Raw genomic sequence first — 57,671 nt, 5'->3', positions numbered from 1 at the left:
CGCTGGCGCTGGGCGCGGCCGCCGCGCGCGCCGCCTCGGCGTCGCCGCCCTTTACGCGCGCCTCCGCCTCCAGCGCGCGCATCCAGTCGGCGCCCTCGCCGCCCTCGCGGGCCGCCAGCGCGTACGCCTCCGCCGCGCCCTTGGTATCCTTGGCGCGGGCCAGCGCGTGGCCCAGGCGCGCCGCGGCCTCGGCGCGGTGCTCCGCGCGGCGGTTGGCCAGGTACCGCCGGTATCCGTCCGCCGCCGCCGTCCACTCCCGCCGCGCCTCGTCCGCGCGGGCCAGCAGGTAGCGGCCCTCGCCGCGCTCGCGCTGGTCCAGCCACGCACGGCCCTGCAGCAGCCGGCGCACGTGGCTCCATCCATCCCACCCCGCCGCCGCGCGCGCCGCCAGCACCACCACCTGCTCCGGCGCGTCGTCGGGCTTCTTTACGTGCCCCCGCAGCACTTTCCACGCGGCCCAGGGGCGGCCGGCGTCCAGGTGCCCCTGCGCCTCGCGCGTGGCCAGCGCCATCCCCGCGTGCGTCAGCACCGGCATGGCGTCGTCCGGCAGGCGGGGCGTAAGCTCTTCTACCGACGGAACGTAGGAGAAGATTGCACGTTCCCCGGAAGCCGTGCCGAATGCAAGGCCCGTGGCCAGTCCCACGAGGGCGGCGTACAGGGGTGTGCGGGGATGTTTGACCATGCGGGTACTGCCGTTTTGCGAGCGGATACGCGGGCGGGCGACGAATGTGTGCGATCCGGCGCCCCGCCCATTCTCACGTGCTCGCGGGCGCGAACGAGCACGATCTGTTCCCCGGGCGGTGCCGGGGCAGAAGCTTGCGACGTGAACGATGCTCGGGGGATTACCTTAAGATGAACCCCGCTCCGCCGCCGGGGTTCCCTCGCGGAAGAAGTGGTAAGTGGTTGCGGGGGCATCAGATCGACAGGAAATTCGCGCGACGGGCCAGCCCGGTCACCGCGTGGATGGGTGATCCAGCGCCTTCAGGCAGGCCGCCGCGTTCCGTCGGACCTCCTTCCGCAGCACGTCGAGCACGGGATGGATGATCCCTTCCCCGCGGGCGGCGTCACAGACCTCGTCCAGCCGCTCCGGCACGGCCTGCACGATCAGGCGTACGCGCTCTTCCGCATCGTCCACTCCCATCTCCCTTCCCAGCCGCTCCCAGTGCCGGCCCTGGATCTTCCAGATCCGGTACTCGCCACCCACCCGCATCGCCAAGCTGGCCTTTCGCATCGGGACGCGGCGCGGGTACGGAAGAACGCTGGCGATGTCGTACAGCGGCGCCAGCCGCACCTGCCCGGTGGCGATCAGCACCGCGAAGTTCTTGGCGTGCGCGTCCGTCCCTCCGATCACCCAGTTGAGCGCCAGGGCGCTCAGCAGCGTGGCGACGTCCTCTTCGGGCGCGTTCGAGAACTCCCGCAGCACGCCGGCTAAGGCCGCGGCACCCGGACCGCCTTCCGCCTCGTACTTGGTGCGCGGAGAAACGCTGAGCGACTGGCAGAAGTCCTCCTGGTGAATGCGGACGATGTGATCGCCCACCACCATCCGGTCGTACCGCTCCACCACGATCGCGATCTCGTCGCCGAACCGCGTCACCTCGGTGCGCGCGGTGGGCAGGCCCAGGGCGGCCGCCAGCCGCAGGCACAGGTGCTCGTTCTCGGCGAACCCATCCAGGTCGCCCAGCGGGGGCTTGAGGATGTGTGTAGTGGGTGTGCGGCCGGAGGGCACGCCCCAGCGCCCGTCCTGGTACAGCAGCGCCGTCTTGGGCTGGGCACCCGGAAGGCTGAAGTAGCCCGGATCGGCACGCACCCGTCCGGTGGCGTTCTCGGTGCGCAGCTCCCGCAGCGTGCTGGCGATCTGCGATTCCGCCAGCCAGCGGACCGGGGGATCGGGGTTCGCCTGAAGCTCGGCGACGCGGTCCGGCCGGCAGAACTGCACGGCGCCCGCGCAGTCCTCACCCACGTGGGCCAGAAGGGCAAAGGGATTGCGCGCGGAGACACGGAACTGTGCGCTCCAGCGCGCCAGGATCCAGTCGTTGTCGGGAAGAAGCCCCTCCAGGTACGGACGGATCCGCTCGTCCTCGTGCTCGCGCCGGGCCAGGGGCATGGACAACGACAGCGGATAGGCACTCGCCCGATCACGCCACGCCTGGCTGTACGTGAACCGCAGGCGCCCTTGCAGGTTCTGCTCTACGTGCCCTACCACGCGGCCGCCCAGCAGCGTCGTCAGCTCCGGGGCGCTCACGACCGTGTCCTCCTGGCATTCTCCACGATCTGGCCAAGGTCGGGGACCCAGAATTCACCGTCGTCCTCGATCCGCGGCGAAGCTGGAGACGCCGCATCGCGCACGTCGAAGGCCAGTCCCAGGGCGACAAAGGCCTTGAGCACGAGCCCGATCTCCGCGCCGCTGTTCCCCCGCTCGGCCTGGATTACCCAGGAGCGAGACACCCCGATGCGCGCCGCGAGCGCTGCCTGCGAAAGGCCCAGCTCCAGCCGCTGGTCACGCATCCGAAGCCCGAGCTCACGCGCGTTGCGAATCAGCATTGTCTCCCTCACTCCCGGGAATTGCCATGCGACTACCACTTTGTCGGCTATAGCCTACAAATTTCGAAGTGACCGCCATAGCCTACAATCTTCAGGTTGACTGCTATAGCCTACAATATGAAAAATGTAGGCTATAGGCAACATCGGCGAGTGGGATGACGGGCGCGTGCATCGAGCGGCAGAAGCGGCACGCGCGTTGCCCCCACGCACTGCGGCCGTCAACCATCCTCCGATTCACCGGAAGCCCGTGTCTGCTCTGGACCTGCTCCCCTGGCCGAATGCCGACCGGCGCAAGGCAAAGCGCGACTCCGATCGGCGCACGCAAGCGCGGGACGAGGGCGGGTGGCCCACGCTCTCGTTCTTCTGCGAGCTGCGGGGCCCGGAGCTGGTGCGTCTGTTCCAGGACGAGACGCTCATCCCGCTGCTCAAGAAGCTGGGGGCAACGGTCACCATCGGGCTGGTGGACCTGAGCCGCGAGCGGGCCCAGGTGGCGCGGCAGCTGAGCGCGGCCGGGGTGCCGGTGGCGGCGTGGCTGCTGCTGCCGGAGGAAAGCGGCTACTGGTTCAACGCGCACAACGCCACCGACGCGTGGGAGCGCTACGGCGACTTCATCGCCTGGACGCGTGCGCACCGGCTGCGCTGGTCGCGCGTGGGCATCGACATCGAGCCCAACATCGACGAGGTACGCATGGTGCGGCAGCGGCCGCTGGCGGTGCTGCGCGCCATTCCGCGCATCTTTCGCTGCATCCGCCGCAACCGCGAGATGTACCAGGGGCTGGTGGCGCGCATTCACGCGGACGGCTATCCCGTGGACGCGTACGTGTTTCCGTTCATCCACACGGAGCGCGAGGCGGGTACGGAGGTGCTGCAGCGCATCACCGGGATGATCGACCTGCACGTGGACCGCGAGATCGCGATGCTGTACACCAGCTTCGTGCGGCCGTACGGGGAGGGGTTCCTGGACTTCTACGCGCGGCACTTTCCCGCGGTGGCGGTGGGCGTGACGGGCGGCGGGGTGGAAGAGGGGCTGGACCCGCCGCCGCCGCTTACCTGGGACGAGTTCACGCGCGACCTGCGGCTTACGCGCCGCCACACGCGCGACATCCACGTGTTCAGCCTGGAGGGGTGCGTGGAGCAGGGCTACCTGGAGCGCCTGGTCGACTTCGACTGGGGAGTGCCCACGCACGCGCCGCCGGATGCGCTGGAGCGGGCCGCGGCGCTCACGCGGCAGATGAAGTTCGCCCTGCGCGCGCTGGACCGGCCGCACGTCGCCTCCCTGGCCGCCACCGCCGCCGTCGTCGTCCCCATCGGCCTGCTGGGGCTGGCGGTCCGCATGCTCCGCCGCGGCGACGACGACGGGACGCCGGACCCGCAGCAGTCGTCGTAGCCGGGCCCTGACAGGGAATAGGTAATAGGGAATAGCCGGCAACGACGAGTTTTCTCGTGCCGTTTCCTCGGCTCCACGATCCAGGCGTGATCGAGGTCAGTTGACACCCTGGCGCGCCGGCCGACGAGGCACGAGCCGGCGTGAACTGCCGGGAACGCGAGAGAGATGGGATGCGGCAGGGGGCCATCCGCGTTTTTGGCGGGGGATGCGGATCGCACGATGACCTCCGCGGCACATGGCAACAGGCGGTACGCACCCCCTGATGCGCGGTCCCGAGAACCATCCGCCACCACCGCGATCGAGGTGAGCGCGGGGACGCGGGTCTCTTTCCGGTGTGCGTACTACCCGTCCCGCATGCCGTCCTCGGCCCACCCGGGCGGCAGGTCCTCCGCCGTGTCCACGTCCGCAAGCGTGTCCAGCATCGCCGGCTGCACCCCCGCCGCGCGCAGACGGTCCAGCGTGGCCGCGAGCACACCGGGCGTGCTCCATTCGATGCCTTCGAAGACGCCGCCGATCATCCCCGTCATCCCCAGCAGGTAGTATCCCCCGTCCCGTGCGGGGCCGACCACGGCGGGGCATCCATCCAGCAGATGGAAGGCGCGGCGCAGCAGGGGCGCGCTGATCTCCGGCAGGTCCGATCCCACGATCACCACGCGATCGGCACCGTCCGCAAAGGCGCGCGCGAACGCATCCCCCATCCGCATCCCCAGGTCCCCCTCCGCCTGCGGAAGGTAGACGGACCCCTCGCCCAGCCACGCGCGCACCGCCGCACCCGCGTCGGCGGGCGCGTAGTGGATGCGCACCTCCACGCCCTCCGCGGCCAGCGCGCGCGCCTGGGCCAACGTGTGCTCCGCCAATCGCTTGTAGACGCGGAGCGCCGCACGTCCGCCGATGGACGCCGCAAGGCGCGTCTTGACTCGGCCCAGCTCGGGGGCACGCACGAAAACGAGGAGAATGCGATGCGGGGCCCCGCCGGGGCGTGGCTTGCTCCGTGCAGATGTGGCGGGGCCAACGTGCGAACGGAAACCCTGGGATGTCACGCCGGATGCCGAGAAGTGGTGAAGAGGACGCGATGTGGCGCCTGGCGGGAGTCGCGACGGCTTCCGCCGGGCTGGTGTGGGCGGCGTGGATGGTGGATGCGGCGCGGCGGCGGCGGATCACCCGCCGGCTGCACCGGGGGATGGTGGACCTGCTGCTGAACGCCCTGTACGCCGGCGACCCGGTGACCGCGCGCCACAGCCGCCGCGTGGCGGACCTGAGCTACGCACTGGCGGAAGCGGCGGGAATGCGCGGCGCGGAGCTGCGCACCCTGCGCGTAGCCGCGCTGCTGCACGACATGGGCAAGATCGACGACCGCTTCTTTCACATCGTGCACTCGCGCACGCCACTGACCAGGGAACAGCGCGCCGAGATCAAGAACCATCCGCACGAGAGCGCCCACATCCTGGAGCCGCTTGAGACGGAGCACCCGGGGATCATGCGGATCGTCTCGTCGCACCACGAGTGCTGGGACGGCAGCGGGTATCCCGAGGGGCTGCACGACCTCGACATTCCCCTTGGCGCCCGCATCATCGCCGTCGCGGACGCGTTCGACGCCATGACGCAGCCGCGCAAGTACCGCGACGCCATGCCCCTGGACCGCGCCCTCGAGGCGCTGCGAGAGGGCACCGCATCGCAGTTCGATCCCGCGCTGGTGGACCTGGTCCACACGGAGCCGGTGCGCGAGGTCTGGAACGAAGTCGTGGAGCGCGACCTGTTCGCCGAGCGCTGCGCGCTGGACGGCGTCACCGAGGGCGACGAGAAGGAGCCTGCCGAGGAGGAATCGGCAGATAAATAAACGGTGGTTCGCGAACACGGTGGATAGCCAAACGGCCGTTCACTGGTCGCCCACTGTCATTCTGAGGGAGGCGCCGCGCTTAGACCGTCTTTACCCTCGAAGGCCAGAGCGCCGACCGAAGAATCTCCTTCGGAAACGGGCGGCCTCTCGCGCCAGAGCCCCCCGATCAGCGCTCTTCTCGTGGGCGAGTCTTACAGGCCCGTCGGGTGATCGATAAAGGTCCACTCGATCCCGAACTTCTCCTCCAGGTGCCGCCCCAGCGCGCGTACACCGAACGTCTCCGTGGCGTAGTGCCCCCCCAGCAGCAGGTTGATTCCCCCCTCCTCCGCGTCGAAGAAGTTGTGGTGCGCCCCCTCGCCGCTGACGTACGCGTCCAGCCCGGCCTTGGCCGCCGCCAGCGCCTCGCCGCCGGCGCCCCCGGTGATGACCCCCACGCGGCGGACGTGCTCGGGCCCGCCGGGCACCAGCTTTACCCGTCCGCCCAGCAACGCGTCCAGCCGCGCGCACAGCGCCTCGCGGCGGATGTCGATTTCGCCCCACACCCCCACGGGAAAGCCCTTGTACTCGCCGAACGCGCCGCGGATCTCCACCCCCAGCTCGCGCGCAAGCACCGCGTTGTTCCCCACCTCGGGGTGCACGTCCAGCGGCAGGTGGGCCGAGTACAGGGGCAGGCCGGCGTCCAGCAGCGCCTTGAGCCGGCGGTAGCGGCGGGCGGTGACGGGCTGGTTGCCGTCCCAGAACAGCCCGTGGTGCACCAGCAGCAGGTCCGCGCCCTGGCGCACCGCCGCATCGATCGTGTGCTGCACCGCGTCCACCGCCACGGCGATCCGCCGCACCTCAGCGCGCCCGGAATCCACCTGCAGCCCGTTGACCGCGTTGGGGTAGTCCGGCACTTCCGCAAGGCGCAGGTAGCCGTCCAGGTAGGTGACCAGAGAGCGAAAGTCCACGTTGGGAACGGGTTGCGGGTCGTATCCACAAACTTGTGGAGAACTCGGGTGGAAAACCGGGCCCCTGGGTTGTGGAAAACAGCCAAGTCGTTGATGCACAATGACTTGGCTGCTTTTGTTCAAGGTGTGGATAAACCCTACGATTGTGGGGAGTTATCCACGCGCGGCGGGGCGGGAAGGGCCAGCGCCTCGCTGCCGTCCAGCATCTGCGTTTGCCCGTTGTGCACCGCACCCTCCTCCACCACCAGGTGCCCGGTACGCACGCGGATCTGCCCGTCGATCACGCTGGTCGACTGGATCTCCAGCCGGCTCTCGGCCAGGATCGTCCCGTGCACCCGGCCTCCGATGACGGCGTCCTGGGTAAGGATGTCGCCCACCACCTCGCCCCCCTTGCCGATGAGCACCGCCTTGCCGGCGCGCACGGTGCCTTCGATGCGCCCCTCCACCCGGACGGTGCCGTCGGTGCTCAGGTTGCCGATGATGTTCATCCCCGGCCCGATGATGGAGATGGACGCCTCGCCGGACACGCCCCGCGGCAGCACGGCCTCGCTCTTCTTCCCTCCCAGCATTTCCGTCTTCAGTTCGGGTTGTGGATCAGGGCGCTGGGGTCCACCGGCCGCCCGTCCTTGCGAATCTCGAAGTGCAGGTGCGGCGCCGTGGACACCCCCGTGCTGCCGCTGAGCGCGATCACGCGCCCCTCCGGCACCCGCTCCCTGGCGCGCACCAGCAGCGACGACGCGTGGGCGTACAGCGACTCGTACCCGTCCGGGTGGGCGATGCGCACGAAGCGCCCGTACACGCTGTCTTCGCCCACCTCGGCCACGGTGCCGCCGCCGCTGGCCAGGATGCGCGAGCCCGACGCCACCGCGATGTCCATGCCCGGATGGCTGCCGCGGATGCGCGCCAGGTGCCCGCGCGTCACGAACCCCCGCGCCGCCAGCGGCCAGCCGCGGGGCAGGGAAGAGCGCTGCCGCGCCGCCGTGCTCTTCTCGCCGGCCGCCGAATCTGCCCGCACACTGTCTACCGCCGCGCCCGCGGCCGTGCTGTCGACGATGGCGGGGAGCAGGGTGGAGTCGGCGCCCAGCATGGCGCGCACCTTGGCGTATTCGGTGGACAGGTGCTCCACCGTCTGCCCCAGCTCGCGCATCTTTACGCGGTCGCGGCGCAGCTCCCGCACCTCGGCCGTCAGGCCGGGAACGCGCCCCGCCTGCGCCGCCAGCCACAGCCACGACCCGGCCATCATCAGCAGCACGAACGCCAGCACCCCGCCCCCGATCAGCAGCGCCCTTACGCGGCGATAGCTCACCTCGTACGAGCGGGTGCTGCCGGGGTCGCGGCCGTGCGGAATCCAGATGAAGGTCATCTGCCGGTCGTCAGGCGCCATCTTGAATCAAAAGTGCGTTAGTGCGTGAGTGCGTTAGTGCGTGAGTGGTCGCGGCGGGATCACTTCCGCACTGACGCACTCCCGCACTCACGCACTATCTCCTGGCGTCCGGGCCCAGCAGCTGCTCAAGCACGCGGTCGAAGTCGTCCGCGTTCAAAAACGGGATCTCGATGCGTCCGGCGTTGTTTCCCTGCACGCGAATGCGCACCTGCGTGCCGAACGCGCGCTGCAGCTCCACCTCGAGGTGCCGGACGTGCGCGTCGGCGCGGGTGGGGGGCTCGGGGGCGTCCGCCGGCTTGGGCGCGGGACGGCGGTCGCGGACGCGCTCTTCCACCGCGCGGACGGTCATCCCCGAATCGGCGGCCACGCGCGCCAGATCCGCGATCTCGCGCTCGTCCTGCAGGCCGAGGAGCGCGCGGGCGTGGCCCATCAGCAGCTTGCCCTCGTCCAGCAGCCGGTGCACGGACGGGGGAAGGGAAAGCAGGCGCAGCAGGTTGGCCACGGTCGACCGCTCCCGCCCCACGCTCTCGGCCACCTCGGCCTGCGTGAAGTCGAAGTCGTCCATCAGCCGCTTGTACGCCGTGGCCTCTTCCAGCGGCGACAGGTCCGCCCGCTGCACGTTCTCGACGATGGCCAGCACCAGCATGGCCCGGTCGTCGATGTCGCGCACCACCACCGGCACGTCGGTCCACCCCAGCCGGCGCACGGCCCGCCAGCGGCGCTCGCCCGCCACCAGCTCCCACTCGGCCCCCACCACCGTGCCGTCGCGCGCGGGGCGCACCACCAGCGGCTGCAGCAGCCCGTTCTGGCGGATGGACTCCTCCAGCTCCGCCAGCTGCTCGGGGGTGAACTCGCGGCGCGGCTGAAACGGGTTGGGGGCGATGCGCGAGGTGGGGACGGTGGTCACCGGCTCGCCCGGCGCCGCGGCCGGCTCCTGCGTGTACTCGCCCAGCAGCGCGCTCAGGCCCTTGCCCAGCCGGGGCTTCTTGCTGACGGCCATGGGCTATTCCCCCGCCGCGACGGAGGTGGGCTCCGCCGGCGCGGCGGCGGCCTTGCGGCCCTTGCGCGCGATGAGCTCCTTGGCCAGCGCCAGGTAGCTCTTGGCACCCACCGACATCACGTCGTACAGCACGATGGGCTTGCCAAAGCTGGGCGCCTCGGCGATCCGCACGTTGCGGGGGATGGTGGTGCGGTAGACCTTGGGCCCGAAGTACTCCTTGGCCTCGTCGGCCACCTGCCGCGACAAGTTCAGGCGACTGTCGAACATCGTCAGCAGCACGCCCTCGATCTGCAGCGCTGGGTTCAGGTTCTTCTGAACGATGGTCACCGTGTTCAGCAGCTGCGACAGCCCCTCGAGCGCGTAGAACTCGCACTGGATGGGGATGAGCACCGAGTCGGCCGCGGCCAGGGTGTTCAGCGTCAGCAGGCCCAGGGAGGGCGGGCAGTCGATGAGCACGTACTCGTACTGGTCGCGCACGCTGTCCAGCGCCGCCCGCAGAATGTTCTCGCGCCCCTTGCGGTTCACCAGCTCCACCTCGGCACCGACCAGGTCGCGGGTGGCGGGGAGCACGTCCAGGCACGGAAAGTGGACCTGCGGGATCACGGCGTCGGCCGCCGTCATCCCGTCGATGAGCACGTCGTAGATGGAGCGCTCCACCTCGTCCTTGTCCACGCCCAGGCCGCTGGTGGCGTTGCCCTGCGGGTCCATGTCGATGACGAGCGTCTTTTTCTCGGCGACCGCCAGGCAGGCGCCCAGGTTGATCGCCGTAGTCGTCTTGCCGACGCCGCCCTTCTGGTTTGCGATGGCGATGATGCGCGACACGCTCGTCCTCACGGATGGGAATGGGTGGGGTGCGGAAGGAATATACGCGCGCGCGTGCGCGTGAGGAAAGGAGAAGAGTGCGGAAGTGCGGAAGTGCGGAAGTGCGGAAGTGCGGAAGTGAATGTGGAGCAGTGTTCCACGTGGAACACACGGATGACTTTCAGATCAGTTCTCCACGTCCGGCATCACACTGCTACCGCTTCGGGCGGGTCCCGGCACGCTTTGTGGGACTGTGAACGGCGATTTCGCGTGTAAATCGCATTAGCCGCATTTCAGTCCTCCGAACGGCCCGGTGGATTCGGCAGGTGGAGATCGCGTGATATACGCGAATCTCGAAAGCCGTGTTTGTTCGGTCTATATTCGGAAACTCGGCGGCCGACCGTCGCGCTCAGGCCGGATCCGCCGCCGCAGCGGCTGGGGCCCGGTCGCGGCGCTTTCGCACCTCCATCACCAGGTTCTGCAGGTCGCTGGGGCTCACGCCGGGGATGCGGGCGGCCTGGGCCAGCGTCGCGGGGCGAATGCGGTCCAGTTTCTGGCGCGCTTCGAACGAGAGCGACGCCAGCTCGGGGTAGGGAAGCACGTCCGGCAGGGGAAAGTCCGCCTGCCTCCGCAGCGTCTCGGCCCGGGCGCGCTCCTTTAGCAGGTAGCCCTCGTACCGCAACTCCATCTCCGCCGTCGTCAGCACGGCATCCAGCAGGTGCTCCTCCGCCTCCGGACCGCCGCCCACCGCGTCGATCAGCTCCCGCGCGGCGACGTTGGGGCGCCGCACCAGCACGGAGAGCCGCGTCGGCTCGCGGAGCGGGGGCGAGTCCGCGGCCTGCAGCACCGGGTTGGCCTGCGCGGGGCTGGCGTTCGTATTCCGCAGCCAGCGATCCACCTCTTCGGCCAGCCGCAGCCGCTGCTCCAGCGTGGCCTTCTGCGCGTCCGTCAGCAGCCCCCGATCCGCCGCCAGCGGGCCCAGCCGCTGCAGGGCGTTGTCCTGCCGCAGCGTAAGGCGGAACTCCGCGCGGCTGGTGAACAGGCGGTAGGGCTCGTCGGTTCCCTTGGTGACCAGGTCGTCGACCAGCACGCCCACGAACGCCTGGTCGCGCTCCAGCATCAGCGGCTCGCGGCCCAGCGCGGCAAAGGCGGCGTTGGCGCCGGCGACCACGCCCTGCCCGGCGGCCTCTTCGTATCCCGTGGTCCCGTTCACCTGGCCGGCCAGGAACAACCCGTCGAGCGCCTTGCACTCCAGCGACGGACGCAGCTGGTGCGGGGGGTAATAGTCGTACTCGATGGCGTACCCCACCTTGGTCATCCGCACGTTCTCCAGCCCCGGAATGCTGCGCAGCATCCGCAGCTGCACCTCGCCGGGAAGCGAGGTGGAAAGGCCGTTCACGTACAGCTCCGTCGTCTCCAGCCCCTCCGGCTCCAGGAAAACCTGGTGGCGCGGAGCATCCGGGAACTTGACGATCTTGTCCTCGATGGAAGGGCAGTAGCGGGGTCCGCGGCCCGAGATCTCGCCCCCGTACAGCGCCGAGTCGTGCAGGTGGCCGTGCACGATGTCGCGCAGCGGCTCGCCCGTCCACGTGATCCAGCAGGGAAGCTGCGGCAGCAGGGGCGCGCGCTCCCAGACGGAAAGGCGGTAGTCGGGGTTCTCGCCCGGCTGCACTTCCGTCCTGGAGTAATCCACCGAGCGCCCGTCGATGCGGGGCGGCGTCCCCGTCTTGAAGCGCGCCACCTCCATCCCCAGCGCCTCCATCTGCTCCGCCAGGCGCACGGACGGCGGGTCTCCCGCGCGCCCTGCGGGGACGGAGGCGGACAGGCCCACGTGAATGCGGCCGCGCAGAAAGGTGCCCGCGGTAAGGACCACGGAGCGTGCGTGGAACGTGTAGCCCGACTCCGTGCGCACCCCCGCGACGCGCCCGCCCTCCATCACCAGCGCCCCCACCATCCCCTGGACAAAGTGCAGGTTGGGGAGCCGCTCCAGCAGCGCGCGTGCGGCGCGGGGGTACAGGCCGCGGTCGCACTGCGCGCGCGGGGCCCACACCGCCGGCCCCTTGGAGCGGTTGAGCATGCGGAACTGGATGCGGGCGCGGTCCGTCGCCATCCCCATCACCCCGCCCAGCGCGTCGACTTCGCGCACGACGGTGCCCTTGGCCACCCCCCCGATGGCGGGGTTGCAGCTCATCTGGCCGATCCCCTCGAGGTTGGGCGTGACCATCAGCGTACGCGCGCCGATGCGTGCGGACGCCGCCGCCGCCTCCACGCCGGCGTGCCCGCCGCCGATCACGATCACATCGTAGCGCGTTTCCAAGGGACTGCGGTGCGAAAGTGCGAGAGTGCGGAAGTGCGAGAGTACGCGCCTCCGCGGATGCGGTCCTGTACATCGAGGTTGGGGGAGTGTTCCACGTGGAACATCTCAGGGAATAGGGAACAGGGAATAGGGAATAGCGGGCTGAGCCTTACTCGGCACTCGCCACTCGGCACTCGGCACTCGGCACTCACGCACTCCCGCACTCACGCACTCCCGCACTCACGCACTCACGCACTCCCGCACATCCACCCTTGGCATACCTGTTGCACCCCGGCGTGACCCCAACATTGGGAACCAGCAACAGGGAGGGGTAGATGCAGGATGATCGCAACAGCGGGACTGCGGGTGGCGGAACCGGAAGCGGGCTGGGTTCCACCGGTGGCGGACTCGGGTCCACGGGCGGCGGCACCGGGAGCACCACAGGCTCCATGGGCGGCGGCCTTGGCGGTTCTACGGCGGCCGGATCCACCGGCGCCTCGACCGGCGGCACGGGGACCATGGCGGGCGGCACCAACCGCGTGGGCGGGCTTGAGGAGCTTCAGGAGCGCGCCGACAACCTGATGGACCAGGCGGCCGAGCAGCTGGAGAACGTGGCCGAGAAGGTAGACTCGGTGGCGGGGCTGATCCCCAAGAAGGGGCTGGGCGAGCGGGCCAACACCTACGGCCACACCGCGGCCGACACGCTGGAGAGCGTTGCGCGGTTCCTGCGCGACAACGACGTCACCTCGCTGCAGCGCGAGCTGGGCGGGCTGGTGGCCACCCGTCCGCTGAGCATGCTGCTCCTGGCGGTGGGCGCCGGGTTCGTGGCCGGCAAGGCCCTGCGCTAACCGAAGGGAGAGGGCACAATGGCGGACCTGAACGTAACCCCGGGCCGGGCCGACGACGGCCGCGCCGCGGGCGGCGGTGATCCCGCGCTGGGCGACCTTTTCCGGCAGCTGGCGACGGACAGCGCCACGCTCGTCCGCCAGGAGATGACCCTCGCCAAGGCGGAGCTCAAGTCCAACGTCAAGAGCGTGGCGCGCGACGCCGCGATGGTGGCGGTGGGCGGCATTCTGGCGCTGGTGGGCGCGATCGTGCTGATCGCGTTCCTGGTGGTGGCCGTGGGCGACGCGCTGGACAACTACTGGCTGGGCGCGCTGATCGTGGGCGTCCTGTTTCTGCTGGCGGGCGGCATCCTCGCAATGAGCAGCCTGAAGAAGCTCAAGCACGAAGAGGTGGCGCCGACCCGCACCCTGGAGACCCTCAAGGAGGACAAGCAATGGCTGCAGAGCGAGATCAAGCAGGCGCGTCGGGACCTGGCATGAGCGGGAGCGGGCGCGATGCCGGCGGCCTGAACGCGGGCACGTCGGGCTCGGCCGCGATGGGCGACCGCGGGCTGGGGAGCGCGCAGGTGCACACCGGCCTGCACAGCGGCGGCGGCGACGAGTACTCCGGGCTGCAGTTTGCCGGGCACGAGTCGGGCGGCGGCGTCGCCGGCAAGGTGCGTGACGTGGCCGACACGGTCCGCGACCGCGCGGGCAACCTGGGCGGGCCGGTGCGCAACCTGGCCGGCAACCTGGGCGACGCGGCGGGCACCGTCCGTGAGCGTGCGCGCAGCGTGGGCGAGCGGGCCAGCAGCGCGCTCGAGAAGCGGGGCATGCTGGACCGCCTGCGCGACAACCCGCTGCCGGTGCTGGGCATTGCGTTCGCCGTCGGCTTTCTTCTGGCGGCCAACGACGAGGACGACGACGAGTTCGGCGAGTCGCGCCGGGGCCGCGCGCGCAGCGAGCTGCGCAGCGCCCTGATGGCGGGGGTGAGCGCGGGGATCGCGCAGGGCGCCCGCGGCTTCCTGAGCCAGGCCGGCTCGGAGAGCACCGGCTTCGTCAACACGCTGCTCGACAGCCTGCTGGGGCAGGGTGCCGGGTCCGGGTCCGGCGGGTCGCGGACGGGCGGGGGCACCGGGGGTGCCGCGCGCACCGGCGGGGGCTCCACCGGCGGCGCCCCGCGCGCGGGCGGCGGGTCCATGGGTGGAACGACGGGCGGCCGCACCGGCGCGTACACCGGCGGCGGCTCCACGCAGCGTCCGCCCAGCCACCAGGAATACTGACGGCATGGCGGAGGCCGGGTATCGCGTGACCGGCCGGGTGCAGGGAGTGGGCTACCGCTGGTGGGCCCGCTCCCTCGCCGTTCGCCTGGGGGTCAGCGGCACGGTGCGCAACCTGCCGGATGGCTCCGTGGCCGTGCACGTGCGCGGCGCCGACGACCGGCTTCGCCTGCTGGCCACCTCGCTGGCCGAGGGACCGGCCGGGGCCCAGGTCACCTCCGTCGATCCCATCCCGTTCTCCCCCGACGGCATCTCCGAAGGCGAGTTCTCCATCCTCCGCTGAATTTCCGAACAGCTCCCGTAGAAAACCGGCTTTCGACGTTCGCGACAGCCGCGCGATCCCGAAGCGGGGAATCCACCGCATCGTCCGCGGGGTCAAAACGCGGTAAACGCGAATTTCGCGCGTAATTTTCCCCCGCTGCTCCACCCGGCGCCGGGTGAACGCGTGATTTCTGGATCGGGAGTGATCGTCGCCTCCGAGGCGGCGTTGCGCGGGTCGGAGGCCCATGCCGGATCGTGAAAAGAAGGGTGGCACCCAGAGGACGCAGAGGCCACAGAGGAAACCCCTCTGCGTCCTCTGCGTGAGAATTGATCCTTTACCGGGGTTGGATCAGGCGACGCGGGGCAGGGGAGAGCCGCGGCTATTTGCCGACGCAGAAGGTGCCGAAGACGCGGTCCAGCACGTCGTCCACGCTGACGACGCCCACCAGGTCCTCCAGCGCGCCGACCGCCGCGCGAAGGTGGGTGGCGGCGAACTCCATCGGCACTCCGTCGTCCATGGCGGCCAGGAAGGCGGCGAGCTCGTCGCGGGCGGCGCGGAGGGCGCGGGCGTGCCGCTCGCGGGTGACCAGCGGCGCCTCGCCCGGCTCGCCCAAGATGCCGCCGAACGCCTTCGATAGAAGCGCGCGCCGCAGCTCCGGGATCCCGGCGCCGGTCGTCGCGGAGACGGTGGCAGTCAGGGTGGCAGATTCATCTGCGTCCGCGGCGGCATCCGGCTGACGGTCGGACTTGGTGCGGACGACGATGAGGCGCGCCGCATCCACCGAAGCCATGAACGACGCCTCGTCCGCATCCACCTCGCGCCCCAGCTCAATGCAGAACAGCACCAGGTCCGCGGCGGCAAGGTAGCGGCGCGCCACCTCGATCCCGATCCCCTCCACCCGGTCCATCGTCTCGCGCAGCCCCGCCGTGTCCACCAGGCGGAACGGGTAGCCATCGATGGACACGGAGGCCTCCACGGCGTCGCGGGTGGTGCCGGGGATGTCGGTGACGATGGCGCGCTCCGTTCCCAGTAGCGCGTTGAACAACGACGACTTGCCGGAGTTGGGGCGGCCGGCCAGCACGGTGAGCGCCCCCTCGCGCAGCAACTCGCCCTCGGGCGCGGTGGCCAGCAGCGTGTCGATGCGGGCGATGACGTCCGTGGCCGAGGCCACGATGCGCGCGGGCGGAACGGGCGGCTCGTCCTCTTCGGGAAAGTCGATGGAGTAGGCGATGAGCGCCTCGGTGCCGATGATGGCGTCGCGCAGCTCCGAGACGCGACGCGAGAGGCCGCGTTCCATCTGGTGCACGGCCGCGCGGTGCAGCGCGCGCGACCGCCCGTCGATCAGGTCGGCGACGGCTTCGGCCTGCAGCAGGTCCAGCTTGCCGTTCAGGTACGCGCGGCGGGTGAACTCGCCCGGCCCCGCGGCGCGCGCGCCGGCGGCCAGCAGCGCGTCCAGCACCAGCTGCGGCGTCAGCACGCCGCCGTGCGTGGCGATCTCCAGCATGTCCTCGCCCGTGTAGCTGGCGGGCGCGGCAAAGTACGTCACCAGCCCCCGGTCCAGCAGCTCGCCGCTCTGGGGATGGCGCAGTGCCGCCAGCCGCTGCGTGCGCGGCTGGACGTCGCCGATCCCCGGCGCGATCCGCCGCAGGACAACGAGCGCGTCCGGCCCGGAGACGCGCAGCAGGGCCACCGCGCCGCGTCCGGCGGGCGTCGCGATGGCGGCGATGGTGTCATCGGAAAGAGGAGAGACGGACATGCGGAGAAGGATGGGGGAAAGCACGGAACGGGGAAAGGTGGGAGGGTCCGGATGGAGTTCGGTTCAGGGAAGCAGGGGCGAATGAATTCGCTGCAACGACTCCACGAAGGCCGCCTTCGCGGACTGGAGGATGTGGAGGTGGGGCGGGCAGCCGTGCGCGCCTCCGGTTTCACATCGAGCCCCGCCACGCGCAGGAGGCCCGAGGTTCACCCCAAGCCCTACAGCCCGCGAAGGCGGACTTTGTGTGTTTGTTGCAGCGAATTCATTCGCCCTTGCCCGTTGCACAAAGCAAAAGCGCCCGCCCTCAGACGGAGAGCGGGCGCTTCGTTCTCATCAACCATCCCGGCCTGGATCAGCGGCGCTTGCCGCGGGCTCCGGGGGCGGCGTTGGGACGAAGGGCGGCCTTCTTTGCCGCGTCTTCCGCCTTCTGCTTTTCGGTGGCGCGGCGCCGCTCGTTGGCGATCAGCACCTGCTGGGGGAACGAGGCCACGTTGGTCGAGGCGTAGTACAGGTTCAGCCCCGACGGCATGACGAAGAACACGAAGCCCATCACCAGCGGCATGGTGTACATCATCATCCGCGTCTGCTCGTTCTGCTCCATCCCGCTCAGCTTGGTGCTCACGTACTGCAGCCCGAACATCGACACCATCAGGAACAGCGGCAGGATGTACCAGGGGTCCTGCAGCGACAGGTCCGGCAGCCAGCCAAAGCTGGTCCCCCGGAACTCGATGGCGCTCTGGAAGACGAAGAACAGCGTGATGAGCACGGGCATGGGGATGAGCAGCGGCACGCATCCCGACATCATGGAGAGGGGGCTGACGCCCAGCTCGGAGTAGACCTTCATCATCTCCTGGTTCAGCCGCGCGGGGTCGCCCGCGTGCTTTGCCTGCACCTCCTTCATCCGCGCCTGCAGCTGCGGCTGGATGGCCATGTTCTTCATCTGCGCGCGCATGGCCCGCGCGTTCAGCGGCCACGTGGCCAGCCGCACGATGATGCCGAACAGGATGAGCACCCACCCGTAGCTGAGCCCCAGGTCGTGCAGCGCCTTGAGCGCCCACAGCACCACCGCGGCGATGGGCCGCACCACGGGGCGCAGCCAGCGGTAGCCGTAGGGGTTCACCTCTTCGAGCTCGTGCCCCACGGCGGCCAGGCGGCCGTGCTCCTGCGGGCCCAGGTACGCCTGCATGCGGAACGCGCCGTCCGCCGGCAGCGCCTGCACCACCCGCCCGCGCGCCCGCGACGAATACGTCGTCTCGTCGCCCACCTTGTAGACGACGTCGCGCGCGGGCTCCATCTCCAGCCGCGAAAACCGCCCCTGGCCGGCCTGGATCAGGGCGATCAGGAAGTAGCGGTCCTTGATGGCCGTCCACACCAGCGGCCCGGCGGTGGTGTCGGGAAGCTGCACCTTGCGGATGGGGGTGCGCCGGATCTTCTCGCGGTCCCACCCCACGAACGCCAGCTCCTGTGCGCTGCCGTGCTTGGGCGAGTCGTGCGGCGCCAGCCCGGTGCCCAGCTCGGTGACCAGTTGGGCGCCCGCCGGAGCGCCCGCGAAGCGCCCCTGTACGTCCACCAGGTAGCCGTCGGCGCGGAAGGTGTAGGTGACCTCCTGCCGGATGGGGCCCGGATTGGACGAGACGAAGGTGAGCGTCTTTGGCGAGTCTCCCTCGCGCAGGTCGATGCCGACGGCGCTGGGGACGAAGGTGACGTTGCGGAAGTCCAGCGTGTCGCGGCCCACCACCAGCCGGTGCGCCAGCACGTCGCGCGCGCTGCGGGGAACCAGCTGCACGCTGCCGTCCTTTTGCACGTAGCTCTCGAAGCGCAGCAGGGTGGCCGCGTTGAGCGCCGCGCCGCGGGTGCTGAAGCGGTACTCGTACAGCGGCGAGCGCACCGTGACCGTGCGCTCGGGCGCGGTGCCGGCCGAGGCCACCGGGCCCAGGCGCGGCGCGGCGGCCGGCCCCGTGGGGGCGGGCGCGGCCGCGGTGGCGCTGTCGGCGCCGGCGGGGCGGATGGCCGGCTGCGGGGGCGGGAACATGAGGTTCCACCCGAACAGCACCACCGCCGACAGTACGAGGAACAGGACGAGCCGTCTGGTCTGGTCCATCAGCCGGGATCAACCATGGAAAATAGGTCAGGTCCCCGCCCCCGAGCGCGTCAGGGGACGGGGTCGAAGCCGCCCTTGCAGAACGGCTGGCACCGGGCCAGCCGCTTGACAAGCAGCCATCCGCCGCGGGCGGCGCCGTACTTTTCGATCGCCTCCTGCCCGTACGCCGAGCAGGTGGGATAAAAACGGCACACCGGCGGCTTGAGCGGCGAGATCCCCTTCCGGTAGAAGCGGATGGCCGCGATCATCGTGCGCGCGAGCACAGCTCCTCCGTAAGCGCGGCCACCTCGTCGCGCAGGTCGGCGAACGATGCGGTATAGGCCTCGGGACGTGCCCGCACCAGTACGTCGAACGGGGCGCCGCGGTTTCGCAGCGCCGGCAGCAGCACCGTGCGCGCCAGTTCGCGCAGCCGCCGCTTGAGGCGGTTGCGCAGCACGATGGTGCGCTTGTGCTTGGGCACCACCACGCCAAAGCGGGGAACGCCAGCGGGGGAAGGGGAGACGAACGCGTCCAGGTGGCGCGTCTTGCTCCTCTTCCCCCGTCTGAACAGCGACCGGATGTCGTCCGACGCGGTGATCCGGGTCTGCCGGGGCAGGCCGAACCCCGCGCGCGCGTCTGGCCCCTCGGCCACGGCGCGGCGCGGCGGGCCGCCGGTCAGTACTTGCTGGGAACCGTAACGGCGATCTTGTGCCGGCCCTTGCGGCGGCGGTTGTTAAGCACCTCGCGGCCGCCCTTGGTGGCCATGCGGGCGCGGAACCCATGCTTGTTGATCCGCTTGCGGTTGCGCGGACGATAACTCGGCTTCATCGGTCAAACCCCTATGGGTGCTGCGCTTCGGGCGTAGGAACGGCCTTGTGGGCTCGCGGCAAAGACAGTGAATCTAGCCAGAGAGCCCGATTCCGTCAATGGGACCGCCGCCGAGGACTTGGGATGAGCACAACAGTATGTCAGTCGGAGCTGCTGGTACGGCACGCAGCCGCTCTCTGAGAGAGCGGAAGACGCCCTTGCACGGCATGTTCTCTTTGTTTACTTTTGCGCCTTGAGCAAAAAAAGACCCCGGGTTCATCACCGACGCAGAGGTCGGGAGAGGAATAGCCCGGGGACAGTGCATTGAAGATACAGCCATGCCCGCAGACCGTCAAGACACCTATGCGCGCGCGATCCGGAAGGCCCTCTCCAACGAGCGGCTCGATGCATACGGCTTTGGGCGCACGGACGACGAAAAGATCGCGAATTATCTCTGGAACCTGGAGCTCTGTGAGTCGCTGTACCCGGCGTTGCACGGGCTGGAGGTGGTCCTGCGAAACGCAGTCTTCACCACCGGGGCTGTTGTCTTGGGCGGGACCGCCACACGCGACGTTCCCTGCTGGCTCGATGCCGACCCACCGATTATTCACCCTGATGATCAGCAGATGATTGCCGCCGCCAAGGCCCGGCTTCGGGAGCGAGGCCTTCCGCTGGAGCCTGGGCGGCTGGTCGCGGAACTCCGCTTCGGCTTCTGGACGTCGTTGTTCGATGTGCGTTACGAAAGGACCAGGGTACTCTGGCCGCGTCTGCTCGCTGCCCAGTTGCTCGATCCTTCATCGCCGCGGTCCATGCGATCGCGCAAGCAGCTTTCTCCGCTGCTAAACCGCATCAGGTACCTTCGGAACCGGGTGTTTCACCACGAGCCTGTCTGGCACTGGAGCAACCTTGCCGGTCAACACTCGCAGGCGCTTGATCTGATCGGCTGGTTCAGCCCCGCCTTTCGCTACACCCTGGAGCCCAACGATCGCTTTCCTGTGGTCTATGCCGCAGGTGCCGAACCCTTCCTCGAGCACGTGCGCTCGCTGACCATCAAGATCTGAGCCCTGTATCCGCGCTACGCAGCCAACGTCCGCAATTCAGGGCGGTGCCTTCAGGGGCGACGAACAGGGTCCAGTTAGACAATCCAGAGACTGTCGCAAGGATCTTTTCGGGGGAGCTTCGGACCTCTGCCACATCCGCAGGAGCGATCTTCCGGAGCAGCCGCGGGGCGTTGCGCAAGGGCCAGAAAAAGACGGCCAAACACAAGCGCTTACGTGGGCTTTCTTGACTTTTCCACACTCCGTTTCTACGTTGCCCGTGCCGTCTTGAAGGTCCTGCCGTCTTGCTGCCCGAGTTGTTGATGGAGCTCACCGCCGGGGAAATCTGGTCGCGCATCCTGGAGAGTGCCAAGACCGCGCTACCGGAGCAGGCATTCCGTACCTGGCTGGCTCCCACGCAGGCGGTGGCCATCTCCAACGACCTGCTCGTAGTCTCCACTCCCAACCCGTTCGCCGTGGACTGGGTGGAGGACAAGTACGCCGGCCTGCTCACCAGCATTGGCGAGCACCTGTTTGGCCGCCGGTTCACTCTGTCCGTCCAGTTCCAGGGAAACGGCAAGGCCGCGTCCGTGCCCCCCATCAACCTGGCGCCATCACCACCCCCGGCCGCCCCGGTGCGCTACGAGAGCGCCCCGGCGGTCCACACGAGCGCCGCCGGGGCCGAGAACGCGCGCCCGCTGCCCCCGCTGAACCCGCGGTACGTCTTCGACCGCTTCGTGGTGGGCAACAACAACCAGCTGGCGGCCGCGGCGGCGCACGGCGTGGCCGAGTCGCCGGCGCGGCTGTACAACCCGCTGTTCATCTACGGCGGCGTGGGGCTGGGCAAAACGCACCTGATGCACGCCATCGGGCACGCCATGCTGGAGCGCGACCCGGGGAAGCGGGTGATGTACCTGTCCAGCGAGCGGTTCACCAACGAGCTGGTGAGCGCCATCCAGGACGGCTCCATGGCCGAGTTCCGCCGCCAGTACCGTGCGTGCGACCTGCTGATGGTGGACGACATCCAGTTCCTGGAAGGCAAGGAGCGCACGCAGGAGGAGTTCTTCCACACCTTCAACGCGCTGCACGACGGCCAGCGGCAGATCGTGCTGACCAGCGACCGGCCCCCCAGCGCCACGGGGCTGGAGGACCGCCTGGTGAGCCGGTTCGAGTGGGGGATGGTGGCCGACATCAAGCCGCCCGACTTCGAGACGCGCGTGGCGATCCTGCGGCGCAAGGTGGAAGAGGACCGGCTCGACATCCACGACGCCGACGAGGTGCTTACCTTCATCGCGCGCAACCGCACGTCGTCGGTGCGCGAGATCGAGGGGGCCATGATCAAGCTGCTGGCCTACTCGTCGCTCACGCGCCGCCCCATCGACCTGGTGCTGGCGCGCGAGGCGCTGGGAACGGGGCTGGCGGGGAGCGACGGGGGCGGGTCCGGCGGCGGGCTTACGCCGCAGAAGGTGCGCGACCGGGTGGCCGAGGCGTGGGGCACCACGCCCGACGCGCTGCAGTCCAAGAAGCGCACCAAGGACCTCACCATCCCGCGCCAGGTGGCCATGTACCTGATCAAGGAGATGTTCGACCTGGCGCTGGTGGAGATCGGGCGGCTGTTCGGCGGGCGCGACCACAGCACGGTCATTCACTCCATCGCCAAGGTCGAGGAGGACATGGCCGCGGACGCCGGCTTCCGCCAGCGCGTGGGCGAGCTGCGGGATTCGCTGCGGGCGTAGAGAGAGGGTCGGGGAAGGGGCGGGCTCCTCCGGTAGGGCAAGGAGGGGCAAGGAGGGGCAGGGAAGAGGCTGCAGGGGCTCTGCTGAGGGTTGTGAGGCTCCAGGGGCTGCAAGGGCTGCAAGGGCTGCAAGGGCGAATGAATTCGCTGCAACAACTACACGATGTCCGCCTTCGCGGACAGGCGGCCCCGGCGGCAGCCGCGGAGTGGGGTGGGCGTGGCGGGGTTCGGCGAAGGCCGCGGCAGTGTGAGTCGGCAGGCAGAGGTGCGGATCCGGGGCACAGGTGTGATTCGGCGGGCAACAAGCGCGAGTCCGCTCCAGGAGCGAATGAATTCGCCGCTGGAAGATCGCGAAGTCCGCCTTCGCGGACTGTAGTCGAGATTGCGGGGCGCGGCGACGGAGTTCGAGGAGTGCCCCGGGAGCGGACGCGCAGGTGCGTGGGATGCCGCACACGGCCGGGCCGCCGAGTCCGCGCAGGCGGACTTCGCGCCGTTGCAGCGGCGAATTCATTCGCTCCTGCTGGCGGATTTGGGCCGATCCATCGGCATCGGAGGATGCGTGCGGGCCACGGCTCGCTTTCGAATCGACGCATCTGGAACGATGACAGAGCATCGGACGATGCACGTCGGCATCGGCTCACCTCGATCGCATCGCCGCTGGTGTGAGCGGGAGGTGCCGGCCGGGCGGAGGCCGATGTCAGCCCGGAAAATCGCGCGACGAAGAAGCGAACAAAGGGACGGGTGCTTGACAGGGGTGCACAAAGCCCGTACATGCGTCGGTGAGCGGCGTGGACAACCGGGTGGACAGTGTGGGGAGAAGTTGTGGGGAACGCGCCGGCGGTGTGGGTTCGTGGAGCGTCTGGGGAGAACGCGGGTTTCCCACAGGCGTTCTCCACACCGGAGGGAGGCGGCGCAGGTGGTTGCGGGACGCAGGGTTGGAGAGGGTGTTGAGGGCAGTTGCCCACGTTCCCACGCTCTCTACTGTTATTACTGATTTCTATATCTCTATGGGTGATAGTACAGTTCCCCGTGGAGAACCGGGTCACCCCCAAGCGATTCGCGGAACAGAACCGTATGCGATTCACGATCACGCGTGAGAACCTGCAGCAGGGGCTGGGGGCGGTGGCGGGGAGCATTCCGTCGCGCACCACCCTGCCCGTGCTCTCCAACATCCTCATCGAGGCCGAGGACGGCGGGGTGCGCATGAGCGGCACCGACCTGGACACGGCGGTCTCGGTGCGCGTGGCCGCGGACGTGGCGGAGCCCGGGGCCATCACCGCGCCGGCCAAGAAGCTCCAGGAGATCGCCCGCGAGCTCCCCGGCGTGGTGGAGTTCCACACGCAGGGCGACGCCATCCAGATCGTGAGCGGCCGCACCCGCTACCGGCTGAACGGCCTGCCCCGCGACGAGTTCCCCGCGTTCCCCCGGGTGGACTTCGGCGAGAGCTGGCGCGTGACCGGGGCCGACCTGCAGCAGCTGATCAGCTCGGTGTCGTTCGCGGCGTCGACCGAGGAGACGCGGCCCATTCTGAACGGCGTGCTCTGGCAGCTGGGCGAGGGCGAGATGCGGATGGTGGCCACCAACGGCCACCGCCTGGCCAAGATGACGCTGCCCGTCGAGACCACCGGCACCGACGGCACGCCGGCGGGCGACTTCATCGTCCACCCCCGCGCCCTGGCCCAGGTGCAGCGGCTGTTCCGCAAGGACGACACGGTCGAGGTGGGGCGCTCCGAGAACCACATCGGCTTCCGCGGGACGGACGTGCAGATCTTCACGCGGCTCATCGAGGGGCCGTATCCCAACTACGAGCAGGTCATCCCCAAGGACAACGACAAGCACATGGTGGCCGACAAGGGCGCGCTGCAGGCGGCGGTGCGGCGCATGGCCATCGTGGCGAGCGACCAGACCCACCGCATTCGCCTGTCGCTGGGCGGCGCCATGCTGAAGTTCGCCGTGGAGACGCCGGACGTGGGGACGGCCACCGAGGAGCTGCCGGTGGAGTTCGACGGCGATCCGCTGGAGATCGGCTTCAACGCGCAGTACCTGCTGGAGCTGCTGCGCTACATGCCGACGGACGAGGTGCGGATGAGCTTCAAGGCGCCCGAGCGCGCGGCGACGATGATGCCCATCGGCAACGAGGACACACCCGACTACCTGTGCCTGGTGATGCCCCTGCGCCTGCTGAGCTGACGCGGATGAGAGCACGCCGGGGATCGGACGGACGGAGCGGGGGAAGGCCACGGCGGCCTTCCCCCGCTTCCTTTTGTGCGCCAACACTGAACCAGCCACCGTACGAACGATGAAAACTTCGCGCAACGATCCGTGCCGCTGCGGCTCGGGAAAGAAGTACAAGGCGTGCTGCATGGGCCGCGACCAGGCCCGCGAGCGGGCGCGCTCCATCATCGGCGAAGAGGTGTTCGACGCGGCCGAGGCGGAGTGGATGGCGGCCGCGCGCACGGAAACGGTGTGGGCCGCCGACGTGGTGCCTGCGCCGGGGCTGGTTCGCGAGGCACCCGACGGGCTCTCGCTGGCGATGGTGATGGCGGGCGAATGGGCGGTTCACACCGACGTCCTCTCTCACCGGCCGGCGGGGGCCGCCGAGCGCGCCCGCGACCTTGCCGCGGTCGTGAACGCGGGGGCACGGGCGCTGGGCGTGCTCCCGGAGCGGGTGGTGGTTCCGTATCCGGACGTGGTGGAAGAGCTGGATCGCCTGCTGGCGGGGCGCGGGATCTCCGTGGGGTACGGCGATTCGGAGCACCTGGCCGAGGCGATGGATTCCGTGCTGGCGCAGATGGATCCCAGCCCCGCGCAGGGGCGGCTGGGCATTGCCCTGACCTGGCGCGAGACGGGAGCATCGGCGCAGGAGCTGGCGGACTTTCACCAGGCCGCGGCGGCGTTCTACGCGGCGGAGCCATGGAACGTGGACGAGGTGCCGGAGTCGTTGCTGCTGGAGTTCGCCGGCAAGGAGTATCCGTGGGGAGCCAGCCTGATGGGGGGCGGGGGCGAGAGCTTCGGGCTGGTGCTGCACTCGCGGCCGGAAGACCTGCGGGCCATATGGATGAGCGACGACCCGTCGTCCGCGTTCCTGGAGATGACCGGGTTCACCCTGACGGTGGACTTCGATCGCAAGAGCGAGCTTACGCGGGGAATGCAGCGCGAGGTTACGGCTGCCCGGTGGCCGATCGCCGGTCCGCACGCGTATCCGCGGCTGTTCGCCATGGATCTGCCCGGCCGGTGGATCACGGCTGAGGAGGTGCGGCTGGCGACGCTGGCGCTGCGTGCGGTCACGGTGCATGCACGCGGCGGCGATGCGCTGGCCGAGACGGGGGTTCGCCTGTCTGGCTTCGGCATGGAGGACGAGGAGAGCCGCCTGGAGTGGTTCCGCTTTCCGGATGCGGCCCGGCCGATCTGCGCGGAGGGCCCGGGCGCCGAACCCGGGGCCGGACTTCGCGCGTGGGACACGGACGAGCAGGGAGAGCAGGTGCAGGCGGTGGAGGAGGAGCGACTCGGGCAGCTTTCGGCGTGGCTGGCCGGGCGGGGGCGGGCTGACGTAGAGGTGGAGGCGGACCGGCAGAACGCACGGCACTGGACGGACTTTCTTGGAAGGACCCTGCCTGCCGGCGCGGTGACGGAGTACGACCTGCGCCTGTTCCTGTACTCTTATTATCCACAGAGGTCCGGCGCCACGATTGGCGCTACGCGTGAGCTGCCGCGTTCCATGCGCCTGATCGTGCAGTTTCTGGAGGAACGGGAGGGGATCCGGTATCCGTTTGCCGGGGCCGTGCTGAACGAGCTCGACGAGATCGAGGCGCGCGCCCGCGAAGAGCACGAGCCGCTGGAGGATACACTCAGGTTCCTGTCGTACGAGATCTACGATTACCTGGACACTCGCGTTCTGCTTCCCGTGATGGGGGAAGAATGGCCGGTCCTGACGAGCCTGGAGATCGCGCAGCTGCAGCGGGAGCTTCAGCGGCGCTGGCTGCTGTGGTTCGATGAGCTGGCGCGCGACGGAGAAACCGACCACGCGGTCTTCGAGTCCGAGCTTGAATCGCGTCAGCGCCAGTGGGAAAACACGCCGCATCCGCGGGTAGGCGGCAAGACCCCGAAGCAGGTGCTGATGGAGATGATTCTGCACGAGGAAGCCCTGGCGGCGGGGAGCGGCAGCGGGCAGACCTGATGACGTCTGCGCGCACGGGCAGAGATCGAGGCTCTCGTTCGTCGCGGTGGGGAATCGATCCAGGGATGGACAGTAGCCCGCCGAGTCCTTACATCTCGCGAATCCCCTTTCGAGCCCGTGAGCACAGGCGGCGAGTCGGCCGATTGAAAGCCGGATCGGATGGTGATATGGACGAGCGGGGGAGGGCACGTGCCTTCCCCCGCTCGCTCATGACGGCAATCCCGCCCGACTGCCGATCTCGATCTACGGCAGCGCGAAGACGTAGAGCGACGAGCCGCGCGGCGCGCCGAACATCTCCGGGGCAAAGCCTTCCAGCCACCCGCCCCACCCGGTGGGGACGGCGATGTACTGCGTGCCGTTTACGGAGTAGGTGATGGGGTTGCTGTGGATGCCGTTGCCGGTCTGGTACCGCCACAGCAGCTCGCCGGTGCGCGCGTGCCAGGCGTTGAAGTACCCGTTGGGCTCGCCCGTGAACACCAGGTCGCCGGCGGTGGTCAGCACCGAGGCCACCATGGGATGCGGCGCGCGCCACGACCACGCCTCGCGGCCCGTCATGGGGTCGATGGCCTTTACCTGCCCCCACTGCTCGCCCACCACCTCGGCCTCGCCGCCCAGGTAGTACAGCCCCTCGCGAAACTCCACGGGACGCAGCCGGAACTGCGCGCACGCCTCGATGATGGGCGCGTACAGCAGGCCGGTGCGCGGGTTGTACGCGGCGTGCGGCCACTCCTTGGCGCCCGCGGGCCCCGGGCAGATCTCCGTGCCCTCCGGCGTGGGGCGCAGCCGCGGCGTCACGGCGCCGTCGCGGGCGATGTCGCCCCAGGTGGCGCGGGCGAACGGGACCACGCTCACCAGCTGCCCATTGGTCCGGTCCAGGACGAAGAAGTAGCCGTTGCGGTCGAAGTGGGCCAGCAGCTTTCGCCCGTCGCGGTCGAAGAGGATGTTCTCGTTCACCCCGTCGTAGTCCCACACGTCTCCCGGGGTCCACTGGTAGTGCCAGCGGGTGGCGCCGTCGTCGGGATCGAAGGCCACGACGGAGCTGGTGTACAGGTTGTTTCCCGGCCGCTCGCGCGCGTCGAACACCGGGCCCGGGTTGCCGACGCCCCAGTAGACCAGGTCCAGCTCGGGATCGTACGTCCCCGTGATCCACGCCGTGCCGCCGCCGCGCTCCCAGGCGTCGCCGCTCCACGTCTCCGACCCCGGCTCGCCGGGGCGAGGAACGTTGTAGCGCCGCCAGCGCCGCGCCCCCGTCTGCAGGTCGAAGGCGTCGATGTGGCCGCGCACGCCGTACTCGGCGCCGGAGCTGCCGACGATCACCATGTCCTTGACCACCAGCGGCGCCATGGTCGCGCTCTCGCCGGCGCGGATGTCGCCCCACACCTGCTCCCACACCTTCTGGCCCGTGGTGGCGTCCAGGGCCACCAGGTGCACGTTCTGGGTGGCCAGGAACACCTTGCCGGCGGCCACCGCCACGCCGCGGTTCACGTTGCCGCAGCACAGGGGCACGTCCAGCGGAATCGCGTGCTGGTACTGCCACAGCACCTGCCCGGTGACGGCGTCCAGCGCCCACAGGTAGCCATCCCAGCCGCTCACGTACATCACCCCGTCCACCACGATGGGCGCGGCCTCGAACGAGTAGGTGGCCGGGGTGGCGATGAGGCCCACCGGCGCGAACTGAAAGTTCCACGCGGGGCGCAGCCGGCTCACGTTGCCGGCGTTCACCTGGTCTAGCGTGCTGAAGCGCTGCCCGTCGTACGCACCGTAGTAGGTAAGCCAGTTCTGCGGCTCGGCACGGGCGCGGGCAATGCGTTCGCCCGTGACAGTGGCCGCGACGTTGGGCGCGCCGCCGCGGATGGCCTCGTTCAACGCCGGCATGGGCGCGGCGGTGCGCGTGACGGGGTAGTTGGGGCGCGGGCTGGCGCACGCGGCCAGCGCCAGCGCCGTGGCGATAGGTAGTATGCGCATGTGCGGGCTCCTTGCGTCAGGGGCGGCGCTGGCGGGGACGGTCCAGCTTTGCTTCGGCCGGCACCTCGCCCTCCACCAGGATCAGGCCCAGCATGCCGCGCGGGGCGTGGTTGGCCACCGGGCAGCCGAACCAGTACATCCCCGGCGCGTCCAGGCGAATGCGGGCGCGGCCGCGCGTGGCGATGGGCAGCGTCATCGCCTGGCGGTTGCCGGAGTGGGGCAGGAAGACGGCGTGGTACGAGAACGGGTCCTCGTTCTGAAAGTCCAGCTCCAGCTCGCCGCCGGCCTTCATGACGATGATGGCCGGCTGCCAGATGTACTCGCCGGGCGGAATGCGCACGTGCTGCCGGTACACGCCGTCGCCGCCGCGCTCGGCGTGGCTCAGGCCGCCGTGGGCGAACAGGCGCGCCACGATGGCCTCGTTGGGGTCCTCGACGTCGGGCAGGTAGTTGACCAGGTTCACCATGCGCGGGTTCAGCTGGCGCAGCGCGCTGGGCCGCAGCAGCCGCACGTAGTTGCACCCGGAAAGCCCCGCCGCCAGCACGGCCGCCAGTACCGCCCGTCCCATCATCCGCCTTGTCATGCGCACCTCCTCAACCCACGGTTTCCGACGAGCGCCAGCACGTGTGATCCAGCCCGATCTCCCGTCCACAGCCGTTCGTTACAATCGATCCGGACGATTGTAACGACGCAGAGTCTTTGTCTCAGGTTTTGGTGCATGGCGGCAGGTGTCGTCGGCCATGGCTGAACTCGCGACGGCCGATCCGCATCAACTCTCTGCCCGCAATGCACTTGCTCGATTCGCAAGCACCGAAGCCGTGAATCGGGCGGGAGAGGTGTGCATCACACGTGCCCATCGGGTTACATCGGGGCGAAATCCTGCATGTAACAGATGCAGATCAGCAGTAGGATCTGTGCACGTAACGAGGAGGGGGCGGATGACGAACGATCGCCTGGCGCATCAGGAAGGTGCGCCGGGCAAAGGCTCTGCCCGCATACCCGAATCCGAAAACAAGCACTGATGCGAAGTCGGCGGACGGTGTCACGATTCTGAGAGGGTGTTGCTAAACCTCAAATCCATAACGAAGCGGTGACTTCCTGAGGGAGCGCATCACGTCCAACCAGAAGTCACACTACAGATAGCGCGCGACCGAAGGACCTCGTCTTGGTGGCGCAGGGGCCAGATCAGGGCACGGGACCCGCCCCGTCGTTCTGCTGGCGAGGTCCTTCGGTCGGCGCGAAGGTGCAGTGTACACGCGAGTTGCGGGGCGGCGCCTCCCTCAGGAGTCAATCACGCGCGGAGGTTTGGCAACACCCTCTCAGGATGACATCGTCCGGCGGGCACCGGTCTTTTGCGATATCAGCCGTTGCGCACGGCGGCGGCGAGGGCGGTGTCGAGGGTGGGGTGATGGAAAACGTGGCCGATCTCGCGCAGGCGGGCGGGCTCCACGCGCTGGCCGGCGAGCAGCGCTTCGTCGGCCATCTGGCCAAAGACGGCGCGCAGGCCAAAGCCGGGGACGGGAAAGAGGGCCGGGCGGCGGAGGGCGCGGGCCAGCGCGTCGGTGAAGTCGGCGTTGCGCGCGGAGCCGGCGACGGCGTTCACCGGGCCGCGCAGCCGCTCGTCGCGGAGGGCGCGCACGATGACCTCCACCGCGTCGTCCAGCGAGATCCAGGGCATCCACTGGCGCCCGGTGCCAATGCGCCCGCCCACGCCCATCTTGAAGGGCAGCATCAGCCGCTCCAGCGCGCCGCCGCGCGCCGACAGCACCACGCCGATGCGCAGCTTGACGACGCGGATCCCCGCGGCCTCCGCCAGCCCGGATGCGCCCTCCCAGTCGCGCACGACCTCCGCCAGAAAGCCGGTGCCGGCCGCGGACGACTCGTCGAGCGCTTCGTCGCCGCGGTCGCCGTAGATGCCGGTGGCGGACGCCTGCACCAGCACGCGCGGCCGCGGCGACAGCTGGCGGGCGACCGTCTCGGCCAGCAGGCGCGTGCCTTTTACGCGGCTGTCGCGAATGCGGCGCTTTTTCTCGTCCGTCCAGCGGGTGCCCACGTTCTCGCCGGCCAGGTGCACCACGGCGTCCACCCCCTGCAGCGCCGCCGCGTCGATGGTGCCGCGCTCCGGGTCCCACGCCACGTCCCCGGCGCCCGCCCCCGCGGCGGAGCGCACCAGCCGCAGCACGGTGTGCCCCTCGCGCCGCAGCCGCTCCACCAGCGCGGTGCCGATGAGCCCGGTGGATCCGCTGACCGCCACCCGCATGGGCCCCGGCGCGGTGGTGGTGGATGATGTGCCGGCGTCCGACATCTGCTCTCCCGGTTGTGAACCCTCGTCCCCTCCGCCCCCTCCCACGTGAGAGGATGATCATCGGCGGCGTATCATCATCCGTACCCGCACACATCGGCGGATCGGATCAACCGCGTCAGACCAGCGGCGCCAGCTCCGGAAAGCGCCGCCGCACCTGCTCGGCTTCGCGCGGATGATCGGCCAGCATGACAAAGTCCGCGAAGTCGAAGCCGGGCCCCACGGCGCACGAGACCAGCGTGTACGGTCCCGTCGTCCGCGCGGCCTGCCACTGGCCCGCCGGAATCACCCGCGCCGGCTGCGCGCCGTCCGCCAGCCCGCCCAGCAGCATCCGCTCGCACTCGCCCAGCGCCGCATCCATCCGGAACAGCTCCAGCGGCGCGCCTTCCACGTACATCCACGCTTCGTCCGAGGTGACGCGGTGCCAGCGGCTGTGGCCGTGCGCCTCCAGCAGAAAGTAGATGAGGGTGAGCGCGCCGCGGGCGGGCCGCCCGTCCTCCGGATGCACGGTCACCGTGGAGCGGTGGATCTCGCGGTAGTGCCCGCCCTCCGGGTGCGGCTGCAGGCCCAGCGTGCGGATGAGCTCCTGTGCGCGATGCAAGCGAGTGCGGGGTGCGGGGGAGTACGAACGTGCGGATGCGCCGTTGCACGCGAGCCCCGCAAACGCCGCACCGGGTCCGCCGACCAGACCTGGCGCAACACCTGACCGACCCTGGCCTTGTTGATGAGTATCGGCTCTACCTGCACCCGTTCGTGCTGGGTCGCGGCAAGCCGTTCTTTGCCGGCCCCCGGCCGCCGCTCCGCCTGGTGGCCAGCGATGGGGTTGGCGAGGACGTGATCAGGCTGACGTACGTTCCCGTCTGAGACGGTGTTGCTAAACCCCGAACTCGCAAGGAAGCGATGACTTCCTGAGGGAGCGCACCACGTGTAACCCGATTCCACACAACCGCCTGCGCGCGACCGAAGGACCTGCTCTCCGGCGAGGCGGGGCCGGCTCCATGCCGCGGGCCCAGCCCCGTCGTTCTGCTGGCGAGGTCCTTCGGTCGGCGCGAAGGTGCAGTGTACAAGCGAGTTACGGGGCGGCGCCTCCCTCAGGAAGTCAACCACGCCGGGAGGTTTGGCAATACCTCTGACCGCGACTGCACGTCCATCGCGGGTCCGCGCAGGCTCCGTCCCGGTGCGCGCAAACGTGCTGGCGCCAAGTGGATGAAGCTCGTTACAATCGGGGTGGGCCCGTCAGATTTTTCTTGACCGGCGCACCGCACGCGATTACCATGTGCCTCCCGGCGGCGCAGCAGCATTCCTCGCGCGTCGTCTTCCCACCCGCAGCTCCCCGGTGCCCGGCTCCTTCGCCGCGGCCCCTCCCGTCTCCGCACCTCTCCGGAGAGCCGTTCCCATGAAGAAGTGGATCAAGCGCATCGCCGTGGGCGTCGTTTCGCTCATCGTGCTCCTGGTGGCCGTCGTCTTTGGCGTAAGCGAGTCGCGCATGCGCCGCACGTACGACGTGGCCGCCGTCACCGGGCTGAACGTAACGAAGGACCCGGCCCAGATCGCCCGCGGCGAGCACCTGGTGAAGGCGGTGGCCAAGTGCGCGGACTGCCACACGGCGGACCTGGGCGGCAAGGTGTTCATCGAGCCCGGCCCCATGGGCACCGTGAGCGCCAGCAACCTTACCACCGGCAAGGGCGGCGTGCTGGCCGCCTACAGCGACGCGCAGCTCGAGACGGCCATTCGCCACGGCGTGCGCAGCAACGGCCGGCCGCTGCTCATCATGCCCTCGGACGAGTACCAGCACCTGGGCGACGCGGACGTGTCGGCCATCATCGCCTACCTGCGCGCGCTTCCGCCGGTGAACCGCGAGCTGCCGCGGACGAAGCTGGGCCCCATCGGCCGGGTGGTGGTCACCACCGGCGCGCCGATCATCCCGGCGGCGAACATCGACCACGAGACGGTGCCCGCGTCGCGCGCGGCGGTGCCGCCGGTGGGGCCCACCCGCGAGTACGGGCAGTACCTGGTGAGCGTGGGCGGCTGCCGCGGCTGCCACGGGCCCGAGCTGGCGGGGCAGGCCAGCTTCGAGCCCGGCGCGCCGCCGTCGGCCAACATCACGCCGGCCGGGCCCATGGGCCGGTGGAGCGAGGCGGACTTTGTGCGGGCCATGCGCACGGGTGCGCGGCCGGACGGCAGCAAGATCGCCGAGTTCATGCCCTGGCGCTCCATGGCTACCCACACCGACGACGAGCTGCGCGCCATCTGGCTGTACCTGCGCAGCGTTCCCCGCGTGGCGTCGTCCGCGAAGAGCTGAGGGTCGACGGCCGGACCCGGCGGACTGGATCCACGAACGAAAGAACCCGCGGCGAGCACCAGGCTCGCCGCGGGTTTTCGTCGGGCTTCAACGAGAGCGAGTGAACTCGCCGCAACGACAGCGGAAAGCCCCGCAAACCGCGCGGGGCTTCAACGGCGACACCGCGACACGCCGTGCGGCGCACACCCGTCGGCGAAGGCCAACATCGCGTAGTCCCAGCCGCGAATTCATTCGCCCGGCGGCCGGGCGCGCTGACTCCATGCTTCTCCACGCTGGGCCGCTCGCGGGAGCGAGTGAACTCGCCGCAACGACAGCGGAAAGCCCCGCAAACCGCGCGGGGCTTCAACCGCGACACGCCGTCGCGGCGCACACCCGTCGGCGAAGGCCGACATCGCGTAGTCCCAGCCGCGAATTCATTCGCCTGGGCTGCGGCGGCAGGATCCTGCCGTCATGCGGAGTTCCCGGGCGATGCCCGGGAAAGGGTTCCGCGCGAGGGGAGGGAGATTCTTCGGTCGCGCCAACTGGCTTCGTGGTTTTCCCAAGCTCCCGGCGAGGCGCTCCCTCAGAATGACAGGTGTTTTCTGAGGCTTCACCCGCGAGAACGCGGGTGAGGGCCCCTACCGCGCCGCCAGCCCCGTGCGCTCGCGGTAGGCGCCCTCGGCGGTCTGCAGGGCGTCCCAGGCGCGCAGGGCGGCGCGGCGCACGGCGGTGCGGGGCGCGCGGCGCGTGGGCCACGGCGCCGACACGCTGTTGGGATCGCCCGGGTACAGCGCCAGGCTGCTCTCCACGATGGCGCGCGCCACGACCGAGCGCGTGTCGCGGTCCATCCCCGCCATGGCCTCGAGCGTACGCAGCGGGCCCTGGTTGAAGGCATCGGCCAGGAAGGTGGCGTACTCCTCGCGCAGCGGCCCGGCGCCGATCTCCGTCACCCGCGCCAGCAGGCCCACCAGTGCGTCGTCGTCGCCTTCCCTGGCGCCGCGCAGCATCAGCACGCTGGCCACCTGGTGCCACTTCGCCGACGCGCCGCCGGCGGCCACGGCGGCGAACAGCTCGTCCTCCAGCCGCTCCAGCAGGGCGTACGTGTCTTCGCCCTCCAGCTCCACGATGAAGGGGTCGCGCGGCGGCGGGCCGCTGCGCCGGGCGCTGGACGACGACGGGCGCGGCGCGGGCGCGGGCTGCACGTTGCGCCCGCCGACGATGATGATCTCGGTGCCCACCTGCACGTTGTGGAACAGGCGCAGCGCGTCGGCGTTGGACAGGCGGATGCAGCCGTGCGACACGCGCTGCCCCAGCAGCTCGGGCTTGTCGGTGCCGTGGATGGCCAGCCCCTGGCCAATGAAGACGGCCGCGGAGCCCAGCCCGCGCGGAAAGCGGCGCGCGTCGGAGTCCGGCCCCGGCACGCGCAGGCCGTTCTCCAGGAAGTACCAGTCCGGGGCGATCCAGTCCGGCTCCAGGTCCTTGTAGGTGACGTGAAAGGTGCCCGTGGGTGTGGAGAAGTCCCACTCGCCGCGGCCGTTCTCAAGCCGCATTCCCGTTCCCGTGCCCACCGGCGCGGACCACAGCACCCGCCGCCCCTTCGCAAAGTGCAGCCGGTTGGCGTCCAGGTCGACGACCACCGCGTACCCGCCGCGCGCCAGCGCCGCCGAGCGCACCCGGGCCAGCGGGTTGGCCGACGCGGCCTGCGGGCGCTGCGTGGTGGTGGGGCGCGTCTGCGAGGGGCGCGTGTCGGACGGCCGCGGCTCCTGCCGGGTGCGCGGCCGCGGCGACGACTGCGCGTCCAGCTGGGCGGTGGCGACGGAAGCCGCCACCAGCGCCAGCGTGCCGGCGCGGCGGAGGACGGGGTTGATGCTCATGGTCCTGCACGACTTACGGGTGGCGGATCAAACGAACGTCCCCGGATCCATCCGGGCAATCCGCGTACCCGCCGCGCGCCGCCGATGTTTCGACGCGCCGTTTTCTCCGCCCCCGGTTCTCCCAGGCGCCTCTTCCTCTTTTCACGCGCATAAATTATCATGAAGTGGTAGCACACATGATGACGTCACCTTCCAGATCAGGAGATGAACGATGGCGATGAAGCTGAACATGGAGAACATCACCGTGGAGTCGTTCGCGGTGTCCGAATCCATCGACGACCAGGTGATGAACCACACGTGGGAGGATCCCTGCTTCTCCGTGGGGGAGCCGCGGTGCACCCTGCCCTGCGTGATGCCGAGCGACGCCACCAACTACGCGTACTGCTGCGGCTGACGCCCTGCCGGTGACGGTGAAGATGCCGGGCTCCCTGGGGAGCCCGGCATCTTTTCATCATCCCGTCCCGTGCGTTGTTCGCGCGGTGCGGCGGGTGGTAAGATGCACGCGAACGCGGTGCTCCGTCCCCGTCCATCGAGCGAAATCGTGTCCATCGAACTCCCTTCCGGCGCGGCGGAGCAGGAAGCCCCGCTGCGCCGGCTGATGCGCTACGCGCGGCCGCACCGAAGGCAGGTGTGGGCGGCGTCGGCGTGCTCCGTCGTCAACAAGCTCTTCGACCTGGCCCCCGAGGCGCTGATCGGCGTGGCGGTGGACGTCGTCGTCCGCGGCAGCGACTCGCTCATCGCCAGCTGGGGCTTTCCCGATCCACGGCAGCAGCTGGTGGTGCTGGCCGCCATCACCTTCGTGGTGTGGCTGCTGGAGTCGCTGTTCGAGTACCTGTACGGGGTGCTGTGGCGCAACCTGGCGCAGACGGTTCAGCACGAGCTGCGGCTGCGGGGCTACGCGCACCTGCAGGACCTGGATCTGGCGTACTTCGAGGAGCGCAGCACGGGCGGGCTGCTCAGCATCCTGGGCGACGACGTCAACCAGCTGGAGCGGTTCCTGGACCGCGGCGCCAACGAGATCATCCAGGTGGTGACCACGGTGCTGGTGGTGGGCGGCGCCTTCTTCGTGATGGCGCCGGAGGTGGCGTGGATGGCCATGCTGCCCATGCCCTTCGTGGTGTGGGGCTCCATCCGCTTTCAGCGCACGCTGGAGCCGCTGTACGCCGCCGTGCGCGAACGGGCGGGCGCGGTGAACGCGCGGCTGGCCAGCAACCTGAGCGGGGTGACGACCATCAAGGCCTACGCGGCCGAGGCGCACGAGATCCGCCGCGTGGAGGCCGACAGCCAGGCGTACCGCGACGCCAACGGCCGCGCCATCCGCTACAGCGCCGCGTTCGTCCCGCTCATCCGCATCCTGATCCTGGTCGGCTTTACGGGAACGCTGGTGTCCGGCGGATTCCAGGTGCTGGACGGCGCGCTGGCGGTGGGCACGTACAGCTTTCTGGTCTACATCACCCAGCGGCTGCTGTGGCCGCTGACCCGGCTGGGCGAGACGCTGGACCAGTACCAGCGCGCCATGGCCAGCTCACGCCGCATCTTCGGCGTGCTGGACACGCCGGTGCAGGCGCACCCCGGCCACCGCGCGCTCCCGGCGGGCACGGTGCGCGGCGCGGTGGAGATGCGCGGCGTGACCTTTGGCTACCGCGGCCGCGAGCCGGTGCTGCGCGACTTTTCGCTCCACATCGCGCCGGGCGAGACGGTGGCCGTGGTGGGGCCCACCGGGTCGGGAAAGAGCACGCTGGTAAAGCTGCTGCTGCGGCTGTACGAGCTCGACGCGGGGGCGGTGCTGGTGGATGGAGCCGACATCCGCGAGATCCGCCTGGGCGACCTGCGCAGGGCGGTGGGGCTGGTGAGCCAGGACGTGTTCCTGTTTTCCGGCACGGTGCGCGAGAACATCGCCTACGGATCGTTTGGCGCGGCGGCGGAGCAGGTGGAGCGCGCGGCGCGGCTGGCCGAGGCGCACGACTTCATCGCCGCGCTGCCGCAGGGGTACGAGACGGTCGTCGGCGAGCGGGGGCAGAAGCTCTCGGGCGGGCAGCGGCAGCGCATCGCCATTGCCCGGGCCATCCTGAAGGACCCGCCCATCCTGGTGCTGGACGAGGCCACCAGCGCGGTGGACAACGAGACGGAGGCGGCGATCCAGCGCTCGCTGGAGCACGTCAGCCGCGACCGCACCACCATCGCCATCGCGCACCGCCTGTCGACGGTGCGCAACGCCCACCGCATCTACGTGATGGACCGCGGACGCATCGTGGAGCACGGCCGGCACGATGCGCTGGTGGACGCCGGCGGGATGTACGCCGCGCTCTGGCGGGTGCAGACGGGGGAGGGGGTGAAGGGGTGAGCGGGTGAAGGGGTGAACGGGTGAAAGGGTGAGCGGGTGCGAGTGCGAGAGTGCGAGAGTGCGAAAGAAAGCACCGGCGCGGCACGGCCATGTCATTCTGAGAGCGTGTTCAAGAATCCGACGCTGCGCATCCGGACAGATCCATTAGCGCTGTCATTCCGAGGCCCGGCCACGCCGTAGCCTGCTTTCACACCAGAGGTTGCAGGGCCGAGGAATCCCCTGTCGGAATTGCTGGAGGGCAGACGCTGGTAGCCGTGCCTGCTTCGCGGCTACGACACGGGCGGACAGGGCCAGTGCCGGAGCGGTTCGGCGCGGCACCAGCAGCAGACAGTAGATTTCTCAGTCGGCGCGCCGGATTTCGTGCGAGCCGATGATGGTGCGGTGTGGCGCCTCCTTCGAAATGACATACGGGCACGAGCGCAGGGATTCTTGAACACACTCTGAGGCCCGGCCACTCCGCGCCTCCTTTCGCCCACCGGCTGCAGGGCCGAAGGATCTGCTCTCCGGCTGCTCTGACCCCACGCGGCAGCCCGCGCTGGAGCCGCGGCCGGCACGGGGACCGGCAGGGCCGGTTGGGGACCCGCGAATCGGGTATCGGTGGCGGGCCGCGGCGTCTTTACGAGTCAGGCGCAGGGTGCCGGCGGCGTTTGGGTGGCCGGTTCATTCGTGTATGCCGACGCTGGCAAAAGATAGGATCTCTCACACAGACGACGCGGAGGAAGCAGAGTGGTTTTCTCCGCTTCCCCCGCGTGCCGGATATCTTTGGCCGGAGTTGGACTTACGCGTTCGCGGGCTGGTTGACGTCCGCGACCGGGACCGTGCTGGGCTTGAGGAACTGCGCGCTCACCCAGCCGGTCACCTGCGGCTGGGCCAGCGAGACGACGCGCGTCCAGCCGTCGCCCTCCTGCAGCGCCTGCACGATGGCGTCCTTGCGCAGCGGGCTCCCGGGGACGGTGGGGTTGGCCGAGCCGGGGCCGCCGCGCACGTTCAGCGAGTCCGCCGCCACGGTGAACAGCTGGGCGGGGATGGGCTCCAGGAACTGCGCGCTCACCCAGCCCGCCACGCCCGAGTCCTCGGCCGCGACGCGCTTCCAGCCGCCCTGGTCCTCCACGCCGCGCACCACGGCGCCCGGCGGCAGCGGGCTGCCCGCGACGGGGGCGTGGGTGGTGGCGGGGCCGCCGCGCACGTTCAGCGTCTGCTTTACGCGAAAGCGCGCGATGGCGCGCAGCGCCTGGGCCCCGTCCGCGGGGCGGGCCATGCAGTCCGCGCGAAAGCGATCCATGGGAAAGCTGGGGCCGGGGTCCTGCTTGCGCCCCGGCGAGATGTCGTCGTGCCCCACCACGTCCTGCAGCCGGTACTCCTTCACCAGCAGCTTCGACAGCTCCATGGCGGCGTTCAGCTGCGCCTCGGGGTAGCGCGGCCACCCGCCGGCCGGCGTGCCGAACTTGTGCGTGCCCACCACCACGTCCGCGTCGGGGATGGCGGTGCTGCGGAACTTCCACTTGCCGGGGCCCTTGGGTCCCAGGTAGCCAAAGCCGTCCAGCTCGATGCCGATGCTGTGCCGGTTGAGGCCGGAAACACCCTGCCACGTGCTTTCGCCCGCGTGGTTGGCGCGGCGGTTGAACGGCACGCACTGGGTAATGGTGCCGTCCCTGGCGATCACCACGTGCGCCGACACCTTGCTCTGGGGGTTGGCGAACCAGTTGATGGCCTCGGACGCGCTGCCGCTGGCGGTGTAGTGAATGACCAGCCAGCGCGGCTGGATGACGTCGCCTACGTGCGGCGAGGCGCGGAACGCGTACGGGGTGCCGTCGTCGCGGTGCAGGCGGTGGTTGATGATCTTCATGGCTGCATTTTCCTTCCGGAGAGAACGAAGGCGGGCGGGATGGCGGCCCGGAGAGCAGATGCGGCGGGGCTGGCCGCGGGCCACCACCCTCCCGGGCAGCAACACACGTTCCCGTCCAGCGGTCGAGGGGGCGGGGATTCCAGGTGGCTGCGGCCAAAGGACTTTGGCGGATGGCACCCGGGCACCGGCGCCGGGGCTGAGGCACGCGCGCCCCACATTCGCGGCGCCTTTGCCGCACTCCATGCACCCGGACGCACGAAGGCCCCGGGGGTGAGCCCGGGGCCTTCGTGCATCCGCCGCGTGCGACGGACTACAGCGTGGAGCTGGGGGCGGAGCCGTGCCGGTCGCCGCGCAGCCACTCGATGGCCTTGAACGCCAGCCACACCACCAGCACGATGGGCAGCACGCGGAACAGCAGTACGCCGCCCAGGAAGAAGGCGATGCCGAGCACCCCAAGCACGATCTTGAGCGCGGCAAAGGCCAGGATGACGACGACCATCCACTTGAGGATGGTTTCGAAGGTGTTCTTTTCACTCATGTTCAGGCTCCCGGACGTCAGGGTTCAATGCGCGTCGGCGGTGACGGGAGTGTCGTACGCAGGCACCGCGCGCGGAGTTTCAAGCCCCGCGAACGATGGCGGCGGATGGCCCGTTCGTCCAGCATCGCGCGCGGGTCCGCGGCCCGCGTGCCTTGCGCGGGCGGCGGCGGGCGGCAATCGTGATGGGGATCACTTCGTTCACCGTCCATCATCCAGGCACCCGCATTCCATGGCCGGACGCATCCACATCGGCACGCAGGGGTGGAACTACCCGGCGTGGGTGGGGCCCTTCTATCCCCAGGGCACCCGTCCGGCGGAGTTCCTCGCCACGTACGCCAGGGCGTTCGGCACCGTGGAGGTGGATTCCACATTCTACGCGGTGCCGGCGGCCAAGGTGGTGCGCGGATGGGCGCAGCGCACGCCGCCGGGGTTCATCTTCGCGCTCAAGATGCCGCAGGAGGTGACGCACGAGCGCCGCCTGCGCGACACGGGCGACGTGGTGGCGCAGTTCATGGACGCGGCGCGGGAGCTGGGCCCCAAGCTGGGCCCCATCCTGGTGCAGATGGGGCCGGACTTTGGCCCCGACGAGTTCCCCGCGATGGAGCGGTTCGTACGCGGGCTGCCGCGCGAGCAGCGGTTTGCGGTGGAGGTGCGGCAGTCGAAGTGGATGCGTCCGGACGCGCGGCCGGAGCTGCTGGCGCTGCTGGCGGAGCACGGGATGGCGCTGGCGCTGAGCGACGGCCGCTGGATCGACCGGGAGACGATGACGGAGCTGGCGGAGCGCCCCACGGCGGACTTTCACTACGTGCGGTGGATGGGCCCCAACCGCGACATCACCGACTACTCGCACCTGCAGTTCGACCGCTCGGGCGAGATCCGCGAGTGGTCCGACGTGCTGCGGCGGGCGGCGCTGGGGACGGAGCTGTACGGCTACTTCAACAACCACTTCGCCGGCCACAGCCCCGCCAACGCCCGCGAGCTGCAGTCGCTGCTGGGCGAGCGCCCCGTGGACCCCGCCACCCTGGGCGAGCAGATCTCGCTGTTCTGATCCGCGGTCCGTCCGAAGAGCCGGCGGAGAAACGGCATTGGAATACAGAGGAACAGAGAAAGGCCAGAAATACAGAGGAAGCCCGGGTTCGGGCCTCTGTATCTCTGGCTTTCCTCTGCTCCTCTGTACCCCAATCCGTTTGCGAGCCGTGGCGGACACGATTTCCGCCTGCGGATGCATTGGCCCGTAGCGAACCGGCACGGAACTCCGGGTGGCCCCGCCGGTAGAACAGCGCCGCGGAACGGGGACGGGGTGCACACGGGGATTCTTGCACCGCGTCCGTTTGTCTGGTACTGTTCTGCGTAGCAACGTATTCCGCCGCCGTTCCCCCACCGGCGCGGCTCCATCCGGGCAAGCGCCCGGGACATCTCCCCCACACGCGTTACCCGGAGCACACCCCATGAAGCTGCCGTTCATCGCGCTGGTCGCGGCCGCCGCCGCGCTGCTGTCGACCCCGGCGCAGGCCCAGCGAGAGATCATCACCACCCAGCTGGACTCGGCCGTGGTGCTGATGCGCGCGCAGGGCTTTACGCCGTCGGACGACCCGGTCCAGGGCACGCTGCCGCAGGGCGAGGACGAGGAGTTCGAGTTGGACCTTGAGGCGGGCTCCACCTACTTCGTGGTGGGCGTGTGCGACGGCGGCTGCTCGGACCTGGACCTGGTGCTCACCAGCAGCAGCGGCGAAGAGGTCGAGGCCGACCGCGAGCTGGACGACGTGCCCATGCTGGCCATCGAGAACCAGAGTGGCAGCTTCGTTCTCTCGGTGCAGATGGCGACCTGCAGGGAGAAGGAATGCCACTACGGTGTCCGGGTATTCCGCAGTCGGTGACGCGGCGGGTCATCCAGTGGTGAAAAAGGCGCCTGGCTCTCGCAGCCGGGCGCCTTCTGCTTTCCTGCATCCTTCCAGCACCGGCAAAAGACAGGGTCACCCAGAGGGCGCAGAGGCCGCAGAGGAAACCACTCCGCTTCCCCTGCTTTTTCTGCGTGATACGACCCTGGGAAAACAACACCTTTATGGTACAGAGGAACAGAGGCAGACAGAGGAGCAAGATGATATCTCATATCAGCTCGTTTTCTCTGTCTGACTCTGTTCCTCTGTACGATTATTCTTTTTCAGGATCTGGTATGAGATCAATCTTCTTCTGGAATGCGAAAACGGGGGCGCCGGCACCTGGCCGACGCCCCGTTTCGCTTGTCGTGCGCCTGGATCAGCCCGCGGCGCGCTGGCCCATGCTTTCGCGCCAGGCGAGCAGCCGGGGCGCCAGCGAGCGGGACGCGGGCGCGGGGCGGTACGCGGAGAGCGACACCAGCGACGGGCGCTGAAAGCTGCGCCAGCGGCGCATGCCCACCTGGTCGCCCAGGTCGCGCGCCAGGGTGTGCAGGCGCGTGCGGGCATGGTCCTTTTGCGGCGCGTCGCCCCAGCCCAGCGCAACCAGCAGCGCCTCGCGCGCGGCCGCGGCGTCGCCCAGCGAAAGGGCGGCGCCGGCAAGCGCGTGCGCGGCGCGGGCACGGTCCACCGGGTCGGTGTAGCGGGCCACGGCCAGGCACAGGTCGCGCGCGGCACCCCGCCGGTCGCCGGCGGCACGTCGCAGGGCGGCGCGCTCCTCGAGCCCCACCGCGGCGGCCTCGGCATCCCCCGCCCGCAGCGCGCGGCGGATGACGCGGCCCAGCATGCGGATGCCGTCGTCCGACACCACCGCCTCGCCCACCTGCGCCAGCCGGGCGATCTGCCCGTCGCCCACGTCCAGGTCGCGGGCGGCGCAGTACAGCACCAGCGCGCGCTGGCGGTCGCCCATCTTGCGGGCCAGCCGGGCGGCGTGCAGCGCGGTGGCGCCGCTTCCCTCGTCCAGCGCCAGCCCCAGCGAGATGGCGGCGTCGGCCTCGGGCAGCCGGCGCGTGGTCTCAAGCTCGCAGGCGTAGGCGACCAGCGCGGCCGAAAGGTGGCCCGGCGCGCCGCCGTCTTCCATCACCCGCAACGCGCGCAGCAGGATGCTCTTTTCGGCGCTCTTCTGCAGCCCGGCGACCTCGGCCCGGGCGCGGCGCAGGGTGAACTCGTCGGGCGCGCCGCTGACGGACTGCTGGACGACGCGCAGCACCAGCGCGCCCGCGGCGGCCCGCCGCGCGCGCTCTCCGCGCTCCGTCTCGCTGATGTGCAGCAGCGTGTCCTGCGCCGCCGCCGCCGTCTGGGTCGCCTGCGTCATTCCTGCTCCAGCAGATTGAGAACCGTTCTCAATCAATGTAGCGGCACCCGGATCGGGTGTCAAACCACTCTGTTCCCGGCGCGCGTGGGCGTGTACGTTCGGGCGCGTGGAGGCGTGGAATCACGATGCGGAGGAGCGGAGCGAGATGGCCAGGGTGGTGGATCGGATTACGGACGAGCTGGGCGCGTTCATCCAGGCGCAGCCGCTGTTCTTCGTGGGCACGGCGCCGCTGGAGGCGGACGGGCACGTGAACCTGTCGCCCAAGGGGCTGGAGTGCCTGCGGGTGCTGGGGCCGCACCGGGTGGCGTACCTGGACCTGACGGGAAGCGGCAACGAGACGTCGGCGCACCTGGCTCAGAACGGGCGCATTACGGTGATGTTCTGCGCGTTCCAGGGGCCGCCCAACATCCTGCGGCTGTACGGCCGCGGCGCCACGGTGCTTCCCGGCGACGCGGCGTGGGACGAGCTGCGCCCGCTGTTCCCGGACCATCCCGGCGTGCGGCAGATCATCACCGTGGACGTGCACCGCGTGCAGACGTCGTGCGGGTTCGCGGTGCCGCGGATGGAGCTGGTGGGCGACCGCGACACGCTGGTGCGCTGGGCGCGCAACAAGGGCGAGGCACGGCTGGCGGAGTACCGGCAGGAGAAGAACGCCCGCAGCATCGACGGGCTTCCCGCGCCGCTGGCCGCGCAGGGGTCGCTGGAGCTGGGCGGGGTGGCCGGCGGGGAGTGAGGCGGTCGGGGGTGCCGGTGGAGGCCCTCTCCCGCAAGACGCGCATATACATCCTCATCGGAAGAGGATGAGGATGTAGACGTCGCACAGGCTGAGGGGTGTTTCGGCGGGGGTGTCGCGAGATGGTGAGCCGCCCCCCTCCCCGGCCCTCCCCCGCAAACCGCGCGGGGGAGGGTGACGCGCGCGACGGACTGTCCGGAGCGGGATCGAATTCTCCCTTCTCCCGAGGAACGAGGGGGAGGGCTCGGCGGGCGCGGTTCGACCGCGTTCGCCGCTTCCACGGCACCCGCGGGAACGCCCAGCAGGCATTTGCGACGTTTATCCCCTCTCCCGATGGCAGGGGAAGGCCGCTTCTTACATCCACCGAACCTGCCGACGATGGCCGACGCGACGCGCTCCGAGCGCCTGGACCGACTGCCGTTCACGCCCCTGCACCGCCGCCTGGTGGTGATCGCCGGGGCGGGGTGGGCCATGGACGCCATGGACGTGGGGCTGATCTCGTTCGTGATGGCGTCGCTGGCGGTGCAGTGGAAGCTGGACGGCGCCACGCTGTCGTGGATCGGCTCGGTGGGCTTCGTGGGGATGGCGCTGGGGGCCAGCCTGGGCGGCAGCGTGGCCGACCGGCTGGGGCGTCGCTACGTGTTCGCGGCCACGCTGCTCATCTACGGCGTGGCCACGGGCGCGGCGGCGCTCGCCTGGGGGGTGGCGTCGCTGCTCTTCTTTCGCTTCCTCATCGGCTTTGGGCTGGGCGCGGAGCTGCCGGTGGCGTCCACGCTGGTGAGCGAGTTCGCCCCGGCGCGCATCCGCGGGCGCATGGTGGTGCTGCTGGAGGCGTTCTGGGCGGTGGGATGGATATTGGCCGCGCTTATCGGCGCCTTCGTGATCCCGCTGTCGGACCACGGCTGGCGGTGGGCGTTTGCGTTGGGGGCGCTGCCGGCGCTGTACTCCGGCGTGGTGCGCCGGTCGCTGCCGGAATCCGTGCGCTTTCTGGAGAGCAAGGGCCGCGCGGACGAGGCCGAGGCGGTGGTGCGGCGCTTCGAGGCCGCGGCCGGCGTGCCGTCGCCGGAGACGGCCGCGCAGCCGCCGGCGCCGCGGACGGTGCACGCGGCGGTGGGGCTGCGCGAGCTGTGGCGCGGGTCGCTGGCGCGGCGCACGCTGGCGCTGTGGCTGGTGTGGTTCGGGATCAACTTTGCCTACTACGGCGCGTTCATCTGGATTCCCACGCTGCTCACGGCGCGCGGGTTCACGCTGGTGAAGAGCTTTCAGTACACGCTCATCATCACGCTGGCGCAGCTGCCGGGGTATGCGGTTTCCGCGTGGCTCATCGAAAGGTGGGGGCGGCGGCCCACGATGGCGGCGTTCCTGGCGGGCTCGGCGGGGGCGGCGGTGCTGTTCGCCATGGCCGATTCGCGCGACGCCATCCTGATCGCCGGGTGCCTTCTGTCCTTCTTCAACCTGGGCGCGTGGGGCGCCGTGTACGCCGCCACGCCGGAAGTGTATCCCACGACGGTGCGCGCGACGGGGGCGGGGTGGGCGGCGGGGTTCGGGCGCATCGCCAGCATCATCGCGCCGCTGTGCGTGCCGCCGCTGATGGCCGCGGGCGGCACCGAGGCGGTGTTCGGCACCTTTGCCGCGTTCTTCGGCGTGGCCATCATCGGCGCGCTGCTTCTGCCCGAATGGAAGGGCCGGCACCTGGCCGAGGACGCGGCTTCCGTGTGAAATACGAAAGCAGGGTTTCACACGGAGTCAACGGAGTTTGCTCGTGCCGCACTCCGAACATGTGCTCGCTTCCAATCTTTCTCCGCTCTGCCGAGCGCCTGCCAGAGCGCGCCAGAACCCCGCCCCCACACTGATCGATCAAAGCGGGACGTGGTGTGGGGCCGCACGGCTCGCTCGCGCACCGGGGCGCTGGAGGAATGGCGGATCGCGCTGGCCCCGGCCGCGAGCGCACCACCTTGGCCAGCCAGTCCGCATCTGCAACAGGCCCGTCGCGCCCTGCCGCGGAGCCCGCGCTCAAGGTGGTGTAGTCGGACAATCGGAGGACTGCAGTCGAGTGGCCCGTAAGGCCTCCCCTCGCCCGTCACCATTTAGGAATTGATGGGGCACTGCGGCAACTACATGGCCAGGAACACATCACTTGCTTACGCCGCCGCGACAAAAATTATCGCGGCGACCCGTATTACGGCACCGCACAGGCGGCTGAACAAAACGGCAAAACGCTGCCGAAAAATGTTATGGCTCGTATGGAATGGAAGAAGCAGATTGCTGGTACCGGCGTACAAGTCCGCCGGGAGGAGCTTTTACTCGCATCCAGGAGGAACGTATGACCCGCTTCAATACTTCCACCCATTTCGCCGGAGGCGTCGCCGGCGACCCCATGGAGGAGGTGCTCGTCCTCCAGAGCTACTCGCTGGACCGCGGTAAAGTCGCGGATTTCTGCATCTCTGACAGGAGTATCGTCATCGACTGCCCCTCTTGGATGAGCAGTTCTGAGGAGATTGCTATGTAGTAGCCCATGGCCGCGCGAAAAGAATTCCAGCGGCCTTGGACGGGTAGTCGTGGGCGGCGGTCCGTCGCGTCGCGGCGGAACCGCCGCCCTGCCGCGAGCGAGTGATCTACACGCTCTATTACCCTTGCTGAAGCCCCGCACATGAGAAGCGATCTGCCGGGTTACACGCTGACGCTCGTCGATCGGGTGTTCTTCGAATCATTGAGCCGATACTCGCCCAAGGACGAGTACCGCGCTCCAGTGACGGAGATGCTGGGCACCGGCTGGACCGTCACGCCATCCGGCTTCTGGACGCACTGCACTCCCGCAAAGCCGGTTCTCCGGCAGCAGGGCTGGAAGATCCACATCTCCGCCGTGCCCGCTACGGCCCTGGAAATCCTCTCGCGCGTGGTCCCGGTGCTCGCGGCAGGCAACATTCCGTTCAAGTTCACCTCCGACCGATGGACGCACGTCCTGTCGTTGAGCAAGAATTGGCCGCGCGAGGGGGCTGGGAAGTTCATGACGATCTATCCCGTCTCCGACGCCCAGTTCGTCGGACTTGCCGCCGAACTCCACGCTCGCACGGGGGACCTGCGTGGGCCGTACATCCTTTCTGACCGTCCGTACCGCGATAGCCGCACCGTCTTCTACCGGTACGGAGAGCATCTGGGAGTTCCCGAGGTGACTGCGGGGGGCACGCTCCGGCGGGTCCTTCACTCGCCCGAGGGCGCCAGCGTGGACGATACACGCACTCCGTATTACCAACTCCCCTCCTGGGTGAGTGACCCGCTGGGCCGGGGGTCCGTAGAGAATGTGCGCGAAACCGGTCGCCAGGTGCGGCTGGCCGGGCGCTACCGCGTCATAGAGGCGCTGAAGTTCAACAGTAGTGGTGGGATCTACTCCGCCATCGACGAGCGGACGGATCGGCCCGTGGTGGTGCGGGAGGCCCGCCCGCACTTCGGGGCGTGGAGTTCCGGGCAGGACGCCATCTCCCTGCTCCGGAAGGAGGCCCGGATCCTGGAAGCGATGGGGTCCACCGGTCTGTGCCCCGACTTTGTTGACCTTTTCCAGCAGGGGGAGCACTGGTTTCTAGTACAGGAGCGCATCGAGGCCCAGTCTCTGTGGAGCCACGCGATGAAGTTCTACTGGGGACGCCGCCGCCGTCAGACTCCCCGCGAGACGTTCCGCCGGCTATGCGACACCTTCCTAGCGATCTTGGACGGGATGCAGGCGTTCCACGACCGTGGCATCGTCCTGTGTGACATGACTCGGACCAACGTGCTTGTCCGCGACAACGGTCGGCCGGCGTTCATCGATTTCGAGATGGCGTACGAGTTGGACGGCGACGACCGTCCCGTGCACGGCTTCACACCCGGATTCGCCTCGACCGACCAGCTGGCCCGGAAAACGCCTTCACCCGCCGACGACCACTACGCACTTGGCGCGTTGTTGCTCGACATGGTTTCGTTCATGGTTTCCGGGCTCCCGCTCCACCGCGCTGGGATCCTTAAGGCATTCCACCAAACCCGGCGGGACCTCGAGCTTCCTGCTGCGGTGGGGGAGGTGGTCGAAGGTCTGTTGCAGGAGGACGCGGCGCGGCGCTGGAAGCCGGAGCAGGTGCGGGCGACGCTTCTGGCGGTCCGCCCTCGCGAGGTCCCGCGGCGGCGGGCTCACCTCTCGCCCGGTGACATTGCAGATCCGTACTCAATCGTTCCTCGACCGGCACCTACACGCGAACTGCGCGAAGAGTTCGCGCGCACGATCCCGGAAGTCGTGCGGTTCATCGAGTCGTCGACCGACCTGGAACGTACCGACCGGCTCTGGCCTGCTTCACCCGACGTGTTCTTCACCAACCCGGTGAGCGTCCAGTTCGGCGCGGCGGGGATCCTGGCGTTCCTCCATGAAGCAACCGGAGGCGTCGACCACCGCTCTGTGGACTGGATGGTGGCCCGGCTGCGCGAAGGTCGGATCCCTCCGGGTCTGCAGCGGGGCCGGGCCGGAGTGGCGCTGGTCCTGGCCCGCGTGGGACGCCAGGACGAGGCGCTCGCCATCGTGCGGGGACTGTCTTCCGACCCGGTGCTGGATACCGCGAGCGGGTTGTGGACGGGACGAGCCGGAGTGGGACTGGGACTGCTCACCCTGGGGCAGGAGTTCGGCCGGCCGGAACTGGTGGAGGAGGCCAAGCAGTGCGCCGATCGGCTCCTCGAAACAGCGAAGCGGAGCCGCGGCCGCCTGTTTTGGCACGACTCCCCACGCCGCGTACCTCTAGGGCTGGCGAACGGCGCGTCGGGCGTGGCGCTCTTCCTCCTCTACTTAGCCGCTGCGACCGGCGAGGAGCGGTATCTGGAGGCTGCTCGGAATGGACTGGAGTTCGACCTCGCGCACGTGGTCCGGATCGCGGGGGAGGCGCTTTGGACGCCGACCACGCACGCCAGTTCGGGTGAGCCCAACTCCCCGCACATGGAATACGGCACGGCCGGAATCGGGTGCGTGGCGCTGCGGATGTACGCGCTCACCCGCGATTCGAAGTACCTGGGCTGGGCATGGGACTGCGCGCGCCCTGTGGGCGAGCGAGTCACTAACAAGACCTGGTACAACTACGGTCTCGCGGGATTCGGGCACTACCTCCTCGATATGCACTGCTTTCTGGGCGACGAGAACTGCCTGAACACCGCCTTCTATCTGGCGGAAGCACTTCTCCCTCACCGCATCGTCACCGGCCGGGGGACGGCGTTCGCGGGATCGGAACTCTCGCGGATCTCGTGCGATTTCGGCGTGGGTTCGGCGGGGATCGCGTGGTTCCTGCTTCGGCTCCTCGAGCCGGCGCGCCAACATCCATTTTTCCCTGACGAGTTGCTGTCTGTGGAGCGCGTGGAGCCTAGCGCGCGCGTGGAAGGCCGCCGGCGGGCTCGCAGGCGGGCGCTGGCGGCTATCGTCTGATCTGGCGTGTGGCGCCTTGAAACCAGTGGTGCAGGAGGGGCTCGGCGCCCAAGAGGCTCCGCACCGCGCCTGGGGACATCCGGAAAACGTGCCGGAAACGGTGGTGCATAAGTGTTACGTCCGAGTAGCCAAGGCACTCCGCAATCTTCTGCAGGGGCTGCTCACGGTTCCGCTGAAGGTGCAGAGCCTGGTGCAGCATGTGCGCCAGCCCCAGCCAGGCGCGCGGGGGAGGCAGCCTCAGTTGCCGGAAGTGACTGCGCCACGTCCGCGTCGCCTCCTGGCGCTCGCGGGCCAGCCGCTGGAGAGTGCGCACGTTCGGGGCGGCGTCGAGCAGTGCGCCAACCTCGGTTGCGGCTGTGCCCTCTGGAATGTAACCCGCGTCAGAGGCCCAGCGTAGCACGAAGGCGCTGAGCCCTTGGGAATGGGAGAGCTCAAAGCGCAGCCGCGCGGGATTGGGAGCCGGCCCGCCCAGAATGGCCCGGACATGCAACGCGGTAGCCGCGCGTGCAAGGTCGATGACGTGCTCCGGGGCGGCTTGTGGAATCCAGATCGCTACCGGCGAGCCTGGGAAGCGACGCCGTAACGACCGCACCACACCCGCGAGTGATGCGGCGTCAGCAACCGTGCCGAGGGTGTCCTCGCAATCCGATACCTGCAGGAGGACTACCTCACCAGCTCCCACCTCCACGCCCTCTGGCGACGCGAAAAGCCCGATTTCTGCGGCAGAATACGGGGGCTGCCACCGCGCGAGCGATATAGCCATCTTTGTATCTCCGATGATGTTGAGGCGCTCGCTTGAAAGTATGGCAGAAACAAAGGTTGTCAATATTGTGTCTCGAATTAATTCCTAGTGGTGACAGGCGCGGGGAACGCAACGGCTGGATCCCGTAGGCTGTTCCTGAACTGAACCATCAACGAGTTGCACGGTTTCGTCTTCCTTTCGGATCCTGTGCTGACCGACTTAAGCATCTTTTCTGATCGAGGTCACGCGCGGGGCTGTGCATTTTCGCATCAGCCCCCATCTTGTAGGATTCTTCTGATGATGATCGGTCGCGGCGCGAACGGCGGCCCCTGCAACGACGACTGGCGATGACGAGCGACTTTTACGAAGATCTGGAGGCCCGCAGCCTCATCCACGGCGCCAGCGAGGGCGCGCGCGAGGCACTGGCCGCGGGTTCCCTGACGGCCTACATCGGCTTCGATCCCACGGGAGCCAGCCTGCACGTGGGCCACCTGCTCCCCGTGCTGGCGCTGGCGCGGATGCAGCGTGCCGGGCACCGGCCCATCGCGCTGGTAGGCGGCGGCACGGGGATGATCGGCGACCCCAGCGGCAAGACGGTGGAGCGGCAGCTGCTGACCCGCGAAGACGTGCAGCGCAACGTCGACAACATCCGCGGGCAGCTGGGTCGCTTCATCGACTTTTCGGAGGGCGGCGGGGCGCTGCTCATCGACAACCACGAGTGGCTGGGCGGGCTGGCGCTGATCGACTTTCTGCGCGACGTGGGCAAGCACTTCACCATCAACTACATGCTTGCCAAGGAGTCGGTAAAGCTGCGGCTCGAGAACGAGGGCGGCCTGTCGGTCACCGAGTTCGCGTACTCGCTGCTGCAGGCGTTCGACTACCGCGAGCTCTTCGACCGCCACGGCGCGCGGCTGCAGATGGGCGGCAGCGACCAGTGGGGCAACATCACGTCGGGGATGGAGCTTATCCGGCGCACCCGCGGCGAGCACGTCAACGGCATCGTGATGCCGCTGGTGACCACGGCCAGCGGGGTAAAGTTCGGCAAGAGCGAGGCGGGGACGGCGGTGTGGCTGGACGCGGAGCGCACGTCGCCGTTCCGCTTCTACCAGTTCTGGCTGAACACCGAAGACGCGGACGTGGACCGCTACCTCAAGTTCTTCACCTTCGTGCCGGTGGACGAGATCGCGTCCGTGGTCGCGGAGCACGAGGCCAACCCCGCCGCGCGCGCCGGGCAGCGGCGGCTGGCCGAAGAGGTGACGCGTATGGTGCACGGCGACGAAGGGCTGGAGCGCGCCGAGCGGGCCACCGCCGTGTTCTTTGGCAGCCGCCCCGCGCAGGACCTGCCCGCCGACGAGCTGCTGGACGTGTTCGCCGACGTCCCCTCGACCGAGATCGCCCGGTCGCGGCTGGAGGGCGAGGGGGTTCCCGTCGTCGACCTGCTGGCGGAGAGCGGCGTGGCGGCGTCCAAGGGCGAGGCGCGCCGGCTGATCGCGGGCGGCGGCATCAGCGTGAACGGCGAGCGCGTGGCCGCCCCCGAGCAGCGCGTCCTGGCCGAGCAGGCCATCGACGGCCGGGTGCTGCTGCTGAAGAAGGGCAAGAAGCAGAACCACGTGGTGCGGCTGGTGGATTGAGTCAGCGTTTCCTCGGTTTTCCGGTGTGATCGACGGACGGACGAACAGGTTGGGGTACAGAGGAGCAGAGGGAAAAAGAGAGATACAGAGAAACCGTCGTGCGGGCCTCTGCTCCTCTCGTTTCAACCTCTGCTCCTCTGTACCCCAACCTCTTTTGCGGATTTCCGGGAACTGATTGTCCGACCCGTCCCCTGTCCTACCCCTCCATTGACGGGCGTTCTCGTAGCAGCCTGCATCTCGACCCACATCATCGATCCACCCTCGACGCCCAGGCCCGCTCATGCGTGGTTTTCTCCGGCTGCTCTCGCTGCTCGCCGCCGCCGTGGCGCTGCATCCCTCCGGTTTGGACGCGCAGCGCGGGCCGGACATCCCGCCGCTGTACGTGCACGTGCCGCAGCGCGACACCACGCCGGCGGACACGGTGGGGCTGCGGTTTCGCATTGGCGAGGCGCCGGGGCGCGGGCGCGAGCGGGCGCCGGTGGCTCCCTCCACCCAGCTGGCGGCGGCCGACGCGGCGCGCATTCTCTCGCGCCTCCCCCCGCTGACGCGGGCCGTGACGGCCGCGGACTCGTTCGCCTTCCCCGCGCGCACCCTGCCGGCACCGCGCACGGGACGGGTGGTGATGGCGGGCTTTCCGCCGCCGGACACCGCCCCGCCGCCGCGCCCGTCCGGCCCCCGCGAGCCCGCCGCGCTGGCCGTGGTCCGCGGCGCGCCCCGCGGCGAGGTGCCGGTCGGCGCGGAGGTGACGGTCACCTTTTCGCAGCCCATGGTGCCGCTGTCGTCCGTCGCCACGGTGGAGGCGGGGGACGTGCCCGTGCGCCTGTCGCCGCGGCCGGTGGGGCGCTGGCGGTGGATCGACGTGCGGACGCTGGTTTTTACCCCGGCGGGGCGAATGCCGGCGGCCACGGAGTACACCGTCACCATCCCCGCGGGAACGCGGTCGCAGGCGGGCGGGCGGCTGGCCCAGGCGGCGTCGTGGACCTTCGCCACGCCGCGGCTCTCCGCTACCGGCGGATCGCCGCACGGCTCGTCGGTGCAGCTGGATCCGCTCATCGTCATCCAGTTCGACCAGCGCATCGACCGGGCGGCGGTGCTTCCCCACATCCGCCTTCTCGCGACGGACGCCCGGCGCGACATCCCCCTGCGCCTGGCCACGGACCAGGAGATCGCCGGGGACGCGAACGCCAGCCTGCTGGCCCAGCAGGGCGATTCGGTGCACTGGATTGCCCTCAAGCCCGTGCAGCCGCTGCCGCGCCATACCCACCTGCGGGTGACGGTGGGCGCCGGCACGCCCTCGGCCGAGGGGCCGCTCCTCACGGGGATCGCGCAGTCCTGGCACTTTTCCACCTACGGCCCGCTGCGCGTCGCCGAAGCTACGTGCTACGGCCGCAACGAGGTCTGCCGGCCGGGGAACCCCTTCCACGTCACGTTCACCACGCCGCTGGCATCGACGGAGCTTCGCCCGGAGTGGGTGCGCGTGGAGCCCGCCATCGCCGGGATGGAGGCCGCCGTCCTCGACGGGGCGCTGGTGATCTCGGGCGCCACGCGGCCCAACACGCGCTACACCATCCACCTGGGCGCCGGCATCCGCGACATCTTCGGGCAGACGCTGGGCGAGCCGCAGGTGCGCACCATCAACGTGGGTGCGCCGTTTCCGGAGCTGACCCCTTTTCCGGAGCGGCTGATTGTGCTGGACCCGGCGGGGCCGCGGCGGCTTTCCGTCAGCAGCCACGACCACCCGCGGCTGCGCATCCGCATCCATCGCGTGGAGCCCGGCGATTGGCCCGCCTTCCCCCAGGGCCGCCCGCCCCTGCGCCTTCCGGGGCGCGAGGTGGTGAACCGCGTCGTGGAGGCGGGCGGCGAGCCGGGGGAGATGACGGAGACCCTCATCCCCCTGGACCCGGCGCTGGGCGGCGGACCGGGGCACGTGATCGTGGGCGTGGAGGCGGTGGGGGGCGAGGACCCGGACCAGGCCACGTACGTCTGGGTGCAGTCCACCCGCATTGGCCTGGCGGCGTTCACCGACGCGCGCGACCTGACGGCGTGGGCCACCTCGCTGGTGGACGGCGCGCCGCTCCCCGGCGTCCGCGTCTCGTTGCGCGGGGGCTCCCCCGCCGCCATCACCGACGCGGGCGGCGTGGCCGGGCTGCGGCTGCCGGAGCGCGCCCAGGGGCGCGAGAGGGAGCAGGAGTTCCTGGTGGCCGAGCGGGACGGCGACCGGGCGCTCCTCCCCATCCACGGCGCCCTGCACCGGGGGGAGGACGAGACGCTGCTGTGGTACGGGCTTACGGACCGCAACCTGTACCGCCCCGGCGAGGAGGTGCGCTTCAAGGCGTGGGTGCGCCGCTTCGAGCGCAGCAAGACGGGCGGCGTGGACCTGCCGCGCACGCCGCGGGGCGAGGTGGCCTGGCGGGTAAGGGACCCGCGGGGGAGCGAGATCGCCGCCGGCACATCGCGGCTTACGGCGCTGGGCGGCTTCGACGGCACCTTCAAGGTCCCCGAGGGAAGCAACCTGGGCGGCGGCTCCATCGAGTTCCGCCTGGCCGGCACGGACAAGGGGCAGGGGCTGCTCGACTTCCAGGTGCAGGAGTTCCGCCGGCCGGAGTACGAGGTGGGGATCGAGGCGCCCGCGGGCCCGCACGTCGTCGGCGGCAGCGCCGACGTGGCGGTGCGCGCGGCGTACTTCGCGGGCGGCGGGCTTCCCGGCGCGCCGGTGGAGTGGACGGTGCGCTCGCAGAACGCGTCGTTCACCCCGCCGGGGTGGGGCGCGTGGCGCTTTGGCGTGCAGGAGGAATGGCGCTATTACGGCGGCCGCACGCCGGACCACCCCTTCGTCCGCACCTTCGAGGGGCGGACGGATGCGGACGGGCGCCACGCCGTGCGGCTGGACTTCGACCGCGCCGAGCCGCCCATCGCGCAGACGCTGCAGGTGCAGGCGACGGTGACCGACGTGAACCGCCAGCCCTGGTCCGCCAACACGCAGCTGCTGGTGCACCCGGCGGAGGTCTACGCGGGCCTGCGGACAGAGCGGGGGTGGATCGAGGCCGGCACCCCGCTGGAAGTGGGGATCGTCGCGGTCGACCTGGACGGCAAGCCGGTGGCCGGGCGGCCGGTGCGGGTGATGGCGGAGCGGATGGTGTGGCGGCAGTCGGCCGGTGGCCGGTGGGAAGAGGTGGCGGTGGATTCCGCCCGCTGCGAGGTGGTCTCGGACGCCAACCCCGCCGCCTGCACCTTTGCCACGCACGCGCAGGGCGGCAACTACCGCATCACCGCCGACGTGACGGATGCGCGGGGGCGGCCGTCGCGCACGCGCATGAACGTGTGGGCGTGGGGCGCCACCCCGTGGATGCAGGGCCCCGGCGAGGACGCCAACGCCCAGCGCGTGGTGCGCCTGGTGGCCGACCGCGAGGAGTACGCGCCGGGCGACACGGCCCGCATCCTGGTGCACCTTCCCTTCTGGCCCGCGCGCGGCCTGCTGACGGTGCGCCGCGAGGGCATCGTCCGCACCGACACGGTCGTCTCCGACGGGCCCACGCTCGCCGTCTCCGTCCCCATCACGGAGGCCGACATCCCCAACGTGCACGTGCAGGTGGACGTGGTGGGCGCGCACGACCGCGAGGGGCAGCGCCAGCCCACCGCGCGGGGGACGGACTTCGCCGCCGGGGCCGTGACCCTGCGGGTGCCGCCCGGGCCGCGCACGCTGCAGGTGGAGGTGGCGCCCGCGGATTCCGTGCAGCTGCCCGACGCGCCCGGTTCGGTAAGCGTGCAGGTGCGCGACGCCGCCGGCCGGCCCGTGGATAGGGCCGAGGTGGCGGTGGTGATCGTCGACGAGGCGGTGCTGGCGCTGACCGGCTTTCAGCTGCAGCACCCGGTGCAGATCTTCTACCCGGAGTGGATGCCGGGGGTGCTGGACGCCCACCTGCGCCCGCTGGTGCGCATCTTTACCGACAGCCTGGGTGCGCCCGGCGTGGTCTGGGGGGTGGTGATCGACGCACAGACCGGCCAGCCCGTGGCCGGTGCCGTGGTGAGGGTCGAGGGGACGACGCGGGGAACCGTGACGGACGCCGCGGGCCGCTTCGAGCTCAAGGGCGTGCCGGCCGGGCGGCGGGTGGTGCAGATCGCCCGTGTGGGGCTGTCCCCCGTGCGGCGGACGGTGGAGGTGAGCGAGGAGCGGCTTCCGGAGCTGCGCGTGGAGATGGTGGGGCAGGCCATCCTGCTGGAGGACGTGGTGGTGACGGGCTCCGCGGGGAGGGTGCTCCTCAGGGGCCGGGCCAGCATCAACGCCCCGGCCCCGCCCGCGGCGGAGGCACTGCAGGGCAAGGTGGCGGGGGTGGCGGTGTCGGACGGCGGCGCAATCGCCGTGCGAACCAACTTCGACGCGCTGGCGCTGTGGGCGCCCGTGGTGCGCACGGACGCGCAGGGGCGCGCGGTGGTGCCCTTCCAGCTCCCCTCCAACCTGACCCGCTACCGGGTGATGGCGGTCGCCGTCTCCGGCAGCAGGCTGTACGGGATGGACGAGTCGTCCATCACCGCGCGGCAGCCGCTGATGGTGCGCCCCTCCGCGCCGCGGTTCCTGAACTACGGCGACCGCTTCGACCTTCCCGTCGTCATCCAGAACCAGACCGACGCGCCGATCGAGGTGCAGGTGGCCGCGCGGGGCGACGGGCTGTCGTTCGCGGACGCCGGGCGGCGCGTGGTGGTTCCCGCGCACGACCGGGTAGAGGTGCGCATCCCCGGCGAGGCGGTGCGGGCGGGGGCGGCGTACGCGCAGGTGGCGGCGGTGGGCGGGGGGATGCAGGACGCGGCGCAGATCACGCTGCCCGTCTACACCCCGGCCACGGCCGAGGCGTTCGCCACCTACGGCTCCACCGCCGAGGACGGCGCGATTGAGCTGCCGCTGGACGTGCCGGAGGACGCGATTCCGGCCTTCGGTGGGCTGGAGGTGACCACCTCGTCCACCGCCCTGCAGGAGCTGACGGACGCGTTCCTCTACCTCGTCCGCTACCCGTACGAGTGCGCCGAGCAGATCGCCAGCCGCCTGCTGGCCGTGGCCGCCCTGCGCGACGTGCTTACCGAGTTCCGCGCCGAGGGGATGCCGTCTCCCGAAGCGCTGTCGGACTCCGTGGCGCGCGACCTCAAGGCGCTGGAGGGGATGCAGACGCACGACGGCGGCTTCAGCTTCTGGAGCGGCGACCGCGAGTCGTGGCCGTACGTCACGGTGCACACCGCCCACGCCCTGCTGCGCATCCGCGAGCGCGGCTACACGGTGCCCGAGGGCATGCTGGAGCGGGCGCTGCGGTACGTGGCGCAGGTGGAATCCCACACTCCCCGCTGGTACCCGGAAAGCGCCAAGCTCGCCCTGCGGGCCTACGCCGCGTACGTGCTGGACCGCGCGCGCCATCCGCAGACGGATACCAAGCTGGCCGGCATCTTTCGCCAGGTGCGGCCCGACACCCTTCCGCTGGAGGTGAACGGCTGGCTGCTCACCGCCGTCGCCGGGCGCGAGCGGTTCGCCACGGAGCGGGCGGAGCTGCTGCGCATCGTCAACAACCGCGCGACCGAGACGGCGTCCACGGCCACCTTTGCCACGCGCTACGAGGAGGGCGAGTACCTGCTGCTGCACTCCGAGCGCCGCACCGACGCCATCGTGCTCGAGGCGCTGCTGGCCGCGGAGCCCCGCAACGAGCTGGTCACCAAGACGGTGCGCGGGCTGCTGGGGCATCGAACGGCCGGGCGGTGGAACAACACGCAGGAGAACGGCTGGGTGCTGGTGGCGCTGGACCGCTACTTCCGCGCGTACGAGGGGCAGACGCCGGAGTTCGTGGCGCGCGTGTGGCTGGGCGAGCGCTTTGCCGGCGAGCAGCGCTTCACCGGCCGAAGCGCGGACCGCATTCACCTGGACGTTCCCATGCGCGTCTTGGCGGCGGACGATCCGCGGTCCATCACCATAAGCAAGGAGGGGCCGGGGCGGCTGTACTACCGCGCCGGGCTGCGCTACGCCCCGCGCGACCTGGACCTGGTGCCCCTGGAGCGCGGCTTTGCCGTGGAGCGCACCTACGAGCCCATCGATGATCCCGCGGACGTGGTGCGGGGCGGGGATGGCCGCTGGCGGGTCAGGGCCGGCGCGCGCGTCCGCATTACCGTCACCGTGACCGCCCCCAGCCGCCGCGTGCACGTGGCGATGGTGGACCCGCTCCCCGCCGGCTTCGAGGCGGTGAACACCGCGCTGCTGGGCGCCGAGCAGGTGCCGCCCGCCGCGGACGCCGCCCGTCCGCCGTGGGAGCGGGGGCACGGCTGGTGGTGGTGGGGCCCGTGGTACGAGCACCAGAACCTGCGCGACGACCGCGTGGAGGCGTTCACGTCGCTGTTGCCGGCGGGCGTCTACACCTACTCGTACGTCGCGCGCGCCACCACCCCCGGCCTGTTCATCGTTCCGCCGCCGCGCGCGGAGGAGATGTACTCGCCGGAGACGTTTGGCCGGGGCGGGACGGAGCGGGTGATCGTGGAGGCGGAGGACGGCAGGGAATAGGGAATAGGGAATAGGGAATAGCGGGATGAAAAGAAGTGGCGGCGGGATGATCATCGTC

At 69.9% G+C, this 57,671-nt stretch carries 45 protein-coding genes and 1 pseudogene (1 of these 46 running past the window's edge); 22 read left to right on the top strand and 24 right to left on the bottom strand.

Features of this window, described 5'->3' with window-relative positions; translation table 11 throughout:
* The 3 genes from VGC13_RS16365 to VGC13_RS16355 all read right to left on the bottom strand — a co-directional run.
* On the bottom strand, positions 1-682 hold the 5' portion of the coding sequence (locus tag VGC13_RS16365) for a transglycosylase SLT domain-containing protein (RefSeq protein ID WP_331126348.1). 1,760 nt of this gene lie to the left of the window's left edge; the window shows 682 of its 2,442 coding nt (coding positions 1-682); it begins with the start codon at positions 680-682; its stop codon lies off the left edge, out of view.
* A gap of 270 nt (positions 683-952) precedes the next feature.
* Positions 953-2,242, bottom strand: a complete 1,290-nt coding sequence (locus VGC13_RS16360) for a type II toxin-antitoxin system HipA family toxin (RefSeq protein WP_331126347.1) — start codon at positions 2,240-2,242, stop codon at positions 953-955.
* Positions 2,239-2,541: a helix-turn-helix transcriptional regulator gene (locus VGC13_RS16355; protein WP_331126346.1), complete on the bottom strand. Its 303-nt coding sequence runs from the start codon at positions 2,539-2,541 to the stop codon at positions 2,239-2,241. The genes VGC13_RS16360 and VGC13_RS16355 overlap by 4 nt, the downstream gene beginning before the upstream one ends.
* 247 nt (positions 2,542-2,788) lie before the next feature.
* Between VGC13_RS16355 and VGC13_RS16350 the strand changes: the two genes are divergently transcribed.
* Entirely contained in the window at positions 2,789-3,928 is a 1,140-nt protein-coding gene (locus tag VGC13_RS16350; RefSeq protein WP_331126345.1) for a hypothetical protein, read from the top strand.
* Between the two features lie 341 nt (positions 3,929-4,269).
* On the opposite strand, the gene VGC13_RS16345 is transcribed toward VGC13_RS16350, so the two are convergent.
* A complete protein-coding gene (locus VGC13_RS16345; RefSeq protein ID WP_331126344.1) occupies positions 4,270-4,869 on the bottom strand; it encodes a TIGR04282 family arsenosugar biosynthesis glycosyltransferase in 600 nt (199 codons plus the stop codon).
* A gap of 104 nt (positions 4,870-4,973) precedes the next feature.
* Between VGC13_RS16345 and VGC13_RS16340 the strand changes: the two genes are divergently transcribed.
* Complete coding sequence (locus VGC13_RS16340; protein WP_331126343.1) at positions 4,974-5,765, top strand: HD-GYP domain-containing protein; 792 nt, start codon at positions 4,974-4,976, stop codon at positions 5,763-5,765.
* Between the two features lie 191 nt (positions 5,766-5,956).
* On the opposite strand, the gene VGC13_RS16335 is transcribed toward VGC13_RS16340, so the two are convergent.
* The 6 genes from VGC13_RS16335 to mnmG all read right to left on the bottom strand — a co-directional run bounded on the left by VGC13_RS16335 (position 5,957) and on the right by mnmG (position 12,214).
* On the bottom strand, positions 5,957-6,712 hold the full coding sequence (locus VGC13_RS16335) for a Nif3-like dinuclear metal center hexameric protein (protein ID WP_331126342.1): 756 nt from the start codon (positions 6,710-6,712) through the stop codon (positions 5,957-5,959).
* 137 nt (positions 6,713-6,849) lie between these two features.
* Entirely contained in the window at positions 6,850-7,281 is a 432-nt protein-coding gene (locus tag VGC13_RS16330) for a polymer-forming cytoskeletal protein (protein WP_331126341.1), read from the bottom strand.
* A gap of 8 nt (positions 7,282-7,289) precedes the next feature.
* On the bottom strand, positions 7,290-8,096 hold the full coding sequence (locus tag VGC13_RS16325) for a M23 family metallopeptidase (RefSeq protein ID WP_331126340.1): 807 nt from the start codon (positions 8,094-8,096) through the stop codon (positions 7,290-7,292).
* A gap of 94 nt (positions 8,097-8,190) precedes the next feature.
* Positions 8,191-9,096 (bottom strand): ParB/RepB/Spo0J family partition protein, encoded by a 906-nt coding sequence (locus VGC13_RS16320; protein ID WP_331126339.1) that lies wholly within the window; start codon positions 9,094-9,096, stop codon positions 8,191-8,193.
* 3 nt (positions 9,097-9,099) lie between these two features.
* Complete coding sequence (locus tag VGC13_RS16315) at positions 9,100-9,918, bottom strand: AAA family ATPase (protein ID WP_331126338.1); 819 nt, start codon at positions 9,916-9,918, stop codon at positions 9,100-9,102.
* A gap of 388 nt (positions 9,919-10,306) precedes the next feature.
* Positions 10,307-12,214: a tRNA uridine-5-carboxymethylaminomethyl(34) synthesis enzyme MnmG gene (gene mnmG, locus VGC13_RS16310; protein WP_331126337.1), complete on the bottom strand. Its 1,908-nt coding sequence runs from the start codon at positions 12,212-12,214 to the stop codon at positions 10,307-10,309.
* 428 nt (positions 12,215-12,642) lie between these two features.
* Between mnmG and VGC13_RS16305 the strand changes: the two genes are divergently transcribed.
* Genes VGC13_RS16305 through VGC13_RS16290 form a run of 4 tightly spaced genes read left to right on the top strand, consistent with a single transcriptional unit; the run spans position 12,643 to position 14,580 of the window.
* The gene (locus VGC13_RS16305) at positions 12,643-13,041 is read left to right on the top strand and encodes a hypothetical protein (protein ID WP_331126336.1); all 399 of its coding nucleotides are present in this window, start codon (positions 12,643-12,645) and stop codon (positions 13,039-13,041) included.
* Positions 13,042-13,059: 18 nt separating this feature from the next.
* Positions 13,060-13,518, top strand: a complete 459-nt coding sequence (locus VGC13_RS16300; protein WP_331126335.1) for a phage holin family protein — start codon at positions 13,060-13,062, stop codon at positions 13,516-13,518.
* Positions 13,515-14,300: a hypothetical protein gene (locus tag VGC13_RS16295; protein ID WP_331126334.1), complete on the top strand. Its 786-nt coding sequence runs from the start codon at positions 13,515-13,517 to the stop codon at positions 14,298-14,300. Before VGC13_RS16300 ends, VGC13_RS16295 begins: the two co-directional genes overlap by 4 nt.
* 4 nt (positions 14,301-14,304) lie before the next feature.
* Positions 14,305-14,580: an acylphosphatase gene (locus VGC13_RS16290; RefSeq protein WP_331126333.1), complete on the top strand. Its 276-nt coding sequence runs from the start codon at positions 14,305-14,307 to the stop codon at positions 14,578-14,580.
* A 358-nt stretch (positions 14,581-14,938) separates the two neighbouring features.
* Here VGC13_RS16290 and mnmE read toward each other — a convergent pair whose 3' ends face one another.
* From mnmE to rpmH, 5 genes are all read right to left on the bottom strand, one after another.
* Entirely contained in the window at positions 14,939-16,315 is a 1,377-nt protein-coding gene (gene mnmE, locus VGC13_RS16285; protein WP_331126332.1) for a tRNA uridine-5-carboxymethylaminomethyl(34) synthesis GTPase MnmE, read from the bottom strand.
* A gap of 352 nt (positions 16,316-16,667) precedes the next feature.
* Complete coding sequence (yidC, locus tag VGC13_RS16280; protein WP_331126331.1) at positions 16,668-18,416, bottom strand: membrane protein insertase YidC; 1,749 nt, start codon at positions 18,414-18,416, stop codon at positions 16,668-16,670.
* A 50-nt stretch (positions 18,417-18,466) separates the two neighbouring features.
* Entirely contained in the window at positions 18,467-18,664 is a 198-nt protein-coding gene (yidD, locus tag VGC13_RS16275) for a membrane protein insertion efficiency factor YidD (RefSeq protein WP_414682998.1), read from the bottom strand.
* Positions 18,661-19,047: a ribonuclease P protein component gene (gene rnpA / locus VGC13_RS16270; protein WP_331126329.1), complete on the bottom strand. Its 387-nt coding sequence runs from the start codon at positions 19,045-19,047 to the stop codon at positions 18,661-18,663. The genes yidD and rnpA overlap by 4 nt, the downstream gene beginning before the upstream one ends.
* 23 nt (positions 19,048-19,070) lie before the next feature.
* Positions 19,071-19,223, bottom strand: coding sequence for a 50S ribosomal protein L34 (rpmH, locus tag VGC13_RS16265; RefSeq protein ID WP_331126328.1), 153 nt, complete (start codon positions 19,221-19,223; stop codon positions 19,071-19,073).
* Between the two features lie 317 nt (positions 19,224-19,540).
* Here rpmH and VGC13_RS16260 point away from each other — a divergent pair, with 317 nt between their 5' ends.
* The 4 genes from VGC13_RS16260 (at position 19,541) to VGC13_RS33660 (ending at position 26,151) form a co-directional block, all read left to right on the top strand.
* Positions 19,541-20,263: a hypothetical protein gene (locus VGC13_RS16260; protein ID WP_331126327.1), complete on the top strand. Its 723-nt coding sequence runs from the start codon at positions 19,541-19,543 to the stop codon at positions 20,261-20,263.
* Between the two features lie 299 nt (positions 20,264-20,562).
* Entirely contained in the window at positions 20,563-21,975 is a 1,413-nt protein-coding gene (gene dnaA, locus VGC13_RS16255; RefSeq protein WP_331126326.1) for a chromosomal replication initiator protein DnaA, read from the top strand.
* Between the two features lie 1,073 nt (positions 21,976-23,048).
* A complete protein-coding gene (dnaN, locus tag VGC13_RS16250) occupies positions 23,049-24,164 on the top strand; it encodes a DNA polymerase III subunit beta (RefSeq protein ID WP_331126325.1) in 1,116 nt (371 codons plus the stop codon).
* Between the two features lie 109 nt (positions 24,165-24,273).
* Complete coding sequence (locus tag VGC13_RS33660; RefSeq protein WP_331126324.1) at positions 24,274-26,151, top strand: YecA family protein; 1,878 nt, start codon at positions 24,274-24,276, stop codon at positions 26,149-26,151.
* Between the two features lie 243 nt (positions 26,152-26,394).
* Here VGC13_RS33660 and VGC13_RS16240 read toward each other — a convergent pair whose 3' ends face one another.
* The 4 genes from VGC13_RS16240 to VGC13_RS16225 form a co-directional block, all read right to left on the bottom strand.
* Positions 26,395-28,026, bottom strand: a complete 1,632-nt coding sequence (locus tag VGC13_RS16240; protein ID WP_349264228.1) for a PQQ-dependent dehydrogenase, methanol/ethanol family — start codon at positions 28,024-28,026, stop codon at positions 26,395-26,397.
* 106 nt (positions 28,027-28,132) lie between these two features.
* Positions 28,133-28,699 (bottom strand): MSMEG_3727 family PQQ-associated protein, encoded by a 567-nt coding sequence (locus tag VGC13_RS16235; protein ID WP_331126322.1) that lies wholly within the window; start codon positions 28,697-28,699, stop codon positions 28,133-28,135.
* 777 nt (positions 28,700-29,476) lie between these two features.
* Complete coding sequence (locus VGC13_RS16230; protein WP_331126321.1) at positions 29,477-30,421, bottom strand: TIGR01777 family oxidoreductase; 945 nt, start codon at positions 30,419-30,421, stop codon at positions 29,477-29,479.
* Between the two features lie 115 nt (positions 30,422-30,536).
* Positions 30,537-31,019 carry a cupin domain-containing protein gene (locus tag VGC13_RS16225; RefSeq protein ID WP_331126320.1) on the bottom strand — a complete coding sequence of 161 codons (483 nt, stop codon included), beginning with the start codon at positions 31,017-31,019 and terminating at the stop codon, positions 30,537-30,539.
* A gap of 74 nt (positions 31,020-31,093) precedes the next feature.
* Here VGC13_RS16225 and VGC13_RS33455 point away from each other — a divergent pair.
* Positions 31,094-31,282, top strand: a pseudogene (locus VGC13_RS33455) (dihydrofolate reductase family protein); the annotation flags it as partial.
* A 532-nt stretch (positions 31,283-31,814) separates the two neighbouring features.
* On the top strand, positions 31,815-32,720 hold the full coding sequence (locus tag VGC13_RS16220) for a c-type cytochrome (RefSeq protein ID WP_331126319.1): 906 nt from the start codon (positions 31,815-31,817) through the stop codon (positions 32,718-32,720).
* A gap of 617 nt (positions 32,721-33,337) precedes the next feature.
* Here the strand turns inward: VGC13_RS16220 and VGC13_RS16215 are convergent.
* Positions 33,338-34,573, bottom strand: coding sequence for a L,D-transpeptidase (locus VGC13_RS16215; protein WP_331126318.1), 1,236 nt, complete (start codon positions 34,571-34,573; stop codon positions 33,338-33,340).
* Between the two features lie 211 nt (positions 34,574-34,784).
* On the opposite strand from VGC13_RS16215, the gene VGC13_RS16210 reads away from it, so the two are divergent.
* Both VGC13_RS16210 and VGC13_RS16205 read left to right on the top strand, forming a co-directional pair.
* Positions 34,785-34,967 (top strand): hypothetical protein, encoded by a 183-nt coding sequence (locus tag VGC13_RS16210; RefSeq protein ID WP_331126317.1) that lies wholly within the window; start codon positions 34,785-34,787, stop codon positions 34,965-34,967.
* A 204-nt stretch (positions 34,968-35,171) separates the two neighbouring features.
* Positions 35,172-36,917 carry an ABC transporter ATP-binding protein gene (locus VGC13_RS16205; RefSeq protein WP_349264227.1) on the top strand — a complete coding sequence of 582 codons (1,746 nt, stop codon included), beginning with the start codon at positions 35,172-35,174 and terminating at the stop codon, positions 36,915-36,917.
* A 778-nt stretch (positions 36,918-37,695) separates the two neighbouring features.
* Here the strand turns inward: VGC13_RS16205 and VGC13_RS16200 are convergent.
* Positions 37,696-38,763: an N-acetylmuramoyl-L-alanine amidase gene (locus VGC13_RS16200; protein ID WP_331126315.1), complete on the bottom strand. Its 1,068-nt coding sequence runs from the start codon at positions 38,761-38,763 to the stop codon at positions 37,696-37,698.
* A gap of 310 nt (positions 38,764-39,073) precedes the next feature.
* Positions 39,074-39,301, bottom strand: a complete 228-nt coding sequence (locus VGC13_RS16195; protein ID WP_331126314.1) for a hypothetical protein — start codon at positions 39,299-39,301, stop codon at positions 39,074-39,076.
* Positions 39,302-39,530: 229 nt separating this feature from the next.
* Between VGC13_RS16195 and VGC13_RS16190 the strand changes: the two genes are divergently transcribed.
* Together VGC13_RS16190 and VGC13_RS16185 are read left to right on the top strand one after the other, a co-directional pair.
* On the top strand, positions 39,531-40,349 hold the full coding sequence (locus tag VGC13_RS16190) for a DUF72 domain-containing protein (protein WP_331126313.1): 819 nt from the start codon (positions 39,531-39,533) through the stop codon (positions 40,347-40,349).
* 400 nt (positions 40,350-40,749) lie between these two features.
* On the top strand, positions 40,750-41,178 hold the full coding sequence (locus tag VGC13_RS16185; RefSeq protein ID WP_331126312.1) for a hypothetical protein: 429 nt from the start codon (positions 40,750-40,752) through the stop codon (positions 41,176-41,178).
* A 379-nt stretch (positions 41,179-41,557) separates the two neighbouring features.
* Here VGC13_RS16185 and VGC13_RS16180 read toward each other — a convergent pair whose 3' ends face one another.
* Positions 41,558-42,550: a hypothetical protein gene (locus VGC13_RS16180; RefSeq protein WP_331126311.1), complete on the bottom strand. Its 993-nt coding sequence runs from the start codon at positions 42,548-42,550 to the stop codon at positions 41,558-41,560.
* A gap of 145 nt (positions 42,551-42,695) precedes the next feature.
* On the opposite strand from VGC13_RS16180, the gene VGC13_RS16175 reads away from it, so the two are divergent.
* The 4 genes from VGC13_RS16175 (at position 42,696) to lanKC (ending at position 48,711) form a co-directional block, all read left to right on the top strand.
* Positions 42,696-43,283: a pyridoxamine 5'-phosphate oxidase family protein gene (locus VGC13_RS16175; protein ID WP_331126310.1), complete on the top strand. Its 588-nt coding sequence runs from the start codon at positions 42,696-42,698 to the stop codon at positions 43,281-43,283.
* Positions 43,284-43,661: 378 nt separating this feature from the next.
* Positions 43,662-45,002: an MFS transporter gene (locus tag VGC13_RS16170; protein ID WP_331126309.1), complete on the top strand. Its 1,341-nt coding sequence runs from the start codon at positions 43,662-43,664 to the stop codon at positions 45,000-45,002.
* A gap of 604 nt (positions 45,003-45,606) precedes the next feature.
* The gene (locus tag VGC13_RS16165) at positions 45,607-45,792 is read left to right on the top strand and encodes a hypothetical protein (protein WP_331126308.1); all 186 of its coding nucleotides are present in this window, start codon (positions 45,607-45,609) and stop codon (positions 45,790-45,792) included.
* Between the two features lie 141 nt (positions 45,793-45,933).
* Positions 45,934-48,711 (top strand): class III lanthionine synthetase LanKC, encoded by a 2,778-nt coding sequence (lanKC, locus tag VGC13_RS16160; RefSeq protein ID WP_331126307.1) that lies wholly within the window; start codon positions 45,934-45,936, stop codon positions 48,709-48,711.
* Here the strand turns inward: lanKC and VGC13_RS33655 are convergent.
* A complete protein-coding gene (locus tag VGC13_RS33655; protein ID WP_414682997.1) occupies positions 48,701-49,474 on the bottom strand; it encodes a helix-turn-helix domain-containing protein in 774 nt (257 codons plus the stop codon). The two genes, lanKC and VGC13_RS33655, sit on opposite strands and share 11 nt — an antisense overlap.
* A 326-nt stretch (positions 49,475-49,800) precedes the next feature.
* Between VGC13_RS33655 and tyrS the strand changes: the two genes are divergently transcribed.
* Together tyrS and VGC13_RS16150 are read left to right on the top strand one after the other, a co-directional pair.
* Positions 49,801-51,084, top strand: a complete 1,284-nt coding sequence (tyrS, locus tag VGC13_RS16155; RefSeq protein WP_331126306.1) for a tyrosine--tRNA ligase — start codon at positions 49,801-49,803, stop codon at positions 51,082-51,084.
* A 280-nt stretch (positions 51,085-51,364) separates the two neighbouring features.
* Positions 51,365-57,613: an alpha-2-macroglobulin family protein gene (locus VGC13_RS16150; protein ID WP_331126305.1), complete on the top strand. Its 6,249-nt coding sequence runs from the start codon at positions 51,365-51,367 to the stop codon at positions 57,611-57,613.
* Positions 57,614-57,671 lie beyond the last annotated feature (58 nt).

The sequence above is a fragment of the Longimicrobium sp. genome (assembly GCF_036399255.1).
Lineage (GTDB): Bacteria > Gemmatimonadota > Gemmatimonadetes > Longimicrobiales > Longimicrobiaceae > Longimicrobium.
The sequence above is the reverse complement of the archived record's forward strand: the minus strand, read 5'-3'. Positions and strand labels throughout refer to the sequence as shown.

Bases quoted from the DNA above. Each gene is read 5' to 3' on its own strand.
- VGC13_RS16235 (WP_331126322.1), bottom strand. From the start codon at position 28,699: ATGACAAGGCGGATGATGGGACGGGCGGTACTGGCGGCCGTGCTGGCG.
- VGC13_RS16205 (WP_349264227.1), top strand. From the start codon at position 35,172: ATGCGCTACGCGCGGCCGCACCGAAGGCAGGTGTGGGCGGCGTCGGCG.
- yidD (WP_414682998.1), bottom strand. From the start codon at position 18,664: ATGATCGCGGCCATCCGCTTCTACCGGAAGGGGATCTCGCCGCTCAAG.
- VGC13_RS16355 (WP_331126346.1), bottom strand. From the start codon at position 2,541: ATGCTGATTCGCAACGCGCGTGAGCTCGGGCTTCGGATGCGTGACCAG.
- rpmH (WP_331126328.1), bottom strand. From the start codon at position 19,223: ATGAAGCCGAGTTATCGTCCGCGCAACCGCAAGCGGATCAACAAGCAT.
- yidC (WP_331126331.1), bottom strand. From the start codon at position 18,416: ATGGACCAGACCAGACGGCTCGTCCTGTTCCTCGTACTGTCGGCGGTG.
- VGC13_RS16175 (WP_331126310.1), top strand. From the start codon at position 42,696: ATGGCCAGGGTGGTGGATCGGATTACGGACGAGCTGGGCGCGTTCATC.
- VGC13_RS16320 (WP_331126339.1), bottom strand. From the start codon at position 9,096: ATGGCCGTCAGCAAGAAGCCCCGGCTGGGCAAGGGCCTGAGCGCGCTG.
- VGC13_RS16180 (WP_331126311.1), bottom strand. From the start codon at position 42,550: ATGACGCAGGCGACCCAGACGGCGGCGGCGGCGCAGGACACGCTGCTG.
- mnmE (WP_331126332.1), bottom strand. From the start codon at position 16,315: ATGTCCGTCTCTCCTCTTTCCGATGACACCATCGCCGCCATCGCGACG.
- VGC13_RS16300 (WP_331126335.1), top strand. From the start codon at position 13,060: ATGGCGGACCTGAACGTAACCCCGGGCCGGGCCGACGACGGCCGCGCC.
- VGC13_RS16295 (WP_331126334.1), top strand. From the start codon at position 13,515: ATGAGCGGGAGCGGGCGCGATGCCGGCGGCCTGAACGCGGGCACGTCG.
- VGC13_RS16240 (WP_349264228.1), bottom strand. From the start codon at position 28,026: ATGCCGGCGTTGAACGAGGCCATCCGCGGCGGCGCGCCCAACGTCGCG.
- dnaN (WP_331126325.1), top strand. From the start codon at position 23,049: ATGCGATTCACGATCACGCGTGAGAACCTGCAGCAGGGGCTGGGGGCG.
- VGC13_RS16165 (WP_331126308.1), top strand. From the start codon at position 45,607: ATGACCCGCTTCAATACTTCCACCCATTTCGCCGGAGGCGTCGCCGGC.
- VGC13_RS33660 (WP_331126324.1), top strand. From the start codon at position 24,274: ATGAAAACTTCGCGCAACGATCCGTGCCGCTGCGGCTCGGGAAAGAAG.
- VGC13_RS16340 (WP_331126343.1), top strand. From the start codon at position 4,974: ATGCCGAGAAGTGGTGAAGAGGACGCGATGTGGCGCCTGGCGGGAGTC.
- VGC13_RS16260 (WP_331126327.1), top strand. From the start codon at position 19,541: ATGCCCGCAGACCGTCAAGACACCTATGCGCGCGCGATCCGGAAGGCC.
- tyrS (WP_331126306.1), top strand. From the start codon at position 49,801: ATGACGAGCGACTTTTACGAAGATCTGGAGGCCCGCAGCCTCATCCAC.
- VGC13_RS16330 (WP_331126341.1), bottom strand. From the start codon at position 7,281: ATGCTGGGAGGGAAGAAGAGCGAGGCCGTGCTGCCGCGGGGCGTGTCC.
- VGC13_RS16195 (WP_331126314.1), bottom strand. From the start codon at position 39,301: ATGAGTGAAAAGAACACCTTCGAAACCATCCTCAAGTGGATGGTCGTC.
- VGC13_RS16215 (WP_331126318.1), bottom strand. From the start codon at position 34,573: ATGAGCATCAACCCCGTCCTCCGCCGCGCCGGCACGCTGGCGCTGGTG.
- VGC13_RS16230 (WP_331126321.1), bottom strand. From the start codon at position 30,421: ATGTCGGACGCCGGCACATCATCCACCACCACCGCGCCGGGGCCCATG.
- dnaA (WP_331126326.1), top strand. From the start codon at position 20,563: ATGGAGCTCACCGCCGGGGAAATCTGGTCGCGCATCCTGGAGAGTGCC.
- VGC13_RS16290 (WP_331126333.1), top strand. From the start codon at position 14,305: ATGGCGGAGGCCGGGTATCGCGTGACCGGCCGGGTGCAGGGAGTGGGC.
- VGC13_RS16210 (WP_331126317.1), top strand. From the start codon at position 34,785: ATGGCGATGAAGCTGAACATGGAGAACATCACCGTGGAGTCGTTCGCG.
- VGC13_RS16170 (WP_331126309.1), top strand. From the start codon at position 43,662: ATGGCCGACGCGACGCGCTCCGAGCGCCTGGACCGACTGCCGTTCACG.
- lanKC (WP_331126307.1), top strand. From the start codon at position 45,934: ATGAGAAGCGATCTGCCGGGTTACACGCTGACGCTCGTCGATCGGGTG.
- VGC13_RS16325 (WP_331126340.1), bottom strand. From the start codon at position 8,096: ATGGCGCCTGACGACCGGCAGATGACCTTCATCTGGATTCCGCACGGC.
- VGC13_RS16185 (WP_331126312.1), top strand. From the start codon at position 40,750: ATGAAGCTGCCGTTCATCGCGCTGGTCGCGGCCGCCGCCGCGCTGCTG.
- VGC13_RS16200 (WP_331126315.1), bottom strand. From the start codon at position 38,763: ATGAAGATCATCAACCACCGCCTGCACCGCGACGACGGCACCCCGTAC.
- VGC13_RS16190 (WP_331126313.1), top strand. From the start codon at position 39,531: ATGGCCGGACGCATCCACATCGGCACGCAGGGGTGGAACTACCCGGCG.
- VGC13_RS16305 (WP_331126336.1), top strand. From the start codon at position 12,643: ATGGGCGGCGGCCTTGGCGGTTCTACGGCGGCCGGATCCACCGGCGCC.
- VGC13_RS16220 (WP_331126319.1), top strand. From the start codon at position 31,815: ATGAAGAAGTGGATCAAGCGCATCGCCGTGGGCGTCGTTTCGCTCATC.
- VGC13_RS33655 (WP_414682997.1), bottom strand. From the start codon at position 49,474: ATGGCTATATCGCTCGCGCGGTGGCAGCCCCCGTATTCTGCCGCAGAA.
- VGC13_RS16150 (WP_331126305.1), top strand. From the start codon at position 51,365: ATGCGTGGTTTTCTCCGGCTGCTCTCGCTGCTCGCCGCCGCCGTGGCG.